Consider the following 57,671-nt stretch of genomic DNA (forward strand, 5'->3'; position numbering starts at 1 on the left):
CCGTTCACCCACCCGTGCGTGGGGGTGGCTAGCCGGGCGCGGGCGGGCGGGGTGGGCCCCCCCGCGCCGGTCGGGGGGCGGCGCCCGGTACGCCGGGGCCCCGCCTCCGTCCGTCGCGCGCTGCCGGTCGCCTCTCGTCGCCGGATGCCGCGGGCGGCCTCAGGGCAGGGGGTGTTCCTGTTCCCTGGGCTCGTGCGGCAGGGTGATGCCGTGCTGGGCGGCGAGGCGGACCAGTGCGGCGATCCGGCCCTCGTACGCCTGGACGCCGTCGGCGTCCCCTTCGGCCCGGGCGGCCGCGAGTTCCTCGCGGGCCCGGGCGAGCTGCTCGCGCAGCTCCTGGTCGAACATGGCTGTCATGGCCGGCCTCCACACCGGTCGGTGCCGCTCCGGGGATTGCCGGGGCACTTCAGGGTCTCCGAAGGTGAAGAACTCTTCAAGTCTCCCTCCCGGCGGGTGCCGGGCGCAGCGGCGGGCGTGCGTGGGGGTCGCGCGCGGAGGTCCCGCGCGCCCTTGTTGTGCTAGCACTTCGGCGCTAGCTTGAGGTTCATGGGTAAGAAGCAGCTGAACGTCCGGGTGGACGCCACCACCGCGGAGATGGCCCGGGAACGGGCGGAGCAGCAGGGGATCAGCATGAACCAGTACATCGAGCGCCTGGTCCAGCAGGACATGGGCGAGGCCGGGCGGGTCTTCGTCGACGCGGCCGCGCAGTTCATGAAGGAGTACGAGACGGCGTTCCTGGCCGAGTTCGGCGAGCAGCGGGGCGGGGCCGACCTCCAGGACGTGCGTCGTTGAAGCTGGAGGTCGACCTCTCGTGGCTGCTCATGACCGCCGAGCAGTACACGCCCGGTGACCCGCAGGTCACCGACTACGGATCGCTGCTGGCCGCCGTCGCCCGGCACCAGGCCGAGATCTTCGACATCTCCGTCTACCCCGAACCGCAGGACCGCGCCGCCGCGCTCATGCACCAGCTGATTCGGGTGCCGGCGCTGGAGAAGACCAACGAACTGTTCGCCACCGCCGTCGCCTACGCCTACCTGGTGGCCAGCGGCTGCACGGTGGCGACCACGGCCCGCGAGGTGCGCAGCCTCGCCCGGGCCATCCGCGAGGGGCGGCTGACCGTCTCCGGAGTGGCGGACCGGCTGGCCGCCTGGGTGGTGGACGAGGCCGAGGACGAGGAGGTCAGCGGCGAGGACGACGACGACACGGAATGAGGGGACGCCGCTCAGCCGGTCCCGGCCGGCTCGGCGATCAGCGCGGTCGCGAACGGACGGAACCCCGCCCGGCGGTAGATCCGGGCCACGTCCTCGTCGGCCGCGGACAGGAACACCGTGCGCACCCCGTGCGCCCGGGCGTGCGCGACCAGCGCCGCCGTGACCGCCTGCCCGAGCCCGCGCCGCCGCGCCGCGGGCAGCGTGCCCACGCCCGCCACCTCGGTGACCGCGCCGACCGGGTTGTGCTGCCCCGCGCAGAGCGGCGTGCCGCCCTCGAAGGCCGCGGCGAGCACCGTGTGCCCCGAGGCGATCCGTTCCGCGATCCGCTCCGCGGTGCCGTCGGACCCCAGCACCTGGGCCTTCGCCGCGAGTTCCGCCGCCCCGGCGCCGCCCACCCCGGTGCCCGGCTCCTCGAACGCCAGGTGCGGGACGGCCACCGCGTGCGCGAGCGCCGGATCGTCGGCGGCCAGCACCCGCACCGACACCCCCTGCGGCACGGCGCCCGGGGCCCGCGTGACGTCCTGCCGGGCGTCCAGCACCAGGAGCGGGTGCTCGTGCACCGCCAGCCCCGCCTCCTCCACCGCCGCGCGCAGCAGCGGATCGTGCTCCGCCACCCACTCGAAGGCCTCCGGCAGCCCCAGCTCGCGCTGGCGTGCCAGCACCCGGCGGACGTCCCCGGCGGTGGCGGCCGGGCCCCGGTGGCCCAGCGCCGGGCGCGCGTAGTACGGCCAGCCGGCGCCCTCGCGCACGAACAGGCTGAGCGGGCCGAAGTCCTCGACGCGCGCGGCGGCCCGCGGGACCGCGTCGTAGTAGCGCTCGATCTCCTGGAGGAGATCCGGGTCGGGCCCGGCGGCGGAGAGGTCGTCGGCGGCAAGATCGTCAGAGGTCACGCCGTGCATCCAAGCAGGCCCGGCCCCCTCCTGCCAGGCCCGGGGCATCCGGCGGGCACCCGCCGGGCCCGGGCATTTCCGTGCGATTGTTGCCGAACGCTTACAGGCCGGGCGATCTTGTGTGCGGACCCCATGACATCCTGGGGCCTTTACAGCTCTGCCGGACGGGAACGGCGGACGTCCGCGCTGGGCGAAGCGAGGGGGATGACTGGGTCATGAGGCTCTGCTTTCTGGTGGAGGAGCACTACCGGCACGACGGCATGCCGCTCGACGTCGTACGCCAACTCACCGCGTGGGGGCACCGGGTGGACGTGCTGCGCCCCGGCGACTCGCTGATGGCGATCTCCGAGGCGGTCCGCGCCGGAAGCCACGACGCCTGGGTGCTCAAGACCGTCTCCGGCGGGCCCGGCCTCACCCTGCTGGAGGCCGCCGCCGCCGTCGGCCTCACCACCGTCAACGACGTCCGCTCGATCCGCGGCGTCCGCGACAAGGCACTCGCCTCGGTCATCGCCCGCACCCGCGGCCTGCCCGTCCCCGTCACCTACGCCGCCGCCCGCTGGGAACGGCTCGCCGAGATCCCGGCGGCCGAGTACCCCCTGGTCGTCAAGCCCGCCGACGGCAGCTCCGGGCGGGCCGTGCGGCTCGTCCGCGACCCCGGGCACCTCGCCGAAGTCGGCCCGCTGCTCGCCGGCGAGGGATTGCTCATCGCCCAGCCCTACGTGCCCAACTCCGGCACCGACCTCAAGGTGTACTGCGTCGACGGCGAGCTGTACGCCACCGAGCGCTGCTCGCCGCTCAACCCCGGCCAGGGGGTGAGGGAACGGCAGGTGCCGCTGCCGGCCGAGGTAGCGCGGATCGCCGCGCAGGTCGGCGAGGTGTTCGGACTCGACCTGTACGGCGTCGACGTGCTGCTCGGCCCGGACGGGCCGGTGGTCGTCGACATCAACGACTTCCCGAGCTTCCGGAAGGTCCCGGACGCCGTCGCACGGGTCTCCCGGGCGGTCCTGCGGCTGGCCCGCACCGGCACCGCGGTCACCGCACCGCCCGTGGCGCTGGACGCCTCCGGACTGGACGCGGTCGGGCTCGGCGCACGGGCCGTGCGGATGCCCGCCCAGGGCGGCGGCGCGGCCGCCGGGCTCGGCGTCGGCGGCGTGGGCGTCGGCGGCGCGCTGTGAGGATCGGCCTGATCACCTCCGCCCCGGACCATCCGCTGCTCGCCGCGGCCGGCGCGCTGCTGACCGCGCGCGGCCACCGCGTCGAGGCGCTCGACCCGGCGCACCCGCCCGCCGCGGACGACGCGCCGCCCGCCGACGTCTACCTGCTCAAGGCCCGCACCCCGGCGGCCCTCGCACTCGCCCGGTCACTGGAGGAACGCGGCGCCCCCGTCGTCAACCCGGCCGCCGCCACCGCCCTGTGCCAGGACCGCACCGCCATGGCCGGCCTCGCCCGGCGGGCCGGCCTGCCCTTCGCCCCCACCCGCACCGCCGGCAGCCCCGCCGCCCTGCTCGCCGCCGCCGAGGCGGGCGACCTCGTCCTCCCCCTGGTCGTCAAGAGCCGGCACAGCCGCCGCGGCGACCTCGTCGCCCGCGCCGACGACCTCGCCCGGCTGCGTGCCCTCGCCGACCAGTGGCCCGGCGAGGCCGTCGTCGCCCAGCCCTACCTGCCGAGCACCGGCTGGGACCAGAAGCTCTGGGTCGTCGCCGGGCAGCTGTTCTGCACCCGGCGGCGCTCCGAACTCGCCGACCCCGGCCCCACCCTGCCGCCGCACGGCGCGGACGCGTTCGGGCCGCACGACCTGCCCGCCGAGCGGGCCCGGCTCGCGCTGCGCGTCGGCGAGGTCTTCGGCCTCGACGTCTACGGCGTCGACCTGCTGGACGGCCCGCACGAACCGGTCGTCGTCGACGTCAACGCCTTCCCCGGCATCCGGGGGCAGGCCGGCGCGCCCGAGGCACTGGCCGCGCTCGCCCTGCGGGCCGCCGAGGCGGGCCGGCCGTCCCCGCCTGCCCCGCCCGCCCTCCCCGGCCCGCGCGAGGGCGACCCGGCGGATGCGGAACCGGACGCCGCCGCTCGTTAGGCTGGCACCCCCGGCCGGAGCCCACGACCGGGCCGCGAAAGAAGACGGACCCTTGCTGCAGGACATCGAGCCCTACCTGGCCTGCCCGCACTGCGCGCAGCCGCTCACCCTCGACGGGCGCACCCTGCGCTGCCCCGCCGGCCACAGCCACGACGTCGCCCGACAGGGCTACGTCAGCCTGCTCGCCGGCGACGCCCACACCGGCACCGGCGACACCGCCGAGATGGTCGCCGCCCGCAGCGACTTCCTCGCCGCCGGCCACTACCGGCCGATCGCCGACGCCCTCGCCGAGGCCGCCGCGGCCGCCCACCCCGAAGGGCTCGTCGCCGACCTCGGCGCCGGCACCGGCCACTACCTCGCCCACGTCCTCGACGCCCTGCCCGGCCGGCCCGGCGCCGCCCTCGACATCTCCAAGTACGCGCTGCGCCGCGCCGCCAGGGCCCACCCCCGGATCGGCGCCGTGGTCTGCGACGCCTGGCGCCCGCTGCCGCTGCTCGACGCCTCTGCCGGGCTCGTCCTCAACGTGTTCGCGCCGCGCAACGGCCCCGAGCTGCGCCGCGTGCTGCGGCCCGGCGGCACCCTGCTGCTGGTCGCGCCGACCTCGCGCCACCTGCGCGAACTCGTCGCCGGGCTGGGGCTCCTGTCGGTCGACGAGGAGAAGCAGCGGCGCATCGACGAGAAGCTCGGCCCCTACCTGACACCGGCCGGGCAGCGCGAGGTCGAGTTCACGCTGCGGCTGTCCGCCGAGGACGTGCGGACCGTGGTCGGGATGGGGCCGAGTGCCTGGCACACCGATCCGGTCCGGCTGGCGGAACGGCTCGCCGCGCTGCCGGAGCCGGTCGAGGTGACGGCGTCCGTCACCGTGGCGGCCTACCGGCGCTGAACCGGGGCGCCCGGCCGGGGCTCCGACCAGGGCCTCCCCGGGGCTCCGGCCGGCCCGGACCGAGGCGCGCCCCGGCCGTCGACCGGGGCGCCCGCCGGCCGTGGACCGGGGCTCCGACCGGCACCGGAGCGGGCCCGCGCGGCGCCGAGCCGGGCCCGCGCTCCGGTGGGCGGCGCGTGCCCGGCCCCGTGCGCCGTCGCCACCCCGATGGGATGAATCTGCCGGGCAGGCACGTTTCTGCCCCCCGACCGGCCGCTAACGTCCCACGGGTGAACCGCGACGCCACCCGGCCCGCCGTGCCGGCCCACCCGCAGCAGCGCAGTCCGGACCCCGGCGTGCCGACCGTCCGGCGCCCGATCGTCGAGGAGATCCGCCTCACCTCGTTCAAGTCCTACCGGCGCGCGAGCCTGTCGCTCGCGCCCCTCACCGTGCTGCACGGCCCCGCCGGCGTCGGCAAGTCGAATGCCCTCGACGCCCTCGCCGTCCTCTCCCGGCTCGCCCTCGGCGAGGAGATCGGCGCCTCCCTCGACGGACGGCCCGGCACCACCGGCCCCCTCGCCAAACCCGTGCGCGGCGGCCTCGACGGCTGCGTGCCGCACGGCCGCAACGCCCTCATCCTCGGCTGCACCGTCCGCTCCCCGGACGGGCCGATCGGCCTCGAACTCGTCATCCGCACCGACGGGCCGGTCCGCATCGCCCGGGAGAAGCTCACCCTCGACGGGCAGACCCTCGTCGAGACCGGCGAGCAGGACGTGCGCAAGGGCCGCGTCAACGTCAGCTGGCACAACGACACGCGCCAGGGCGACATCCGCGCCCCCTTCCCCAGCGGCACGCTGATCACCGCCCAGATCCCGCTGCGGGTCGCCGGCTCCTCGCCGGGCGAGCGCAAGGTCCTCGCCGCCGCCGAACAACTCCTCACCGCGCTGCGCGAGGTCTTCCCCGTCCACCCCGTGCCCGCCCTGATGCGCGGCTGGGCCCGCCCCGACCCGCAGGCCCGGCTGCTCAGCACCGCCGCCAACATCTCCGCCGTCATCGCCCGGCTCAGCAACGAGTGCACCCGCCGCTACGGGCAGCTGCTGCGCGTCGTCCAGTCCGCCGCCCCGCACCCGCTGCTCGGCCTCGACCTCGCCCACCGCGGCAGCGGAGCCGAGCAGCGGGTGCTCGCCGTGTTCGACGAGGGACTCCTCGGGCGCACCGGCGCCGACCAGGCCTCCGACGGGATGCTGCGCCACCTGGCGTTCGCCGCGGTGCTGCTCACCGGCGCCGGGGTGCTGGACCTCGACGTGGCCGCCGAGGTGCCGTGGGCGCAGCGGCAGCTCACCGTGCTCGCCGACGACCTCGGGGCGGGGCTCGGCACCGACCAGACCGCGTCGCTGCTGCGGCTCGCCCGGGACATGGCGGGGCGCAACCAGCTGCGGGTGCTGGCCACGCTCCAGGAGCCGGCCGCGGCGCGGGACGCGCTGGGCGCTGCGGGCGAGTTGCCCGCGGGGGCGGCGGTGGTGGAGTGCCGGCGCGATCCCGGTTCGGGGCTGACGGTGCTGCGGCCGGAGACGGCGCGGGTGCCGGCCCAGGCGGTGCGGGACGTTTCCGCGGCCTCGTCGCCGCCGCCGTCGCCGTCGTCGGCGGTCCGTCCGGTGGCCGATGATGCGGTAGACCTGGACGGGTGAACGAACGAGAGACGGAAGACCTCGCCCCCACCCTGGAAGAGCTGCGGCAGCGGCTGGTGGACTTCGCCGCCGCCCGCCGCTGGGAGCCCTTCCACACGCCCAAGAACCTCGCCGCGGCGCTGACCGTGGAGGCGGGTGAGCTGCTGGAGATCTTCCAGTGGCTCACGCCCGAGCAGGCGTCCGCGGTGATGGCCGACCCCGACCGCGCCCACCGGGTGCGGGACGAGGTGGCCGACGTGCTCGCCTACCTGCTGCAGTTCTGCACGGCGGTGGGGGTCGATCCGCTGCCGGCCCTCGCGGCCAAGATCGAGCGGAACGAACTGCGCTTCCCGGTCCCCGGCGCTCCGGCCGCCGGGGACGGCGGCGTCAACCCGGAGGGCGTCTCCTAGGCCTTGTGAGGGACAGGACCTGTCCACACCCCCCGGGTTGTCCACAGGTTTCCCGTCCCCGCGTGCGGGCCCTTCCGTCCCGGCGCACTCTCTCACCGTGACCGCACGGCAGGGCGCCGCGCGAGTGACGGAAGGAGGGCGCGGCATGGAGGCGCTGCGACTGATCAAGACCGCCCGGCACGCCCTGGCGGAGACCAGGAACATCCCGGATGTGCTGGCCGAGGCCCGGCAGGCGGCCCTGCTCGCCGAGGCGGTGGGCGCCCGGCTCGTGCGGGACGAGGACGGTGAACTCGCCGGTCTCGGGCAGCAGTTGTCCGAGGCGGCGCTGCACGCCGTGTGCTGCCTGGACCATGCGACCGGGGATGTGGCGGGGGCGTCGGCCTTCGGGCCCGGCAGCCGGGCCCGAAGGCTCGGTGACCTCGGCGAGCTCGGGCCGATGCTGGACGAACTCGGCGGGCTGCTGAGGGACATCGGGGAGACCCTGGTCGTGCTGGCCTGCGGGGCGGACACCGAGAGCCTCTACTGGGCGTGCATCGACGGCGTCGACGCCGGGGCGGAGTGCACCCAGCTGGTCGGCGAACTGCGGGACGCCGTGCGGCGGATCGCGGGCGAGCGCCCGGAGGAGGCGGAGGACGGGCTGCTGGTGTTCCAGCTCGACCCGCCGACGGAGGAGGTGGTTCCGACGCCGGTGGCGTGAGGGGCGGCGAGTGGTTCCTGGACGGTCGGCGCCGCCGTCCAGTGGCCTCTCTCCGCAGTGGTGGCAGCCGGACGCGGCCCCACCACTGCACTCAACCAGGGCACAGGGGCATTGGGGCACTGGGGCACAGGGGCACTGCCCACCACCCGACGCGGTCGTGGCGCGTCGGTGCCGTGGGACAACTGGACAGCGGGGCAGCGGGAACGGGAGCGGGTGGGAGCGGGAAGGGCGGAGGGAGGGGAGGGGGAGGGGGGAGGGGGGCGGGGGGGGGGGGGGGGGGCGGGGGGGGGGCCGGGGGGGGCGCCCCCCCCCCCCCCCCCCCCCGCGGGGGGGGGGGGGGGGGGGGGGGGGGGGGGGGGGGGGGGGGGGGCCCCCCCGCCCCCCCCGCGGCTGCTCAGCGCCGTCCGGACCGGCGGTCCGCGGAGCGGCGGTCGTCCGACGGCCCGCCGCCGGCCAGTCCGGCCCGGCGCAGCGCGTCCGCCATGGCGCTGTTGCCCAGCGGCGCCGAGCCGCCGGAGCCGCCCCGGTCACGGTCGCGGCGGTCCTGGCCGCGCCCGCCGCCCTGACCGCCCTGGCCGCCCTGGCCGCCGCGGCGCTCCTGGCGCGGCGGGCGGGCCTGCCGGTCGCCACCGCGGCCGCCGCCCTCGCCGCCGCGGCCCACCTCGTCGTCCAGCCGCAGGGTGAGCCCGATCCGCTTGCGCGGCACGTCCACCGAGGTCACCCGGACGGTCACGATGTCGCCCGGCTTGACCACCTCGCGCGGGTCCTTGACGAAGTTCTTCGACAGCGCCGACACGTGCACCAGGCCGTCCTGGTGGACGCCCACGTCGACGAAGGCGCCGAACGCGGCCACGTTGGTGACCACGCCCTCCAGCACCATGCCGACCTCCAGGTCGCCGATCTTGTCGACGCCCTCCTTGAAGGTCGCGGTGCGGAACGCCGGGCGCGGGTCGCGGCCCGGCTTGTCCAGCTCGCCGAGGATGTCGGTGACGGTCGGGACGCCGAAGGTGTCGTCGGCGAAGTCGCCCGGGCGCAGGGTGCGCAGCTTCCCGCTGTTGCCGATCAGCTCGCGCAGCTCCCCGCCGGTCGCGGCGAGGATCCGACGCACCACCGGGTACGCCTCCGGGTGCACGCTGGAGGCGTCCAGCGGGTCGTCGCCGTCCGGGATGCGCAGGAAGCCCGCACACTGCTCGAAGGCCTTCGGACCGAGCCGGGACACGTCCTTCAGCGCCTTGCGGGTGCGGAACGGGCCGTTGGCGTCACGGTGGGCGACGATGTTGTCCGCGAGCGTGCCGGTGATGCCGGAGACCCGGGTGAGCAGCGGGGCGGAGGCGGTGTTGACGTCCACGCCGACCGCGTTGACGCAGTCCTCGACGACGGCGTCCAGCGAACGGGAGAGCTTCACCTCGCTCAGGTCGTGCTGGTACTGGCCGACCCCGATCGACTTGGGGTCGATCTTGACCAGCTCGGCCAGCGGGTCCTGCAGCCGGCGGGCGATCGAGACCGCACCGCGGATCGACACGTCGAGGTCCGGCAGCTCCTGCGAGGCGAAGGCGGACGCCGAGTAGACGGAGGCGCCGGCCTCGCTGACCATCGCCTTGGTGAGCTTCAGCTCCGGGTGGCGCTTGAGGAGGTCCTCGGCGAGCTTGTCGGTCTCCCGGGAGGCGGTGCCGTTGCCGATCGCCACCAGGTCGACGCCGTGCTTCCTCGCCAGCGCGGCCAGGGTCGCCAGCGCGGCGTCCCACTTGTTGGCGGGCTGGTGCGGGTAGATCGTGTCGTGGGCGACCACCTTGCCGGTGGCGTCCACCACCGCGACCTTCACACCGGTGCGGAAGCCCGGGTCCAGGCCCATGGTGGCGCGGGTGCCGGCCGGGGCGGCGAGCAGCAGGTCCCGCAGGTTGGCGGCGAAGACGCGCACCGCCTCGTCCTCGGCCTCGGCGCGCAGCCGGCCGCGCAGGTCGATGCCGAGCCGGACCAGGATGCGGGTGCGCCAGGCCCAGCGGACGGTGTCGCCGAGCCACTTGTCGGCCGGGCGGCCGTGGTCGGCGATGCCGAAGCGGGCGGCGATCCGCTGCTCGTAGTCGTTGGCGCCGGGCAGGTCACCGGCCTCCTCGCCGTCGTACGGGGACAGGTCGAGGTCCAGCACCTCCTCCTTCTCGCCGCGCAGCATCGCCAGGATGCGGTGCGAGGGGAGCTTGGTGAACGGCTCGGCGAAGTCGAAGTAGTCGGCGAACTTCGCGCCCTCCTGCTCCTTGCCCTCGCGGACGGTGGCGACCATCCGGCCGCGGGTCCACATCCGCTCGCGCAGCGAGCCGACCAGGTCGGCGTCCTCGCCGAACCGCTCGACCAGGATCGCCCGCGCCCCCTCCAGCGCGGCCGCAGCGTCGGCCACCGACTCGTTGAGGTAGCCCGCCGCCAGCGCCGCCGGGTCCTGCGCCGGGTCGGCGAGCAGGGTGTCGGCCAGCGGCTCCAGCCCGGCCTCGCGGGCGATCTGCGCCTTGGTGCGCCGCTTCGGCTTGAACGGCAGGTAGATGTCCTCCAGCCGCGCCTTGGAGTCGGCGGCCAGGATCCGCCCGCGCAGCGCGTCGTCCAGCTTGCCCTGCGCCTCGATCGACTCCAGGACGGCGGTGCGCCGCTCCTCCAGCTCCCGCAGGTAGCGCAGCCGCTCCTCCAGGGTGCGCAGCTGCGCGTCGTCCAGCGAGCCGGTGACCTCCTTGCGGTAGCGGGCCACGAACGGCACCGTCGCGCCGCCGTCCAGCAGCTCGACCGCCGACTTCACCTGTCCCTCGCGGACGCCCAGTTCCTCGGCGATCTTCCGCTCGATCGCCTGCTGGGCCTGCTGGGCCGCCTGTTCGACTGGCGTGGTCACGAAGCCGGTCACCTTCTTCAGAGTTGCTGTCCGTACCCCCGCATTCTCGCAGCAACCCCCGACACCGCACCCCGCCCCCACCACCCCGGGCGTGGCGCGCCGGGCGGCCGCGGCGGGCCCGGCGAGGGTCCGGCGCCGGTGCACGACCGGCCCGGATCCGTCGCCCGGCGGCGGCTCCGGCCGGCGCCGGCGCGATCCCGAGCGCCCCCCGCGAAACCCAACGCCCCCGTGAAATCCTCCCTTTCCCACCCTGGTGTTCGAAATCCGCCTGAGCGCGGGCCCCGTCGCGGCGTACAGTGCCGGGCATGTGCGCAGCCGCTCGGACGCCCGACCACCTGCACGACGACGACCATCCGTACGACCAGTTGCCCGGCCCTCTGCACGACCCCCTGCACGACCGTCTGCACGACGAAGAACCGGCCATCGACACCGGTCTGGTGAGGCGGCTGATCGCCGCCCAGTTCCCGCAGTGGAAGGGCCTTCCGCTCACCCCGGTCGGGTTCGCGACCACGGACAACGCGATGTTCCGGCTCGGCCCCGAACTCGCCGTCCGCCTCCCCCGGGCCGCCTGGGCCGCCGGGAACCTCGGGCGCGAGCAGTACTGGCTCCCCCGCCTGGCCCGGCAGCTTCCGGTTCCCGTCCCGACGCCGGTCGGCCAGGGCCGGCCGACCGTCGGCTATCCCTGGAGCTGGTCGGTGCTGCGCTGGCTGGACGGCGCCAACCCCGTCCCCGGATCGATCCCCAACCCCGTCCAACTCGCCCACGACCTCGCCGGCTTCCTCACCGCCCTGCGCTCCGCCGACGTGGGCCCGCGGGCCCCGGCCGCGCTGCGCTCCGGACCGCTGGCCGGTCGCGACGCCGCCACCCGCGCGGCCATCGGCCGGCTGCGCGGGGTGATCGACACCGAGACGACGACCGCCCTGTGGGACAAGGCGCTGCGCCTGCCCGAACCCACCGGACCGGCCGTCTGGGTGCACGGCGACCTGAGCCCCGGCAACCTCCTGGTCACCGGCCAACGCCTCTCCGCCGTCCTGGACTTCGGCCTGCTGGGAACCGGTGACCCGACCGTCGACCTGCTGCCCGCCTGGAGCCTGCTGCCGCCCTCCGCCCGCCAGGCCTTCCGCTCCGCCCTGGCCGTCGACGACGCCACCTGGGAACGCGGCCGGGCCTGGGCGCTCTCCCTCGCCCTCGTCCAACTGCCCTACTACCGCACCACCAACCCGCCGCTGGCCGCCAACGCCCGGCACATCGTCCGGGAGGTCCTGGCGGACCGCAGCGTCTGAGCGTCAGACGAAGCGGGTCGGTTCGGCGGCGCCCGGCAGCGGGGGGCGAGCCGCCTCCGCCTGCCAGGCGCCGGCCAGCTCGGCCGGGAAGCGGCGGCCGCTGCGGGTCAGCACCAGCCCGGGCGTCAACTCGACCTCGTCGCCCGGGCGGAACGGCCGGTCGGTGCCCGGCGGCAGCCGTTCCCACGGGCCCAGGTGGCCGCGCCGCCCCGCCACCCGCAGCCGGCTGCCGTACGTGCTGGTGTCCCGCACCGTCACCGCGCCGCCGCGCACCGACACCTCCAGGTGCCGGCGGCTGACCAGGGCCGCCCGTTCGGCCGGGAGCAGGCCGAGCAGCGCGATGCCGCCCTCCGCCGTCCCGGGCGCCCGGCCGACCGCCGTGCGGGTGCCCTCGTCCAGGGTGCACCGGGCCACGCACTGTCCGTCCAGCACCACTTTGACCTGTGCGGCGCCGGGCCGGGGGCCGTCGTCGAGCAGCGGAACCCCGTGCAACTCGCAGGTGGGCACGCCGCGGCGCATCCGCGGCAGCATCACCCGCCCGCCGCGGTGCACGCTGTACAGGGTGCACCGGGCGTCGGGGCAGCGCCAGGCCCGTCCGACCACCTCGACCAGCGGCTTGCGGCCGGCCGTCAGCAGGCCCTGCTTCTTCAGCGCCGACAGCTCCATCTTCTTGGAGATCTCGGCGCCGGTGCGGTAGCCCATGTCCAGCGGCACCAGCCGCACGGTGCCCCGCCCGGCCGCCTCCGGGCGCAGGAACTGCCAGGTGTTGCCCTGGATCCACGGGTACTCGATCCGGTGGTCGTCGTAGTGGTCGGCGGTGATCACCTGGATCCCGGTCATGCCGGCGATCTCCAGCACCCGCTCGTCGGCGTCGGGCACCTCCTCCACCAGCCCCTCGGCCACCCAGCGCGCCAGCGTCCGGGCGTCCGCCTCCTCGGCGAACTCCCGCCGCCCGCCCAGCAGGCTGCGGTCGGCGACGCAGTAGACCGCCACGCGCCGGTCCCCGGTCAGCCGCACCAGCGCGTCCACCACCAGCCCCAGCCGGTGCAGCGAGCGCGGCGCCGTGCCGCCGAAGTCGGTCCGCCGGACGACGTTGGAGAGCTCCACCAGGTAGTCCGCCCGGTCCGCGGACGTGGCGAGGTTGCGGTCGAGGGCGCGGTCGGGGCTGTGCTCCATGGGGCCTCCGTGCGGTCGGACGTGCACGGGCCGCGCCGGACGAACCGTCCCGGCGTCCCGTCACAACGGTTCCATCATCACCCAGGCCGCCCCTTGCCGGGGCGTGCCGGGGAACCCCCCTTGCTCCGTCAACGCTCCCAGTAGGGTGCGAACATGACACGGCACATCGAATTCGAGGGCCCGCACAACTTCCGCGACCTGGGCGGCTACCCGGCCGCCGACGGGCGGGCGGTCCGCTGGGGCCTGCTGTACCGCTCGTCCTCGCTCGGCAGGCTCGCCTCGGCGGCCGACCTCGAACGGTTCCGGGCGCTGGACATCGGCACCGTGATCGACCTGCGCCACCCCTGGGAGGTCGAACGCCGGGGGCGGATACCGCAGCTGGACGGCGTCGCGTACCACAACCTCTCGATCGAGCACCGGCCGTACGACCAGGCCGAGATCGACCCGGGGCTCGACCCGTGGCGGTACCTGGCGGACCGGTTCGGCGAGGTGGCCGAGGACGGCGTCGCGGAGATCCGCGCCGTCCTGGAGCTGATCGCGGAGGCCGAGCGGCCGGTGGTCTTCCACTGCGCCGCCGGCAAGGACCGCACCGGGCTGATCGCCGCCCTGGTGCTCACCCTGCTCGGCGTGGGCGAGGACGACGTGGCCGCGGACTTCGCGCTCACCGAGCTCGTGACGGCCCGGCTGGTGACCGACTGGCGCGCCGCCAACCCGGGGCGCACACTGCGCTGGCCCGCCTTCGGGCGCGCGCCGGAGGAGGTGATCCAGCTCGCGCTCGCGGATCTGACCGCCGCCCACGGCTCGGTGCACGCCTACGTCACCGGCAAGGTCGGCCTCGACGCGGCACTGGTCGGCCGGCTGCGGGACCGGCTGCTGACGGCCTAGCCGGGGGCGTCGAGAACCGGCCAGCACCATACCGGAACGACAATCGCACGAAAAAGAAACCGATCGGCCGGCAGACCGCCAATGGACAGGGCTGATCGGAATTCGGCGGAAAATTCCAGGGAAAGACAATGCCCGGCGAATTCCGATCAGCCCCTTGCCAAGCCCCGACACCTCGGCCTCGACCTGCCGAATGGCCGGAAAAAATGGTGCTGAGCGCCTGTTCGTGCACGCTAAGGTCATTTCCGCGACGGCTCGTCCGATCGGGTGACCGCGACCGTTCCGGTCGGACCTCCGCTCGTTTCCTTTCGCCTGCATGACCCCGCCCCGCACGGCGGTGTCACCGAAACGATCGGACGGAACATGCACGCAGAGAACCGCACCGGCCGCCCCCGCCGCCCCCGCCGCCCCCGCCGCCCCCGCCGCACGCTCGTACGGGGAATCCTGGTCGCCGCCGCACTCATCGGCGTCACCGGCGCCGGCCCCGCCCTCGCCGAGGGCTCCTGGACGTCCCACATCAGCGGCTGGGGCCCCGGATCGGAGTCACGGCGCTGGGCCGACAGCGACCGCGACGACGTCGCCACCACCGTGACCTTCCAGGGCTGCGTGACCGGCAACAACGACTTCAAGGACGCCGACCTCCAGCTCTACAAGGACGTCTTCGGCCCCGACAAGGCCTACGGCCACCGGTCCAACCACTGCGACACCTCCGGCTGGGGCGACCAGAGTTCCGGCGACTACTACTTCACGCTGGAGGGCGTGCGCAGCGGCGCCAAGCTCTGGGTGGACACCGTCACCACCCGGTACTGACCCCGCCCGTGACCGACCCCGCCCGGTGCCGACCCCGCCCGGTGCCGATCCGGCCCGTCCGCCCCCGCCCGCCGGCCCCAGCCGCACCCCCCTTCCGAGCGAAATGCGTCGACCCCGCCATGGCCCTTGAGTTCCACCGCATCGACTTCCAGTACAGCCGGAAGACCCTCCTGTTCACCGGCCTCGATCTGCGGATCGACCACCCGGCCACCGTCCTGCTCGGCCCCAACGGCGCCGGCAAGTCCACCCTCATGGCGCTCGCCGCCTCCCAGCTGAGCCCGCGCCGGGGGCTGGTCACCTGGCGCGGCGTCAACCCGGCGGCGGGCGGCGGCGACCGGGCCGCCTACCGGCGCGCGGTGGCCTGGCTGCCCCAGCAGATCACCCCCGTCCCCGGGCTCACCGTGCGCGAACAGGTGGCGTACTGCGGGTGGTTGAAGGGCATGTCGCGCACCGCCGCCTGGCAGGCCTCGGCCGCCGCGCTCGCCCGGGTCGGCCTCTCCGGGCTCGCCGACCGGGCCGGCCACCAGCTCTCCGGCGGCCAGCTGCGCCGGATGGGCATTGCCGGCTGCCTCGCGCACCACAGCGAACTGATCCTGATGGACGAGCCCACCGCCGGGCTCGACCCCACCCAGCGCGCGGTGTTCCGCTCCCTGGTCGAGGAGTTGACCAGCGAGGTGAGCGTGCTGGTCTCCACCCACCAGACCGAGGACCTCGCCGGGACCTACCGGCAGGTGGTGGTGCTCGACCGCGGCCGGGTCCGTTTCCAGGGCGCCACCGAGGAGTTCCACGCCCTGGCGCCCGGCGGCCGGCTCCCCGGCTCCGACGGCGGCTCCGACGGCGGCTCCGGCGGCGGCTCCGGCGGCGGCTCCGGCACGCGCAGTGCCGAGGCCGCCTACGCGAGCCTGATCGAACGGGAGACCTGACCATGCTGCTGCGCACCGTACTGCGGGTCTCGGCCGGTACCCGGACGCTGCCGTTCCTGCTCGGCTTCGTCCTGGTCGCGCTCGGCGACGAGCTGACCGCCTGGGTCACCCCGGCCTACGGGCTCGCCGCCGCCGGACACGCCAGCCTGGCGCTGCCGTTCGCCTGCGCCGCCTGTGCGGCCTGCGGCGCGTGGGAGGGCGCGCGGCTGCACCGGGGCCGGGTGTTCAGCCGCTCGCCGGTCCGCTCCGCGCCGGCCATCACCACACCGGTGCTGCTGCCCGTCGCCGCGATGGGCGGGCTCGGCATGGCCGCCGCGCTCGGCACCGCCGCACTGGCGGGCGGCACCGTGGACGGCGTCCCGCAGCCCGGCCCGCTCGCCGTCTGGGCCGGGCTGCTGCTCGCCAACACCCTGGTCGGCTCGGTCGTCGGACGGGTGCTGGCGCCGGTGGTCGCCGTCCCGCTCGCGCTGGCGGGAAGCTTCGTGCTGAACGCCTACCCGGCCGCGTTCGACACCTACTGGCCCCGGCACCTGGTCGGCGGCGGGCTGTCCGACTGCTGCGCCGTGGACCAGGTGCTGGACGGACGGGCGGTGACGGGCTCACTGGTCTTCTCCGGCGCGGTCTGCGCGGCCGCCGTGCTGCTGATCCGCCGGCGCGGCACCCCGCTCGCCGTCGCCGCCGCGCTGGCCGTCACCGCGGGCGGCATCGCGGCGGGCGGCTGGACGGCCCGCGACCTCGGCCCCGAACCGGTGCGGGCCCGGTCCGCCGCCGCGCTGGTCTGCGACGGCGGGCGACCGCGCGTCTGCCTCTGGCCCGAGCTGGGCGGCACCCGGTCGGCCGTGGTCCGCGGCGAGGTCCGGCGGATCACCGGCAACCTGGCCTGGTACGGCGTCGCCGTTCCGGAGGCGTTCACCATGGCCGCCCGGCCCGGACCGGGCGAGGCCAAGCTCGGCGTCCCGACCGACGCCCGGGCGCAGGACGTCGCCCCCGCCGTGGCCGGCGGCCTGCTCCCGCGCGCCCCGGACTGCGCGCTCCGCGGCGACCCCTACCCGGCGGCGGTCGCCGCGGGCACGGCCACCGCCTGGCTCACCGCCCGGGCCGGGCCGGGCGGGACCACCGTGCCCCCGGCCGGCGTCGGTGGCCGCTTCACCGAGGACGACGCCGCCCGCGCCGCCCGGCTGCTCCGGCTGCCCGACGGGAGCCAGCTCGCCTGGTACCGCGCCACCGTGGCGGCCCTGGCCGACTGCGGCACCCTGCCCCCGCCGCTCCCGCGCACCGGGACGGCCTCCGACGGGGGTGAGCGGTGACCTGGTGGTGCAAGGCGCGCGCCGTCCCGCTGCTCGCGGCCGTGCTCGCCGGGACCTTCGCCGTCGGCCTGCTGTGCGGGGACGGCGAGCTGCCGGTGCCCGCCCTGCACGGACAGGCCGGGCACTTCCTGCTCGCCCACGTGCTCACCCTGCTCCCGGCGGTGTTCCTGCTCCACGGGCTGGGCCGGGGCGACCTGCGCACCGAATCGGTCGCCGGGCGGTTCCTGCGCGGCCTCGATGCCGGGCTGGCGCTCGCCCTCGCGACCGGCGGGACGGCCTGCGGCGGCCTGGCCCGTGCGGCCGGCTGCGGGGCGCTCGCCCTCGTCCTGGCCCGCAACATCGCCGGCTACCTCGGCCTCGCGCTGCTGTTCCACCCGCTGGTCGGCCACCGCCCGGCCGCCGCCGCGCTCGCCGCCGTCCCGCTGCTCTGCTCGGCGGCGGGCTGGTACCCGGACGGCCGCCCGCAGCCGTGGGCCTGGCCGCTCCATCCGGCCGGCTCCCCGACGGCACTCGCCGCCGTCACCCTGCTGCTGCTCGCCGGCACCGCCTGCACCCTGCTCCGCCGGCCTCCGCCCACCACGCCGCACCTGCGGGCCGGTTGAACGCACCCCGGCCCGCCCGGCACCCGCCCGGTCAAGCTGCGGCCCCCGCGCCCTCCGCGCCGCGGCGGCTCAGCGGCGCCGGGGCCTGCCGGGGCGGCCGCCACCGCGGGCGCCGCCCTGCGGCTTGCGCGGCCCGCGCGCGCTGCCGCCGCCGGGGGCGGCCGCGTCGGCGGTCTCGGGCCAGTGCGCCGGGCGCCGCAGGCCCGCCGGGAGGCGGGTGGCGGCGTCGCCGCGGGCCGCGTTGAGCTGCGCCTGGGTGAGGAACAGCGCCTCGGTGAGGTCGGCGCCCGCCAGGTTGGCGTCCCGCAGGTCCGCGCCGACCAGGTCGGCGAGCCGCAGATCGGCGCCGGCCAGGTCCGCCGCGACCAGCAGCGCGCCGCGCAGATTGGCCCCGCGCAGGTCCGCCCCGCGCAGCCGGGCGCCGAACAGGTCCGCGCCCCGGTGCTCCCGCCGGCGCGGCACGGCGGCCCGGACCAGCTCGCTCGCCCTGAGCAGCAGCTCGGCCACCGCCTGCCGGTGGGCGGGCACGTCGATCGCCAGGATCTCCTCCGCGGTCCCGCCGGCCAGCCGCTCGGTCTCCTCCAGCGCCCGGCGCAGCTCCCCGTGCACGGAGCGGGCCGGGGCGAAGGTGAGCGCCTCGGTGAGGTACCAGAGCAGTTCGTGCAGCTGCCGCACCACCGGGAACACCTCGGCCATCGCGCCCGCGTTCTCCGGGGCCTCGCGCCAGCTGCGCCCGCCGAAGGTGACCTGGGAGACGTGCTGACCGGCCCCGAAGCAGTCGTACACCGTGCAGCCGGGGAAGCCGCTGTCCCGCAGCCGCTCGTGGATGCCGCAGGTGAAGTCGGTCCGCAGATTGCGGCAGGCGCTGCCCGCGGCCTTGTTCACGGCGAAGTCGGCGCCGGCCGCGAAGGGCAGCGCGACGCAGCACAGCCCGAAGCAGTTCCCGCAGTCGGAGACGAGGTTGAGGCCCGGGACGCTCACGATGCTGTTGTTCCTCCGGTACGACGGTCCAGTGCGGTGGTGCAGCTGTAGAGCGTACCGACAAGCCCCCGCGCAGCCGTCGGTTAGTGTGGTCGGCCGAGCACGAGCAGACCCGGCGCACCAGTGGAGGAACCAAGGCATGTCCCGGCACGACGTGGCGCCGTACCCGGACACCGAGGGCACCGAGCGGCCCGCCGCCGGGCAGCCGGCCGCCCTCCGCCTCCCGCCCCGCGCCCGCACCGTCGCCTTCACCCTGCTCTGCTTCGCGGTCTGCCTGGCGATCGCCGCCCAGCAGTGGACCACCCTCCAGCTCGGCGGCTTCGACCTCGGGATCTTCGACCAGGGCGTGCGCGGCTACGCGCACTTCGGTCTGCCGGTCTCCACGCTGAAGAGCTACCACCACGCGTTCCCGCCCGGCTTCTCGCTCCTCGGCGACCACTTCTCGCCGGTGATCGCACTGATGGCACCGCTCTACTGGCTCTGGGACGACCCGCGCTCGCTGCTCCTCGGCCAGGCGCTCTGCTTCGCCGCCGGCGTGCCGCTGATCCGCCGGATCACCGACCGCTGCTTCGCCGACGCCGACCCCCGCACCGCGCGCCGTGCCGCGGACCTCGCCGCCCTCGCCCACGGGCTGGGCTGGCCGCTGCTGGTGGCCTCGCGCGGCGGGTTCCACGAGGTGGCGTTCGCCGTCCCGCTCACCCTGCTGATGCTGGAGCGCGGCATGGCCCGGCAGTACTGGGCGTCCGCGCTGGCCGGTCTGCTGCTGTGCTGCACCAAGGAGGACATGGGCCTGACGGTCGGCGCGTACGGCCTGGTGCTGCTGCTGCGGGCGCGCCGGGAGCCGGACCCCGGCCGTCGCCGGCCGGCCGTCCGCTGGGGCCTGGGCCTGCTGCTGGGCGGCCCGCTCGCCGCGGCGGTGGCGATCGCGAAGCTGGTCCCGGCGATGGGCGGGGCGCCCGGCTACTACTGGAACTACAAGGCGCTGGGCGAGGACGGCGGCTCGGCGGTCGCCCATGTGCTCGCCGACCCGACCCTCCTGGTCTCGGCGTCCTTCGACGCCCCGCTGAAGCCGCTGCTGCTGCTCTGGATCTTCGGCACCCTGTTCCTCCTGCCGCTGCGCTCCGCCACCGTGCTGCTCGCCGTGCCGCTGCTCGCCGAGCGGGTGCTCTCCAGCAACCCGAACCACTGGTCGGTCGCCCGCCACTACGACGCCTTCCTCTGGCCGATCCTGCTGGTCGCCGCGGTGGAGGTGCTGGGCCGCTGCCACGACCGCGCGCTGACCCGCCGGCTCGGCGTGGCGGCGGCCGCCGTGACCGTCGCGGCCGCGCTGCCGCTCGGGGTGGCCAACCTGTTCGTGCCGGCCTACTGGCAGCCGAAGACGAGCGAGGCGGCGCTGCTGCGCGGCGCGGCGCTGGTCCCGGACGGCGCCTCCGTCGAGGCGGACAACCAGGCGGCGCCCCGGCTGACCGCCCGCGCCGACGTGGTGCTGGTCGACGAGACGCCGCGCGGACGCGCGTACGTGCTGATCCGGGCGGACAAGCGGTCCTTCCCGTTCCGGACCGACCGGGAGCAGGCGGCCCGGATCGAACTGCTGCTGGCGCACGGGTACCGGACGGTCTGGTCGCAGGACGGCGTGTACCTGCTGCACCGGGAGGGCACCGAGCCGGTCCCGGGCGAGCGGGTGCCCGGCCCGGACTCCACCCCGTACCAGGACGAGGTGCCGTCGGACGTCGGCCACAACCTGTTCCGCGGCTGACGCCCGCCGCCGGGGCGGGTGCCGGCCGCGGGCCCCGTCCCGGCCCTCGTCCCGGCCAGGGTCCGGTCCCGGCCCTCGTCTCAGCCCTCGTACGGCAGCAGGTCCACGCGCTTGGGCGCCCGGCCGTCGCCGGAGGAGCGGCCGGTGAGGCGGCGGCCGATCCAGGGGCCGAGGTGGGTGCGGGCCCAGCGGGCGTCGGCGGCCAGCTTCTCGCCGCGGGTCGGCGGGGCGGCGGCCGGCAGCGGCGCGCGCCAGTCGAAGCCGGCGGGGCGGCCGAGCGCCTCCAGGACGGCCTCGGCGACCCGGCGGTGTCCCTCGGGCGAGAGGTGCAGCCGGTCCTCCGCCCAGAGCCGGCGGTCGTCGAAGCAGGGCGCGGAGAAGAGGTCCACCACGGCGATGCCCGGGTCCTGGGCGAGCTCGTGCACGAAGGCCTTCATCCGCAGGATCGCCGGGAGCAGCCGGGCCGAACCGGCCATCCGCCGGGTCGGGTCGGTACTGGTGAACATGACGACGGTGGCGCCGGTGGCGCGCAGCCGGGCGGCGGAGGCGCCGAGGAGCTCCTCGACCCGGGCGATGTCGCAGCGCGGCCGCAGCACGTCGTTGAGCCCGCCGGCCAGGGTGACCAGCTCGGCGCCCATGGCGGCGGCGTCCTCCACCTGCTCGTCGTGGATCTGGCCGATGAGCTTGCCGCGGACGGCGAGGTTGGCGTACCGGAAGCCGCCGGCGGGGTGGTCGGCGGCGAGCCGGGCGGCCACGCGGTCGGCCCAGCCCCGGAACTGGCCGTCGGGCAGCAGGTCGTCGCACATGCCCTCGGTGAAGGAGTCCCCGACGGCGACGTAGCTGGCGAAACTGGCGCAACCGCGGACGGCGGTGGGCGTGTTCTCGGTGTTCTCCATGGCCCGACGATCGTACGCGCGCGGACGGCGACGCGGTCCGGCGGCCTCGCCATCCGGCTCCGGCCCCACCGGCACCACGGGGATCAACGGCCACGGCAAGCAGACGCCGATCCACCGTTTATCGGCGCCGGGCAGAGTGGGACCCGTCGGGAGGACACGAGGCCCGGCCCGAGCAGCACGACACCACAGCCACATCGGGGGAACCACATGAACAGCACCAGCCGCCCGCGCGCCACCGCGGTCACCCTGGCCGCCGCGGCCGCGCTGACGGCCGGCCTGGCGGGGACGGCCTCGGCCGCCCCGACCACCGACCGCACCACCACGGCCACCACCGCCACGGCCACCACCGCCGCCCGCAGCACCACCGTCCGGCTCTCCAACTGGACCGGCTGCACGCTCACCCGGGAGTCCTGGGAGCTGAGCCACGGGATCTGGAGCCACGAGCCGCCGGAGCGGATCGCCGACCAGCAGCGGGGGAGCTGGTCCTCGGAGTCCGAGGGATTCGCGACCGGCACCGAGGGGTTCGCGCAGTTCTACGCGGAGAACTGCGCGAACCCCGTCCTCAACGGGCGTCTGGTGCGGGTGCACTGGAACAACCCGTACGTCGGCTCGAACAGCTACGACTGGGCCGGCAGCGACCTGAAGTTCCACGTCAGCAAGGCCGGCGGCGCGGGCAACAACGCCACCGTCGACTTCTCGGCGTGGGGTGTCTGATCCCCTGACACCCCCAGGACCCCGGGCCGCGGCACGGCGCCTCCCACACGGGCGCCCCGCCGCGGCCCGGCCGCGTTCCGCTCCGGTCAGACCCCCACCGGCTCCTCCACGCCGCCGGTGACCCAGTGCGTGCGCACGGCGTCGGTCGGCCGCTGCTCCCCCAGCGCGTCCAGCCCCCAGACGCCGAGCGCCGCCACGACCGGCCGCAGCTCGGCGCCGCGCGCGGTCAGCGCGTAGACGGTGGCGTTGGCCGGCCGTTCGAGGCGGCGGCGCTCGACGACGCCCTCGCTCTCCAGCTGCTTGAGCCGCGCGGCGAGGATGTCGGTGGAGACGCCGGGCAGGTCGGCGTGCAGGTCGGTGTAACGGCGCGGACCGGCCAGGAGTTCACGGACGATCAGGAGGCTCCAGCGCTCCCCCACCGCGTCCAGGGCGCGGGCGACGGCGCAGTACTGGTCGTAGCTTCGGCGTGACATGTGGATCAGCATAGCCAAGAGGTTGGACTTTCCAAGTGCCTACTTGGTAGAACAAAGCGACCAGGATCGACGCGGGGTGACGGTCGGGAGGCCGCAGATGGAGTTTCGGCAGTCCAGCAAGCTGAATGACGTGTGCTACGAGATCCGCGGCCCGGTGGTCGACCAGGCCAACGCGCTGGAGGAGGCCGGGCACAGCGTGCTCCGGCTGAACACCGGCAACCCGGCCACGTTCGGCTTCGAGGCGCCGGAGGAGATCCTCCAGGACATCATCCGCAACCTCCCCCGGGCGCACGGCTACAGCGACTCGCGCGGCATCCTGCCGGCCCGCCGCGCGGTCGTGCAGTACTACCAGCAGCGCGGCGTCGAGGGCGTGACCGTCAACGACGTCTACCTCGGCAACGGCGTCTCCGAGCTGATCCAGATGGCCGTCACCGCCCTCGTCGACGACGGCGACGAGGTGCTCGTCCCGATGCCCGACTACCCGCTGTGGACGGCGGTGGTCCGGCTGGCCGGCGGCAAGGCGGTGCACTACGCCTGCGACGAGGGGGCGGACTGGTTCCCCGACCTCGACGACATCGCCGCGAAGATCACCGCCCGCACCAAGGCGATCGTGGTCATCAACCCCAACAACCCCACCGGCGCGGTCTACCCGAAGGAACTGCTGGAGGGCATCCTCGACCTCGCCCGCCGCCACCAGCTGATGGTGCTGGCCGACGAGATCTACGACAAGATCCTCTACGACGGCGTGGAGCACCACTGCCTGGCCGCCCTGGCCGACGACGTGCTCACCCTCACCTTCAACGGCCTCTCCAAGTCCTACCGGGTGGCCGGCTTCCGCAGCGGCTGGCTGGTCGTCTCCGGCCCCAAGCAGCACGCGAGCGACTACCTGGAGGGCCTCACCATGCTCTCCGGCATGCGGCTGTGCCCCAACGTGCCCTCCCAGTACGCCGTCCAGGCCGCACTCGGCGGCCACCAGTCCATCAACGACCTCGTCCTGCCCGGCGGCCGCCTCGCCGAACAGCGCGACGTCGCCTTCCGGGCCCTCAACGAGATCCCCGGCGTCAGCTGCGTCAAGCCCCGCGGCGCGCTCTACGCCTTCGCCAAGCTCGACCCGGCCGTCCACCGGATCGTCGACGACGAGCGCTTCGTCCTGGACCTCCTGCTCCGCGAGAAGATCCACGTCGTCCAGGGCACCGGCTTCAACTGGCCCCGCCCCGACCACTTCCGCTTCGTCACCCTCCCCCGCGCCGACGACCTGGAGACGGCCATCAACCGCATCGGCCGCTTCCTCGCCACCTACCGCCAGACCTGACCGCCCCCGGCACCCCGGAAGGCCCCCGCAGAGCGCGCTCTGCGGGGGCCGGCCGGTGCGGAGGGGCGGGTGGCGGGGGCGCCGGGGGGGTTACCAGCCCCAGCCGCCGCCGTGGCCGTCGTCGTCGTGGTCGCTGTCCCAGCCCTCGCCGACCGTGCGCAGGATCGTGTAGTGGTCGACCCGGGTGCCGTCCTCGGCCAGGGCGGTGACGGTCATCTCCGACTTCCCGCCCAGGTGGGCGGGCTTCACGTCGACCTTGATGAAGGAGTAGCCGGTGTAGCGGACCCGCGACCACTCGACCTTCTCGGTGACCTTGCCGCCGCCCTTGGCGAAGTAGTAGGTGTCCACCGAGTCGAGCCGGTTCTCGTGGCCCTCGTAGGTGTCCGGGGCGTCGAAGCGGTAGAGGCTGCGGCCGGCCGCACCCGCCGTCACGTACACCACGCCGTCCTTGGCGGGCTCGACGGTGGCGCCGCTCGGCACCGCCCGGGAGACCTTGTTGCCGAGGATCGCGTCGGTGCGCTCGTACACGTGGTTGTGACCGTTGATCACCAGGTCGACCCGGTACTTCTCGAACAGCGGCACCCAGGCCTCGCGCACCCCGCCCTCGGAGGCGTGCTGGTGGGTGGTGGAGAAGGCGCAGTGGTGGAAGAAGACCACGACGAAGTCGACGGTCTCGTCGCCCCGCAGGTCCTTCAGGGTGCGCTCCAGCCAGCGGGTCTGCTTGCCCGCCGAGACGCCCAGGTTGGCCGGGATCTCGTAGGAGACGTCGTTGGCATCCAGCGAGATGACGCCCACGTTCTTGTAGCGGAACGAGTAGACGCCCGGGACGCTGCGCCGGTCCGGGCCGTTGTCCGGCAGGTAGAAGCGGGCGTTCTCGCCGCCGTAGCCGTTCGGCGAGTACCAGGCCTCCATGTCGTGGTTGCCGTAGGCGACCATCCACGGCACCTTCGAGGCGACCGTCTCGGTCTGCACCAGAAAGGCGTCCCAGGTGGCCGCGTTGAACACCGACTTGTCGGAGTCCTGGCCGGAGCCGGCCGGGTCGGCGTAGCAGATGTCGCCGGCGTGCAGGTGGAAGGCCGGGTTCTGCGCCAGGATGATGTGGTCGTTGCCCTTGGCGTGGTCGCTGACGCCCTGGTCACCGAAGGCGGTGAAGGTGAACGGCTCGTACACCTTGCCCCAGCGGTGCTCGCGCGAAGGCGCGGTGCGGAAGGTGCCGAGGGTGGAGATGGCCTGCTGCGAGGCCGGGTCGAAGCCCTGGTGGCCGACACCGTAGTAGTAGGTGGTGTCGGGGTGCAGGTCCTCCAGCGCCACGTGCAGGTAGTACTGGTCCACCGGCTGGCTGGTGGGCGTGAGCGCCGGGGTGTGCAGGGTGCGCACCTCCGCCTCGATCCGGTGGCCGAGGTCCCACGGGTTCTTGCCGTAGCGCAGGAACGGCCGCTTCACCGGGGCCGGCACCTGCCAGGAGACCCGGAACTGGGTGTCCGGCTCGGGACCGAAGGACAGGTGGCGCCCGATCGGGGCGACCAGCGAGCCGTCGACGCCCGCGGCGGCCCCTCCGGTCAGCAGCTGCGGCGAGAGCGGGGTGGCCGAGGCGGTGCCGCCGCCCAGGACGCCGCCCACCGCCAGCGCGCCCACCGAGACGGCGCCGGCGCGCAGCATCCGGCGGCGGGAGTGACGGGCCCGCAGGTACTCGTGCTGCTCGGCCATGCTCATGCGTTCGGCGAGCTTCACCGGCACGCCCATGTTCGGAGTTTCCATGGCCCGGACTCTTCCAGCCACGCGTTGACCGGACGCGGACGCGCGGTGAACGGGCCCGGGCGCGCCGGTCAGTCGAACGCCAATGTTCGACCATGCCTCGGCAAAGCCGTACGCAGGCGAAACGCGCCGTCAGGGCCCGGACGGAGGCGGGTCAGGAACGCGGTCGGCCCCGGCCGCGGGGGACGCGGGCGGGGCTGGCAGGATCGTCCACCATGGCCCGGATCCTGATCTACCGTCGCAACCTCCGCTTCCCGCACGCCTCCGTCGTCGACGGCACCCGCGCCCTGGGCGAGCTGGGCGAACGGCACGGCTTCACCGTCGACGCCACCGAGGACCCGGCCGTCTTCCGGCCCGCCGCGCTGCGCCGCTACGCCGCCGTGATGTTCCTCTCCACCGGCGGCCCGGTCCTCGACGAGGCCGGACAGGACGCGCTCCGCGCCCACCTGAGCGCCGGCCACGGCTGGGTCGGCGTGCACGCGGCGTCCAGCACGGCGTACGAGTGGCCGTGGTTCGAGGGGCTGGTCGGCGCCCGGTTCGACCGTCACCCGGCGATCCAGACCGCGCCGGTCCGGGTCGCCGACCCCGCCCATCCGGCCACCGCCCACCTGCCGGCGCGCTGGGAGTGGACCGACGAGTGGTACGACTTCCGCTCCGACCCGCGCGAGCGCGGCGCCCGGGTGCTGCTCACCGTGGACGAGGCCGATTACACCGGGGCCGCGATGGGCCTGGGCGACCGCCATCCGCTCGCCTGGTGCGGGGAGCACGACGGTGCGCCGACCTTCTACACCGCGCTCGGCCACGCGCCCGAGGCCTACGCGGACCGGGCCTTCCGCGGTCACCTGCTGGGCGGCCTGCGGCACGTGCTCGGCTGAGCGGCCGGGGGCCGCGCCGCCGCAACAGCGGACCGCCCGGAGCAGACGATCTGCTCCGGGCGGTCCGCTCGTTCAACCGGTCACCAGCACTCCTCCTCTTCCTTCTCCTTCTTGTTGGTGAGGCAGATCGGGACGCAGTCGTCGTCGTTCACCTGGATGGGACCCGTGACCGGGTCACGCGGGAGCTGGTAGCCGTCGGGCGCGGCGGTCTCCTTCAGGTAGTACTGCCCGACCGCCAGGTGGTCGAACTCGCAGGCACCGTCGGCATCGGTGGTGCAGCCGCCCGCCGGGGTGTCCGGGTTGGCACCCCCGGTCTGCAGGCCGGGGACGCCGTTGCTCTCGCGCCACAGCTCGAACACCGCACCGGCCAGCGGCTCGCCCGACCACTTGTCCTTCTTGTTCAGGTGGATCGAGCCCTTGCCCGGCGGCTTCGGCGACGGGCAGTCACCGGCGGTGACCTGGACGCCCTGCGCGGCGTTGGCCGCCGTCAGGACCAGCGGGCCGAACACCGGGTCGGCCGGCAGGTCGTACCCGGGGGGCGCCGCGATCTCCCGCCAGTAGTAGGTGCCCAGCTCCACCGTGCGACGGCAGAAGCCGTCCGTGCCGGTGGTGCAGGGCGCACCGACCTGGGTGTCGGGGTTGATGCCGGTGGTCTGGAGACCGGGAATCCCGTTGGTCTCCTCCCACAGCTCGAACACACCGCCCGCGAGCGGAGCACCGGTCTCGGCGTCGGTCTTCAGCACCCGCACCTCACCGGTGGTCACGGGGCCCTGCGGCACATCGGGGGCCGTCACCTGGACACCGGCCTGGGCGTTCTCCGGGGTCAGCACCAGCGGGCCGAACACCGGCTGGGCCGGCAGCATGTACCCGGGAGGTGCAGCGGTCTCCAGCCAGTAGTACGTCCCGACGTCCACCGTGCGGCGGCACAGGCCGTCCGCACCGGTGGTGCACGCCGCACCGACCTGGGTGTCCGGGTTCACGCCGGTGGTCTGGAGACCGGGAATCCCATTGGTCTCCTCCCACAGCTCGAACACACCGCCCGCGAGCGGAGCACCCGTCACCGCGTCCGTCTTCAGCACCCGCACCTCACCCGTCACGGGCTGCTGCGGGGCGTCGGGAGCGGTGACCTGCACACCCTGGGCGGCGTTGGCCGCCGTCAGGACCAGCGGGCCGAACACCGGCTGGGCCGGCAGCACGTACCCGGGAGGTGCAGCGGTCTCCAGCCAGTAGTAGGTGCCCAGGTCCACCGTGCGGCGGCAGAAGCCGTCCGTGCCGGTGGTGCAGGCCGCACCGACCTGGGTGTCGGGGTTGACACCCGTGGTCTGGAGACCGGGAACCCCGTTGGTCTCCTCCCACAGCTGGAACACACCGCCCGCGAGCGGAGCACCCGTCACCGCGTCGGTCTTCAGCACCCGCACCTCACCCGTCACAGCGGGCTGCAGCACATCGGGAGCCGTCACCTGCACACCCTCGGCCGCATTGGCCGCCGTCAGCACCAACGGACCGAACACCGGGTCGACGGGCAGCGTGTAGCCGGGAGGTGCAGCGGTCTCCAGCCAGTAGTAGGTGCCCAGGTCCACGGTGCGGCGGCAGATGCCGTCCGCGCCGGTGGTGCAGGCCGCACCGACCTGGGTGTCGGGGTTGATGCCGGTGGTCTGGAGACCGGGGATCCCGTTGGTCTCCTCCCACAGCTGGAACACACCACCCGCGAGCGGCAGACCCGTCACCGCATCCGTCTTCAGGACACGGACCTCACCCGTCACAGCGGGCTGCAGCACATCGGGAGCCGTCACCTGCACACCCTCGGCCGCATTGGCCGGAGTCAGCACCAACGGACCGAACACCGGATCCGCAGGCAGCACATACCCGGGAGGCGCAGCGATCTCCTGCCAGTAGTAGGTGCCGACCGGAACCGTCCGGGTGCACAGACCGTCCGCACCGGTGGTGCACGCCGACCCCACCTGGGTGTCCGGGTTCGCGCCGGAGGTCTGGAGACCGGGAACCCCGTTGGTCTCCTCCCACAGCTCGAACACACCACCCGCGAGCGGCAGACCCGTCACCGCGTCCGTCTTCAGCACCCGCACCTCACCCGTCACGGGCTGCTGCGGGGCATCGGGAGCGGTGACCTGCACACCCTCGGCCGCATTGGCCGGAGTCAGCTCCAGCGGACCGAACACCGGATCCGCCGGAAGGTCGTAACCCGGCGGTGCGGCGATCTCCCGCCAGTAGTACGCACCAACCGGAACCGTCCGCGTGCACAAACCATCAGCACCGGTGGTGCAGGACGTACCCACCTGGGTGTCGGGGGTGACCCCGGTGGTCTGGAGACCGGGAATCCCATTGGTCTCCTCCCACAGCTCGAACACACCACCCGCGAGCGGCGCACCCGTCACCGCATCCGTCTTCAGCACCCGCACCTCACCCGTCACAGCGGGCTGCAGCACATCGGGAGCCGTCACCTGCACACCCTCGGCCGCATTGGCCGGAGTCAACACCAACGGACCGAACACCGGATCCGCAGGCAGCACATACCCGGGAGGCGCAGCGATCTCCTGCCAGTAGTAGGTGCCGACCGGAACCGTCCGGCTGCACAGACCGTCCGCACCGGTGGTGCACGCCGACCCCACCTGGGTGTCCGGGTTCGCGCCGGAGGTCTGGAGACCGGGAACCCCGTTGGTCTCCTCCCACAGCTCGAACACACCACCCGCGAGCGGCAGACCCGTCACCGCGTCCGTCTTCAGCACCCGCACCTCACCCGTCACGGGCTGCTGCGGGGCATCGGGAGCGGTGACCTGCACACCCTCGGCCGCATTGGCCGGAGTCAGCTCCAGCGGACCGAACACCGGATCCGCCGGAAGGTCGTAACCCGGCGGTGCGGCGATCTCCCGCCAGTAGTACGCACCAACCGGAACCGTCCGCGTGCACAAACCATCAGCACCGGTGGTGCAGGACGTACCCACCTGGGTGTCGGGGGTGACCCCGGTGGTCTGGAGACCGGGAATCCCATTGGTCTCCTCCCACAGCTCGAACACACCACCCGCGAGCGGCGCACCCGTCACCGCATCCGTCTTCAGGACACGGACCTCACCGGTCAGCGGCGGCTGTGCGACGTCCGGGGCCGTCACCTGGACGCCCTGGGCGGCGTTCGCCGGAGTCAGCACCAACGGACCGAACACCGGATCCGCCGGCAACAGGTAGCCCGGCGGAGCCGCGGTCTCCCGCCAGTAGTAGGTGCCGACCGGAACCGTCCGGCTGCACAGACCGTCCGCACCGGTGGTGCAGGTCCCGCCCTGCTGGGTGTCGGGGTTGGCGCCGGTGGTCTGGAGACCGGGAACGCCGTTGGTCTCCTCCCACAGCTCGAAGACCGCGCCCGCGAGCGGGGCGCCCGTCACCGCGTCCGTCTTCAGCACCCGCACCGAGCCCGTCACCACGGCGGCGCAGTCGGGCAGGTCGCCGTTGAAGGGGTAGGCGTGGAACTCCTGGCCGCCGCCTCCGGTGGGCGAGCTGGTGTGGATGAGGTCGCCGGTGACGAAGACGCGGCCGTTGATGCCGGGCAGGGTGACCGTGGTCTGCGAGGTCCGCTCGCCGACCAGGATGCTGCCCTGGAACTGGCCGGTGCCCACCAGGTTGACCGCGGTGGCGTCGGGGAAGTTCCACAGCAGGCGCTCGCGGTAGGCGTTGAGCGGGTCGGTGTCGGCGATGTCGCCGCTGTAGGTGTTGATGGTCCGGGCGGCGCCGGTCAGGTTGACCAGGATGGTCGCGCCCGGCGGGATGTTGGCGAAGGCGATGCCCTGCTGGCCGCCGCCCGGACCGGCCAGGTCGAAGTCGACGTTGAAGACCTGGAGCGGCGACACACCGTCACCGGTGAACAAGGTCTCGTAGCCCGCGTTCACGGCGACGCCGGTCGGGGTGCGTGGCACTCCGTTGACCCGGGCGTAGCAGTCCGACGCGTCGGAGAGCTGGTCGCGCAGGGCGGCGTAGGGCTGGATGGCGTTGGGGTCGTGGACGAGGGTGCCGGTCACGTTGCCGGTGACGGTGCTGGCGTAGCGGACGACCCCGCCCTCGGCCACCAGGGTCTGGCCGGCGGTGACGACGACGTCGTCCCCGGTGGTGAGGAAGTCGGCCCCGTCCGGCGGGGGGACCCGGGAGCCTGCGCCGACGATGCCGATGTTGTAGATGGAGCTGGCGCCGACGTCCTTGGACTGGTCGAAGTCGTGGAGGACGACGATCCGGCCCTCGGCCTCGGCGGCGCGGCCGCGGACCAGGAAGTCGGAGCCGACGAAGATGTTGATCCCGTTGTCCCGCCCGGCGATCGGCCCGTTGCTGATCGGGGGGAAGGGGTCGGGACAGCTGCCGGGTACACAGGGACCCAGGCCGCCGGGGAGTGTCGCGGCCTCGGCGGACACGGCGCCCGGACCGAGTGCGAGGACGGGGACGAGGGCCGACACGATCGTGCACGGCAGTGCCAGGGCGGCGGCCTTCCGGCGGACGCGGGCGAACATGCGGTTGAAACGAGCCATAGTCGTAGCGTCCGGCAGCCCGCGCGAACAAGGTCCGTGACGGGGCGCCGGGGTACGCTGAATGGTGCTCGGGCGCACCCGCTCAGACCAACCGTCAGCTCCCGCGACCCGGTCGACGGGGGGTCAGGACGCTTCGTCCCAGGGGGAGGCCGCCCGGTTGCCGGTGCCGTCGCAGGTGCGGCAGATCTCGTCGCGGTAGGCGTGCTTGGCGCCGGTCGCGTCGACCCGGTAGCGGACGTAGACGCCGGTGCCGTCGCAGAGGAAGCAGTTCCCCCCGCCGCCGCCGACCTCGGTGGTGCCGGTGCCCTGGCAGGTCCGGCAGCTGAGGCCGGCGGTGCGGCCGGTGCCCGCGCAGATGCGGCAGACCGTGGTCATCGTCTTCCTCCCGGGTCGGACCTAGGGGCGTGTCTCGTGGATCAGGCCGGGTCCGCGACGCCAGGGCGCGCCCCAGGTCATCGTAGGCGCTGTCCGGCCCTTCCCGAGCGGGCTCCGCTCAGCCCGGCAGGCCCGCGCTGACGCGGCGGGAGACGGAGATCTGCTGGAGGTCGAGCATCCCCGGCGGGTCGGCGAGGCCGGGGCCGCCGGCGTGCACCCAGGCGGCGATCTCCTCGATCATGTCGTCGGCCAGCACCCAGCCCAGCCAGACCGGCCGGCCGCCGGCCGCGCGGCCCTCGCTGGAGGGGCCGACCACGACCACGTTGGAGTGGGCGCAGGTGTCCAGGCACTGGACCGCGCGGACCCGGCCCGCCTCGCCGACCGCCGTGCGCAGCCGCTCGTACTGGCCGGCGTGGTCGACGCCGGGGTGCTTCTCGCGGGTGCCGCAGCAGCAGCCCCGGCAGACGGTGACGGTCACCGGGGACCCCGGGCCGCGCCCGGCGCCCTTGCCGCCGCCCTTCGCGCCGGCCGCGCCCTTGGCGCTCCCGCCCGTCCGCTCGCGTTCGCGACGGCTCATGCTCCCTCAGCCCTCCTCGTTCCCCAGGGCCCGCCGCCACGCCCGTTCGCGCAGCAGCCGCAGGCCGTTGAGGCCGACGATCACGGTGGAGCCCTCGTGCCCGGCGACGCCGAGCGGCAGGGGCAGCGTACCCGCCAGGTCCCAGACGACCAGGAGGGTGATGGCCGTGCCCGCGATCACCAGGTTCTGCACCACCAGCCGGCGGGCCCGCCGGGAGAGGGCGACCACGGCCGGGACGGCGGCGAGGTCGTCGCGGACGAGGACGGCGTCGGCGGTCTCCAGGGCGAGGTCCGAGCCGGCCCGGCCCATCGCCACGCCGGTGTGCGCGGCGGCCAGCGCCGGGGCGTCGTTGACGCCGTCGCCGATCATCAGCACCCGTCGGCCGGCGGCGGCGAGGTCGTGCACGGCGGCGGCCTTCTCGTGCGGCAGCAGCCCGCCGCGGACGTCGGTGAGGCCGACCTCGGCGGCCAGCCGGGCGGCGGCACGCGGGTTGTCGCCGGTGAGCAGCACCGGCGGGCGGCCGGTGAGCGCGGTCAGGGCCCGGACGGCGCCGGGGGCCTGGGCGCGCGGGCGGTCGGCGAGGCCGAGCACGCCGGCCGGCTCGCCGTCGCGCAGCACCAGGACGGCGGTGCGGCCGGCGGCCTCCAGGGCGGTGACGGCGGGGTGGTCGCGGTGGGGACCGGGGGCGCCGACGGCGACCACCGCGGCGCCCACCACGGCCCGCACGCCGACGCCCGGGGTGGCGGTGAAGTCGGTGGCGGGCAGGACGGGCCGGCCGCGTTCACGGGCGGCGGCGACCACGGCGCGGGCCAGCGGGTGCTCGCTGGGGTGCTCGGCGGCGGCCGCGAGCGTCAGCAGGTCGTCGGCGGTGATGCCGTCGAGCGGGTGGACCTCGGTCACCCGGGGGGTGCCCTCGGTGAGGGTGCCGGTCTTGTCGAGGGCGACGGCGTCGGCCTGGCCGAGGCGTTCCATCACCACGGCCGACTTGACCAGGACGCCGTGCCGGCCCGCGTTGGCGATCGCGGAGAGCAGCGGCGGCATGGTGGCGAGCACCACGGCGCAGGGCGAGGCGACGATCATGAAGGTCATGGCGCGCAGCAGGGCGCCGGTCAGGTCGGCGCCGAGGGCGAGCGGGACGGCGAACAGCAGCAGGGTGGCGGCCACCAGGACGGCGGCGTAGCGCTGTTCGATCCTCTCGACGAACAGCTGGGTGGGGGCCTTGGTCTCGGAGGCCTCCTCGACCATGGCGACGATCCGGGCGATCACGGTGTCGGCCGGGTCCCGCTCGACGCGCACGCGCAGCACGCCGGCGCCGTTGAGGGTGCCCGCGTACACCTGGTCGCCGGGGCGCTTGGCGACGGGCAGCGGTTCGCCGGTGATGGTGGCCTGGTCGACCTCGCCGGCGCCGTCCAGGACGCGGCCGTCGGCGCCGATCCGCTCGCCGGGGCGGACCAGCACGGTGTCACCGACGGCCAGCTCGGCGGCGGGGACGGTCTCCTCGGTCTCCTCGGCGCCCCCGGCGCCCGCGCTGGCCGCAGCGGCGCGCAGCCGGGTGGCGGTGGCGGGGGCGAGGTCGAGCAGGCCGCGGACGGAGTCGGCGGTGCGGGCGGTGGCCAGCGCCTCCAGGGCTCCGCTGGTCGCGAAGATGACGATCAGCAGCGCACCGTCCAGCGGCTGGCCGATGGCGGCGGCGCCGAGGGCGGCGACGACCATCAGCAGGTCCACGTCGAGGGTCCGCTCGCGCAGGGCGCGCAGTCCGGCGAGGGCGGGTTCCCAGCCGCCGGCGGCGTACGCGGCGGCGTACAGCGTGCCGGACGCCCAGCCGGGGGCGCCGCAGAGCCGGAGGGCGAGCGCGGCCAGGAAGGCGACCAGGGCGGCGGCGGCCCAGCGGGCCTCGGGCAGCGCGAGCGCCCGGGTGCGGCGGGGGCGCGGCGGCCGGGCGGACGGGGCGGGGGCGGTCGGCCGGGTGAGCGTGGTGGCGGACATGGGCGCCACCTTACAGGAATACATGAACACACCTTCATGTGTTCATATGACCCGTCGGGCCTTCCCTCCCCCGTTCGCGCCCCCCGTAGGATTCCCCCATGGGACACGCAGCCGCCGAAGACGCCGTGCCGCGGATGCGCCTGGACGCGTCCAACGCCGCCAAGGTGGCGAGCACGCTCCAGGCCCTCGCCACCCCCTCCCGGCTGCTGATCCTCGCCCAGCTGCGCGAAGGGCCGCGGGCCGCCACCGAACTCGCCGACGCCGTCGGCATGGAGCAGTCCGCGTGCTCCCACCAGCTGCGGCTGCTGCGCAACCTCGGCCTGGTGGTCGGCGAGCGCCGCGGCCGCTCGGTCGTCTACTCCCTGCACGACGACCACGTCGCCGCCCTCCTCGACCAGGCGGTCTACCACGTCGACCACCTGCGCCTCGGCATCACCGACGACGGAAGGGCGAACTCCGCGCCAAAGAACGGTGGTTGACCGCCACAGCGCTGGGCGCGCCGGTGCGCCGGCGAGTAGCGTGCGGACCGTGAACCTCCTCGCGCTCGCGCTCGCGACGATCCTCGGCGGCGGTTCCTACTACGCCGGGTCGCGCGCCTCGATGACGTACCGGATCCGCCGCCACGGAACGCGTTTCCGGGCCCGGGTGACCGAGGTCCGCAGCACGCCGGTGGGCGAGGGCACCGGGGTCGAGGACGACGTCCGGGTGCGCTTCGAGGTCCCGGACGGCCCCCCGGTGGAGGCCGCCACCTCGCTCGCGCTGCGCGGCCCGACGGGGCTCGAACCGGGCGACGAGGTCGAGGTCGCCCACCTGCGGCGCCACCCCCGGAAGGTGGTCGTCCTGGGGTACCGCACCGCCGACGGCGTCCCGCTGCTGGCGTACGTCTGCGCCCTGTTCGCGGTGATGACCGTCTTCTTCGTCTTCATCGCCCTCACCGTCCACTAGGGTCCGTCGCCGCACCCCCTCAGGCCACGTCCCGCGCCGCCGCGCGGCCGGCGGCCCGGCCGGAGAAGAGGCAGCCGCCGAGGAACGTCCCCTCCAGGGAGCGGTACCCGTGGACACCGCCGCCGCCGAAGCCGGCGGCCTCGCCCGCGGCGTAGAGGCCGTCGAGGACGGAGCCGTCGGGGCGCAGCACCCGCGCCGAGAGGTCGGTGTGCAGGCCGCCGAGCGAGCCGCGGGTGAGGACGGACAGCCGCACCGCGATCAGCGGCGCGGCGGCCGGGTCGAGGATGCGGTGCGGCGCCGCGACGCCGATCAGCCGGTCGCCGGGGTAGCGGCGGGCGCCACGGGCGGCGATCACCTGGAGGTCCTTGGCGAAGGGGTTGGCGAGCTGACGGTCCCTGGCCTCGACGACGCGGCGCAGTTCGGCGCCGTCGATCAGCGGGGCCCGCGTCTTGGCGTTCATCGCGCGGGCGAGGTCGTACAGGGTGCCCGCGACCACGACGTCGGGGCCGTGGGCGAGGTGGGTGCGCAGCGGACCGGGGGCGCCGGGCAGGGCGCGCCGCAGCATCCCGCGCAGCGGGCCGCCGGTGGGGCCGGGGTGCCGTTCGGATCCGGCGAGGACGAATTCCCGGTCGGCGATCCTCCGGTTGAGCACGAACCAGCTGTGGTCGTACCCGGTGGCCGCGAGGTGTTCCAGGGTGCCGAGGGTGTCGAAGCCGGGGAAGAGCGGGACGGGCAGCCGGCGGCCGCGGGCGTCGAGCCGGAGCGCCGAGGGGCCGGGCAGGACGCGGACGCCGTGGCGGGCCCAGAGCGGGTCCCAGGTGGCGAACCCCTCGGCGCAGTGCGCCGTCCGGTCGCCGTTGACCAGGGCGGCCCCGGCCTCGGCGGCGATGCCGAGCATCAGTCCGTCGACGTGCGCGGGCACGCCGGAGAGCATCCGCCGGGGCGGGGAGCCGAGCCGGGCGGGCCAGGCCGCGCGGACGAGGTCGTGGTTGCCGCCGATGCCGCCGGAGGCGACGACCACCGCCCGGGCCCGCAGCTCGAAGCCGCCGGTCACCTCGCGGGCGCCGGCCCCGCCGCGCGCCGTGCCGCCCGGCACCAGCACCTCGCCCGTGACCGTGTCGACCGCACCCCCGTTCGCCACCAGGCCGGTGACCCGGTGCCGGAAGCGCAGGTCGACCAGCCCCCGGGCGGCGGCCGCGCGGACCCCGCGGACGAAGGGTGCGAGCAGGCCCGGGCCGGCGCCCCGGGTGAGGTGGAGGCGCGGCACGGAGTTGCCGGGACCGTCGGCGAGCGACCCGCCGCGCTCGGCCCAGCCGACGACCGGCAGGAACCGCACGCCCAGCGCGCGCAGCCAGGCCCGCTCCTCCCCTGCGGCGAATGCGACGTGGGCCTCGGCCCAGCGGCGCGGCCAGGCGTCCTCGGGCCGGTCGAAACCGGCGCTGCCGAGCCAGTCCTGCCGGGCGAGGGCGGGCGAATCGCGAATCCGCAGCCGGCGCTGCTCGGGCGAACCGACCAGGAAGAGGCCGCCGGGGGACCAGCGTGCCTGGCCGCCGAGGGAGGCCTCGGGTTCCTGGTCGAGCAGGATCACCTTCCGTCCGGCGTCGGCGAGTTCGACGGCCGCGACCAGGCCCGCGAGTCCGGCTCCGATGACGATGACGTCGGCGTCCAGGGCCATTCGGGCAGCTCCTCCAGGCCGGGGGCGGAGGTCGCGCGCATTTCGCTCCGCCCCGTTTCGGAATTGTCGTCGATACACCGTGGAGCGAAATTCGAAATTCCCGTCGGACCGGCCGGTGAAACCTTCGAAGGATTTCCGGAAATGTCCGCGCGTGGCATGGACGCCGAAGAAACCTGCCAGTAACTTACCTGTCGGTAGTAGCTGTGGCCCGGCTGTCCGTCCCCACCCGTTTCTCTCCCCCAGGAGGAACCGTGCTCCGCCGTGCCCGGAAGTCCCTGCTGCTCGCGTCCGTCGCGCTCGGCGCCGCCCTGGCGACGACCGCCACCGGCGCCCAGGCCGCCACCCCCGCCCCCCACCGCTACGTGGCCCTCGGCGACTCCTACGCGTCCGGCGCCGGCGTCCCGAGCCAGTCGGCCGGCCTGTGCCTGCGCTCCGACCGCAACTACGGCCACCTGGTCGCCGCCGCGCTCGGCCCCGCCGCCTACCGCGACGTCACCTGCGCCGCCGCCAAGGTCGCGGCCGTGACCCGGGCCCAGTACGACGCCTTCATCCGGGTCAACGACCCGCAGATCGACGCGGTGACCGCCGACACCGACCTCATCACCCTCGGGATCGGCGGCAACGACCTCGGCGACAGCGACATCGGGATCGGCGACGTGATCGCCACCTGCATCGCGGGCGCGGTGGTCAACCCGCTCGGCACCCCGTGCACCGACGTCTACCGCCACGGCCACTGGGACTGGTCCAGCTGGTCCTGGCAGTACGGCGGGGACGACCTCGCCGACCGGATCGACGCCACCGGGCCGCGGCTTGCGGACACCGTGCGCACGCTGCGCGCCAAGGCCCCGAACGCCCGGATCCTGCTGGTCGGCTACCCCTCGGTGCTGCCCGCCGACGGCGCCTCCTGCGTGCTGCGCCAGCCGCTCGCCCCGGGCGACGTCCCGTACCTGCACGGCGTGCTCGACCGGCTGAACGGCATGCTGCGCTCCACCGCCGCGGCGGTCGGCGCCACCTACGTGGACACCGCCACCCCGACCCGCGGGCACGACGTCTGCTCGGACGACCGCTGGATCGAGGGCGCGCTGCCCGGCTCCCCGGCCGTCCCCTTCCACCCCAACGCGACCGGCGAGCGGGTCATGGCGGACGCCGTGCTGGCCGCGCTGCGCCCGTAGCTCCGCCGAGCCCCGAGGGGGCGGTGACCGGACCCCGGTCACCGCCCCCTCGGTCGTGCGCGCCCAGCGGCCTCACGGCTTGATGCGGACCACCTGCGGGTCGTGGTCGCTCGCCTGCCGGGCGAACTCGGCGTTGATGTGCACCACGTCGTACTTGGCGTACCCGACCTCCGGGCTGACCAGGATGTGGTCCAGGACCTGCGAGTTGCCCTGGTAGACGTACGAGTACTGCTCCTTCTCCGGCAGCTCGTTCACCAGGTCGCGCAGCACGCCGTCCTTGGTGAGCGCGGCCAGCGCGGGCGAGAACTGGTAGTCGTTGAAGTCGCCGACCGAGACCACCTTGGCCTCCTTGTCGGCGGCCAGCAGCTTGGCGACGAAGGCCTGCTCCACGGTGGCCTGGGCGGTCCGCTGGACCTCGGAGGAGCGGGTCGGGGCCTGGAAGCGGCTGTCGATGCCCTGGTCGCCGCCCTTGCTGTTGAAGTGGTTGGCGATGACGAAGACCTTCTTGCCGCGGAAGGAGAACTGGCCCACCAGCGGCTTGCGGCTGTTGGCCCACGCCGCGTCGGCGGGGGCGATCCGGCCGGGCGAGGCGGTCAGCGAGGCGGCCGCGCCGGTGCCGGCGACGTCCACGGCGGCGGTGGCGGTGCCGCCCGGGATGTCGGTGAAGGAGACCCGCTGCGGGTTGAACAGGAACACCTGGCGGATGTTGCCGCCGGGCTCGCCGCCGTCCTTGCCGTCCTCCGGGTCCACCGAGCGCCAGTCGTACGCCGGGCCGCCGGCCGCCTTGATCGCGGCGATGAACGTGGCGACGGTCCGGCTCGCGTCCACCGTGCCGTCGTTCTTGGCGCCGTTGTTGTCCTGGATCTCCTCCAGGGCGACGATGTCGGGCGAGCGCAGGTGGGTGACGATGCCGGCGGCCAGCTCGGCGAACTTGGCGTCCGGGTTGGTGGCGGCCAGGTTCTCCACGTTGTAGGTGGCGACGGTGAGTTCACGCTCGCCGGCCTGGGCGGTGACCTCGCGCTGCAGGTGGTTGTCCTGCAGCGCGCCGAGGGTTCCGGCGACCAGCGTGTAGCCGCCGAACTGGTTGTAGTCCAGCGGGCCGGAGGTGGTGCCGGTCAGGACGTCGCCCACGTTGGCGACCGGGAAGGGCTGCTCCGAGACCGGGGCCTGCTGCTGGACCATCAGCCGGCCGACGTTCGGCTCGGCGTAGGACTCGTAGAGCAGGCCGCCGCGCTTGCTCTTCTGGTCCTGCTTGTCGGCGGCGACCCACAGCTCGTTGTACTTGTCGGTGGCCTGGGCGACCCGCGCGTCGCGGACCTCGACCAGCATGCCCTCCAGCGACTCGTAGAAGTCGAGGGCGTACTTCTCCGGGTCCAGGGTGACGCCGTTGATGGTGCCGTCGGCACCGGCCTGCGGGCTGTAGGTGCCCGGGATGTTGCGGGTGTCGACGACCACCGGGGCCGGCAGCGGGTTGCCGGAGGAGACCACGGTGACGGCCGGGTTGCTCAGCTGGGTGAGCGACTGCGAGCCGTTGTTGAAGTTCGGGTAGTACTCCGTCACCTTGCCGGTGACCAGCACCGAGTCGCCGACCTTGACGGCCGGGGTGGCGGAGCCGGTGTAGACGAAGACGCCCTCGCTGGTGGCCGGGTCGGCGTCCGGGTCCGGGTCCTGGATCCAGAAGCCCTTGGAGCCGTAGGCGCGCACGCCGGTGACGACGCCGGGCACGCCCGCGACGGTCCTGCCGGTGCGCTCCGACACCCGGGTGGTGCCCTGGATGTCGTGGATCCGCACGGTGCCCGGCTCGGTCGGGCCGGTCGGGGTGGAGCCCTCGGCGACCTCGCCGCGGCTGTTGGTCGGCGTCGGGGCGCTGGCCGCGAGGTCGGCCGCGTTGTCGTCGGTGTCGGGCAGGCCGGCCCTGCGGGCCACCGAGGCGGTGTTGGAGGCGCCGGGCACCGAGGCCGAGCCCTCGTGGACCACGGCGGTGCCGAAGCCGACGAGGTCGCGCACCCGCGCGTCGGCGGCGCAGTCGGCGGCGGTCTTGCAGGTCAGCGGGTCGGTGCCGCGGACCAGCGCGACGGTGCCGCTGGTCCCGGAGAGCGCGAGCGAGCCGGCCGCGTCCGGGGCGGGCAGCTCGACGGTGCCCGCGGCGCCGGCCGACTCGGCGACCAGGTAGCGCCCGCCGGGGGCGATCGACCCGGTCAGCGGGGTGACGCCCCACTGGGAGGCGGGGCCGGGGGCCGCGGATATGTACTGGATGCTCCAGCCGTCCAGGCCGAAGGCGGCGCCGCCCTTGTTGGCCAGCTCGACGAAGTCGTTCTTCAGGGTGGCGCCCGCGTTGCCGCCGCCGCCGTAGACCTCGGCGATCAGCGCGTCGGCGGAGGGCGCGGCCACGGCGGCCGGCAGCGGGGCCAGCACCAGGGAGACGGCGAGACCGGCCGGGAGGACCGCAGCGCGCAGCAGGGCGCGACGGGAGCGCAGACAGGGAGCAGTGGGGGTGGTCACCGGAACGGGACTCCTAGCTGTGGGTGGGGGTCGGCCGGCCGGGCGCACCGCGCGCCCCGCCCCGCTACCCGCGTAGAAAGCCGTGCGGAAGCCCGGGAAGGCCCCCCGCAGCGCCCAAAGATACGCGCGTAGAAAATGACCGGACAAGAGTCCGGAAGTGAACTTCTCCGTTACGTCCGGCGATCGCCGCCCCGAGGCCGTGACGGCCGCTACAGCCAGCCCCGCTGAGCCGCCTTCAGGCCCGCCTCGAAGCGGCTCGCCGCCTCCAGACGCTCCATCAGCGCGGCCATCTGCCGCCGCACGGTGCGCACCGAGACGCCCAGCCGCTTGGCCGCCGCGTCGTCGGTCAGCCCGGTGGACAGCAGCCGCAGCAGCTCCCGCTCGCCGGGGCTGAGGCCGGTGGCGGTGTCCTCGGGGCGGGGGTCCCCGCCGAGCGGGACGGCCGTCTCCCAGGTCCGCTCGAACAGCGCGACCAGCGAGGCGACGATCCCGGGCTCCTCGGTGCACAGCGCGCCGGCCCGGGTGTTCTCCGGGTCGATCGGCACCACGGCGGTGGTGCCGTCGAAGACCAGCATCCGCGGCGGCAGCACCGGGGAGGTGCGCACCCGGCCGCCCAGCGAGGTCATCCACTGCGTGTAGGCGAAGGTCTCCGGGTCGTTGCGGACGCTGTCCTGGTAGATGGTGCGCAGGCTGATGCCGCGCCGCAGGGCGTCCTCGTCGAGCGGGCGGGAGGCGGCCAGGCTGGCCGCGGACTGCGCGCCGCCGGGCATCACGCCCAGGCACTCGGTGGTCAGCCGGGCGGTCAGCACCTCCAGCTTGGACTGGATGGCGTCGAGGCCGACCAGCCGCTCGCCGCCGTCGACCAGGGTGGCCGAGCGGAGCGCGGCGTACTCCGCGACGGCGCGCGCCACGGCGGCCTTGGAGACGGCCAGCTCCTGCTGACGGCGCGCCAGCTCCTCCTCCTGGCGGCGCAGCAGCAGTTCGAGGCCGCGCTCCGGGCTGACCGGCCACAGGGCACCCGGGCGCTCCCGCGAGGCACGCAGCAGGGTGAGGTCGGCGAGGCGGTCCAGGGCCGCCCGGACGGCGGGTTCGGGGAGGGCCAGCCGTTCACAGAGTTCGGCCACTCCACCTTCCGGATCCGCGAGCATCTCGCGGTACACGGCTTCCGCGGTGGTGTCCAGGCCCAGCAGTTCCAGCACGTCAACGACCCCTGATCGTCACAACATCGCCTTCGAGCGAATGAATTCCCGTCCGGTCCGCCGACCCCCGATCCTTCCTCCGGCCGTCCCGCCGCCACAAGACGCGATCCGGTCACCCGGGCAGAACCGGACCATCCGGTCTGTTCTGCGGACGCCTCCGGGCGGCCCGCGCCAGCCCCCGGTTGCCGTCCAGGGGTTGCAGCATGCTGCCTGGCCGGATGCTGCAACCCGTCCGCCCTCCCGCGGCGGGCCCGGCGCCGGGAGTATTCACTCAGCGCGCCACGCACCACCGGCACCACCGCTCACCACACCCTGAACCACGCCCTGAACCACGCTCCGCCGCACGCCCCGAACCACGCCCTGAACCACTGTGCACAGAACAGGAACCGCCGTGCCGAAGTCCGTCCGGCTGCTCGCCGTCGCCGCTCTCGCACTCGCCCTCGCCACCGCCGCCGCCCCCGCCCTCTCCGCCCCGCAGGCCGCCCCGGCCGCCGTCACCCTCGCCGCGACCGCCCCCGCCGCCGGGCCGGGGATCGGCTGGGACGGGCCCGGCATCGGCTGGGACGCCCCGGGCGCCCGGATCATCGGCTGGGACGTCCCGGCCGGCGGCCCCGGCATCGGCTGGGACTGACCGTTCGGTGTTCGCCGTCCACCTGACCCTCCTGGACGTCTCGGCCGAGCCGACGGGCGAGGCCGGACCCGCCGACGTCCAGGACACCCTGTGGGCGCGCGCCGTTCCGGGCGACGGCCTGGAACACGTGCGCGCCTGCGCCCTCCCGGGGGGCGTCGGCCTGGTGCTGTACGTCCGCGCGCCCGACCGGGAGGCGGCCGAGCTGAGGGCGTACGCCCTGCTCGACCGGGCGCTGGCGGAGGGTCCGGCGCGCCGCTACGCGGTGGCGGCTCCGCCGTAGGCCGCGGGTCCCGTGCCGGACACTTCCTGATCTTCCGTCCGGTTTTCGGACGGTTGCTTTCTCTCGCAAATTTGGCCGATTCATGCCCATGGCTTGGACCGGCCGCTTTACTGACATGCGCATGTCCATAAGCAGGCCCCGCCGAGCCCGGTCCCCCCGGGCCGACGCGGCCTGCCCGCACGGGCCCGCGCGCGTCGCCGTCGAACAGAACCACCTCCATCAAGACCGTCGAGGAGTTCCATGTCCCACCCGACCGGCACACCGCCCCGGCCCCGCGCCGGGGACACCGTGCCAGCCGTCCCCGCCCCACGCCGCCGCAACGGCGTGCTGCGCAACACCGCGGTCGCCCTCACCGTGGTGCTCGCCGCCGAAGCCGCCGTCGTCGCCCTGACGAGCGGCCAGTCCTTCGCCGTCGGCTCCGACCGGACCGCCGCCGCCAGGACCGCCCCCGCGCTCGGCGCCGCCGAGGCCGCCGACATCGCCTCCGCCCACCTCAAGGCCCGGCTGGAGAACCGCCGGATCGAGGTGGTCGGCGAGCGCACCGAGTCCACCACCACCTGGATCAACCCGGACGGCACCACCACCCTGGACATGGCCACCGGCCCGGTCCGGTACAAGGACAAGTCCGGCAAGCTCCAGCCGATCGACGTGACCCTGGCCCAGCAGCCCGACGGTTCCGTCAAGGCCAAGGGCCACCCGCTCGGCCTCTCGCTGGCCGGCGCCACCCCGGCCGCCGCCGCGTCCAAGTTCAAGGCGGCCGGCGCCCCGGCCGGCGACCAGCAGGCTCCGGCCGTCCCGCTGGTCTCGCTGGACAACGGCGACGGCACCACCATGTCGCTGTCCTGGCGGGGCACCCTGCCGGCCCCCAAGGTGGACGGCACCAAGGCCCGCTACGAGAACGCGCTCACCGCGACCGACCTCGTCATCGAGTCCACCCGGACCGGCTTCGAGCAGTTCCTGGAGCTCAAGAACCGCTCGGCGGTCGGCGCCAACGGCACCGTCACGATGACCCTGGACGCGGCCGGCCTGCAGGCCCGCCACAACGCGGACAACTCGGTCTCCTTCCTCGACCCGAAGACCGGCGAGGAGAAGGGCCAGCTGCCCGCCCCGGTGATGTGGGACGCCCAGGTCGACGAGCGCAGCGGGGACCACACCCGCACCGCCCCGGTCGCCCTGAAGGTCACCCAGAACGGCAACGCCGTCGACCTCACGCTGACCCCGGACGCGGCGTTCCTCAACGACCCGAAGACCCAGTACCCGGTCACCATCGACCCGGCGGTCAACATCGGCGTCGGCTTCGACACCTTCGTCCAGGAGGGCTACGGCACCGACGTCTCCTCCCAGACCGAGCTGAAGCTGGGCAACAACGGCTCCAGCCAGGTGGCCCGCTCCTTCCTGCAGTTCCCGATGGCCGCCATCAGCGGCAAGCAGGTCACCGCCGCCAAGCTCAACCTCTGGGAGTTCCACTCCTGGTCCTGCACGGCCAAGAGCTGGGAGGTCTGGGACACCGGCACGGCGACCACCGCCTCCCGCTGGACGGCCCAGCCCGGCTGGAACCGCAAGTGGGCCACCAGCACCGCGACCAAGGGCTACTCCAGCGCCTGCGCCGCCGGCTGGACCAACACCGACATCACCTCGCTGGTGCAGGCCTGGGCCGGCAACGGCAACGCCAACAACACGCTGGGCATCCGGGCCACCGACGAGAGCGACCCGTACGGCTGGAAGAAGTTCAACTCCGGCAACGCGGCCTCCAACACGCCCTACCTGTCGGTGACCTACAACACCGCGCCGGCCGTCTCCACCCTGATCTCCCCGGCGAACGCCGCGCTCACCGGCGACTCCACGCCGACCCTGTCGGCCAAGGCGACCGACCCGGACGGCGGCAACATCGCGCTGGACTTCGAGGTCTGGGCGGCCAACGGCACCGCCGCGCTGCAGTCCGGCCGCACCGCCATGGCGGCCTCCGGCTCCACCTTCACCTGGACCCCGGGCACCGCCCTGCCGGCCGGCGCCTACAAGTGGCGCTCCCGGTCCTGGGACGGCAGCGTCAACAGCGCCTGGTCCGGCTACCGCACCTTCACGGTGGACACCACCGCCCCGGCCACCACCGCCGTCTCCTCCGGCGACTTCCCGGCCGGCCAGTGGGCCGGCACCCCGGACGCCTCCGGCAACTTCACCGGCACCTTCACCTTCACCCCGCCCACCAGCGACGTGAAGGACATCCAGTACCGGCTGGACGGCGGCGCCTGGGTGACCGTCGCGACCACCGGCACGCCGGTGAGCGCGGCGCTCACCTTCAAGGGCGGCCAGCACACCGTCACCGCGCACACCCGCGACGCGGCCGGCAACGTCTCCGCGGACACCGGCTACGTGTTCAACGCGGGCAAGGGCGCGGCCCTCACCTCGCCCGGCGCCGGCGAGCGCGCGGCCCGCCGCACCACGCTGGCCGCCGAGGGCCAGAGCACCGCGAGCGGCGTGCGCTACCAGTACCGCCGCGGCGAGACGGCCGCCTGGACCGACATCCCGGTCGCCAACGTCACCACCGCCACCGGCGGCGCCGTCACCGCCTGGCCGTTCGCGGTCACCGGCGGCAAGCCCGCGCCGCTGACCTGGAACATCACCGACACCCTGGCCACCGACGGCCCGGTCGACGTCCGCGCGGTCTTCACCGTGGGCACCGGCACCGACGCCTCGGAGCCGAACACCCTCACCGTCGACCGCAACGGCGGCAACGCGCCGGACGCCGAGGTCGGCCCGGGCCGGGTCAACACCCTCACCGGTGACTACACCCTCACCGCGACCGACGCCTCCGCGTTCGGCCTGAGCACCGGCCGCACCTTCTCCTCCCGGCACCCCGAGAACGGCGCCGCGCAGGAGGGCCAGGCGGCCATCTTCGGCCCGCAGTGGAGCGCCGGCACCATGGCCGAGCTCACCTCCTCGGACTGGGCGTACATCCGGCAGACCTCGGCCACCTCGGTGTCCATCGTCGACGCCGGCGGCCGGGAGACCGGCTTCACCGCCACCACCGGCGGCGGCTGGAAGCCCGAGCCCGGCGCGGAGACGCTCACCCTCACCGGCGCGCTCACCGGCTCCTTCACCCTGAAGAACACCAACGGCGCCACCACGACCTTCGCCAAGGTCGACCCGGCCGCCACCACCTGGCAGGTCACCACCTCCTCGACGGCCACCGACAACTCCACCACCACCGTGGTCTCGGAGAAGGTCGTGGTCGGCGGCAGGACCCTGGCCCGCCCGAAGTTCGTCGTCGCGCCGACCACGGCCGTCGCCAACTCCACCTGCGCCTCCAACCCCGCCGCCAACGGCTGCCGGGTCCTGGAGTACGTCTACGCCGACGCCACCACCGCCACCACCGCCGCGCTCGGCGACGTGGCCGGCCAGGTGAAGCAGGTCCGCCTCTGGTCCAACGTCCCGGGTGCCACCGCGGCCACCCCGGTCGCCGTCGCCGAGTACCGCTACGACGACATGACCCGCCTGCGCGAGGAGTGGGACCCGCGGATCAGCCCCGCGCTGAAGACCGCCTACACCTACGACGCGGCCGGCCGGGTCATCACCCTGACCCCGCCCGGCGAGCTCGCCTGGACCTTCACCTACGGCAAGGCCGGCAACGCCGCCACCGCCGGTGAGGGCATGCTGCTGGCGGCCTCCCGGCCGTCCCTCCAGCAGGGCAGCGCCGACGTGGTGAACGGCACCGCCGCCACCAACCTCGTCTACGACGTGCCGCTGAGCGGCGCCAACGCCCCGTACAAGCTGGGCACCGCGGACGTCGCCGCGTGGGGCCAGACCAACGCCCCCACCGACGCCACCGCGATCTTCCCCGCCGACGCTCCGCCGGCCAGCCACGACGGCCGGCTGCTCGGCTCGGGCGACTTCGCCAAGGCGTCGATCACCTACACCAACGCCTCCGGCCGCGAGGTCAACACCGCCTCCACGGGCGGCGTCACCACCACCGAGTACGACGCCTTCGGCAACGCGGTCCGCAAGCTGAGCGCGGAGAACCGGGCCCTGGCCCTGTCCACCTCCGCCGAGGGCCTGGCCAAGCTGCGCGCGCTCGGCCTCGACAAGGCGAGCACCGCCGACCGCGCCCAGGCGCTGTCCACCCTGACCGTCTACTCGGCGGACGGCGAGCGGCAGACCGACGAGTTCAGCCCGCTGCACGTGGTCACCCTGGAGCGCGACCTGGCCGCCTCCGGCGCCAGCCCGGCCCGCCCGGCCGGCGACGAGGTCCCGGCCCGGACGCACACCGCCACCACCTACGACGAGGGCCGTCCGGCCGACGCCGCGGTGAGCAACGAGCCCACCACGGCCACCATCGGCGCACGGATCGACGGCTACGCCGCCGACGCCGACGTCCGCACCACCACCACCGCCTACGACTGGGCCAAGGGCCTGGCCACCCAGACCACCGAGGACCCGGCGGGCCTGAAGCTCACCAAGACCGTCGCGTACGACACCCAGGGCCGGGCCGTGAAGACCTCCCTGCCCAAGTCGAACGGCACCGACGTCGGCACCACCGTCACCACCTACTGGTCGGCCACCGGCACCGGTGCCTGCGCCGCCCGCCCGGAGTGGGCCGACCTGCCCTGCTCCACCGGCCCGGCCGCCGCGGCGACCGACGCCGGCGCCAACCCGGCGGAGACCCCCACCAGCACCACCGAGTACGACCGCTACGGCCGCCCGGCCGTGGTCCGGGAGACCGCCAACGGCGTCACCCGCACCACCACCACGACCACCGACGCGGCCGGCCGCACCACCAAGGTCGCGGTGACCGGCGGCACCGGCACCGCCGTGCCGGACACCACCACCGTCTACGACGCGGCCACCGGCCGGATCGTCAGCACCACCAACGGCACCGCCACCGTGCGCACGGTGTTCGACAAGCTCGGCCGCGTCATCGGCTACGACGACGGCGCCGGCAGCGTCACCACCACCGAGTACGACGTGGCCGACCGCCCGGTCAAGCACAGCGACTCGGCGCCGTCCACCACCACCCTGGCCTACGACGGCTACGGCCGGACGCAGTCGCTCACCGACTCGGTGGCCGGCACCATGACCGCCGAGTACGACTCCGAGGGCAAGCTCACCAAGCAGACCCTGCCCGGCGGCTACGTCCTGACCAACAGCTACGACACCCAGGGCACCCTCACCGGCAAGGTGTACACCGCCGCCGACGGCACCGTCGTCCTGGCCGACTACGCCGACTTCACCGTCCACGGCCAGCAGGCCGGGCACGCGCTGACCGCCGGTGCCAGCACCGAGTCGGCCTTCGGCTACGACGCCTCCGGCCGCCTCACCAAGGCCGCCGACAAGGCCCTCGACGGCTGCACCACCCGCGCCTACGCGTTCGACAAGAACAGCAACCGGACCGCGCTGACCACCACCAAGGAGGACTGCGACCCGGCCACCGTCGACTCCACCAGCAGCACGGTGGGCTCGCAGTACGACGCGGCCGACCGTCTGAAGGGCGCCGTCTACGACGCCTTCGGCCGCACCACCACCCACCCCAAGGGCGCCCAGTTCGGCTACTACGCCAACGACCTGGTCCGCACCGAGACCTCGGGCACCCAGCGCAACACCTGGGCGCTGGACGCGGCCGGCCGCCTGGCCTCCCGCACCACCGAGACCCAGGCCGCCGACGGCACCTGGAGCACCACGGCCACCAGCCTGAACCACTACGGCTGCTCCTGCGACAGCCCCAGCTGGTCCAAGGCCGGCAACGGCGCGGTCGCCCGCAGCGTGACCGACCTCAGCGGCACGCTGGGCGCGATCACCGGCGCCACCGACGGCACCGTCCTGCAGCTCACCAACCTGCACGGTGACGTGTCCGTCCAGCTCCCGCTGGACCCGGCGCAGGCGCTGAGCGTGCGCGCCTTCGACGAGTACGGCGTCAGCCTCGGCGAGCCGGTCACCGGCTACGGCTGGATCGGCGGCGAGCAGCGCGACTCCTCCACCGCCACCGGCGTCGTCCTGATGGGCTCGCGGCTGTACGACCCGGCCCTCGGCCGGTTCCTGCAGGCCGACCCGGTCCCGGGCGGCAACGCCAACGCCTACACCTACCCGACCGACCCGGTGAACTCCTTCGACCTGGACGGGCGCTGGAGCTGGTCCAAGACCCGCTACTACTCCTGGGGCCGCCTCTGGGCGCACCTGGAGGCGCACCTCGGCTGGCGCGGACTGCGGTACAAGGCGCAGCTCACCTTCTACTTCAACCGCGCGTACACCGGGAAGATCGGCCGCAACGCCCACTACATCTACGGCCCGATCTGGGTCGGCGTGGGACTGCTCGGTCCGATCGGCGCGGGCTTCGCCCTGGCGGCGGGCGCCTACTCCGGCTACGTCCAGCACATGGCCTCGAAGGCGTACTACCACCACCGGTGCCTGGCGATCGCCATCGGCGCGGTCGGCTGGAACGGCCTGTCCGCCCCGGGCGTGCGGTCCTGGACGTACGGCTGCTGATCCGGACACCCGGCCAAAGCACCCCGCCGAGGCCGAAGGACCCCGCAGAGAAGGAGGCCCGCCCGACCACCAGGTCGGGCGGGCCTCCCGCGTGCGGTTCCCCGGCGGCGCTACTCCGCCTTCTCGGCCGCGGCGGTGAGCCCGGCCGACCACTTCTCCTCGACGTTGCCGAACTTCCAGTAGGCGATCGCCGCCGCCCAGGTCAGCACGAAGAGGCCGACGATGGCGTAGCCGACCAGGTCGAGGTTCAGCTCGCCGATCCAGGCGACCGGCCCGCTGGTGATGTCGAGCTTCTCGCCGAGCAGCCCGATCAGCTCGATCGAGCCGATGACCAGAGCGACCAGCACCGACAGGCCGGTGACGGTCAGGTTGTAGTAGATCTTGCGGACCGGCTTGGAGAACGCCCACTCGTAGGCGAAGTTCATGAACGAGCCGTCGATGGTGTCCAGCAGGCTCATGCCCGCGGCGAACAGGATCGGCAGCACCAGCAGCGCGTACCAGGGCAGCTGGAACGCCGCCGCGCCGCCGGCCAGCACCAGCAGCGAGACCTCGGTGGCGGTGTCGAAGCCCAGGCCGAACAGCAGGCCGACCGGGTACATGTGCCAGGGCTTGGTGACAGCCTTGGTCACCCGGCCGAGGATGCGGTTCATGAAGCCGCGCTTCTCCAGCTGGGCCTCCAGCTCCGCCTCGTCGAACTCGCCCTCGCGCATCCGGCGGAACACCTTGAGGATGCCGTTGAAGGCGCCCAGGTTGATCAGGCCGAGGGCGAGCAGGAAGGTCCCGGAGACGGTGACGCCGATCAGGCCGGTGGTCTCGTGCAGGGTGGAGTCGTCGGACTCGATCTGGCCGGCCAGCGAACGGATGCCGAAGGCGAGCAGCGCGCAGAGGCCGAAGACGATCGACGAGTGGCCCAGCGAGAACCAGAAGCCGACCGACAGCGGCCGCTTGCCCTGGCCCATCAGCTTGCGGGTGGTGTTGTCGATGGCGGCGATGTGGTCGGCGTCGAAGGCGTGCCGCATGCCGAGGGTGTACGCGGTGAGGCCCATACCGGCGCCGAACACCTGGCCGCCGACGTCGTAGTGCTCGGGCGCGACGAGCGCGAGCAGGGTGAACCAGCCGATCACGTGCAGGGCGAGGATGAAGCCGCCCATGCCTGCGAGGCGGATCCACTCCTCACGGGTGAGCCGGTCGCGCCAGCGGGGGCCGGTCATCGGGGGTCCTTTCATGAGGCCGTCGGGGCTCCGCGGGTTCCGTTCCGGCCCTCGGAGCTGGGCCATCTTTCCTTCTCGTCCCGATTAGTTGCAAGTCATGCGCAATTACGAACTGGTCACCGGATGGCGGACGAACGGAGGATGATGGGAGTACCGGCCTCACCTCCCGCGCGCTCGTCACTCGGGAGGTACCGCTCATGTCCCGCCTGCGCACGGCCGCCGCGCTCCTCGCGACGGCCTTAGTCACCGTCGGTCTCGCGACGACCGGCGGCCCCGGGTTCCCCGGCGCCGTCGCCCCCGCCGCCGCCACCACGACCCATCGGGTGCTGTTCGACAACAGCAAGGCCGAGACGGCCGGCAACGCCGACTGGATCGTCTCCAAGGTCCAGCCCGACCCCCTGGGCGAGAACGCCCACCCCACCACCGACAAGAACTGGACCGGCGCGCTCTCCTCCTGGGGCATCGCCCTCCAGCAGACCGGCCAGTACAGCCTGAAGACCCTGCCGCCGGGCGGCACGTTCACCTTCGGCACCGGCGCCCCGCTGGACCTGGCCAACTTCGACACCGTCGTGATCCCCGAGCCGAACATCAGGTTCACCCCGGACGAGAAGGCCGCCCTGATGCACTTCGTGCAGAACGGTGGCGGGCTGTTCCTGATCTCCGACCACACGATGAGCGACCGCAACAACGACGGCATCGACTCGCCCGCGATCATCAACGACCTGTTCACGGACAACGGCGTCGACAACAGCGACCCCTTCGGGTTCAGCGTCGACCTGACGAAGATCCACGCCGAGAACCCGCGCGCCGTCGACGACCCGGCCGACCCGGTGCTGCACGGCCCGTTCGGCACCGTCACCGGCTCGATCATCCGCGACGGCACCACGATGACCCTGCACCCCGCCGACAACCCGGCGGTCAAGGGCATCGTCTACCGGCCCGGCTCCTCCGGGGACACCGGCGCCTTCTTCGTCACCAGCACCTTCGGCAACGGCCGGATCGCCGCCTGGGGCGACAGCTCGCCCCCCGAGGACGGCACCGGGCAGCCGAACAACGCGCTGCACGACGGCTGGAACGACCCGGCCGGCACCGACGCCGCCCTCGCGCTCAACGCCACCGCCTGGCTGAGCAAGGCCTGACGGCCCTCCCGCCCCCGCACCGCCTTCCCGCGCGCCCGGCCGGCCCTCGCCGGGCGCGCGCCCGCTTCCTCCCCTACTGTCGGAATGATCCGCACCGATCCGCACGATCCGCGCCGATCGACGCTGATCCGCACCGACGACCGGGACCCGATGGAGCGGCCATGCCCTCGTACCCCTACCGCACCACCCGCGAGGACCTGCGCGTCCCCCTCCCCGACGGCACCGAGCTGGGCGCCCGCCTGTGGCGCCCGGTGACCGACGAGCCCGTCCCCGTCGTGCTGGAGTACTCCACCGACCGCCTCACCGACTGGACCGCCACCGACGACGCCCGCCGCCACCCCTGGATCGCCGGCCACGGGCATGCCGCCGTCCGGGTCGACGCCCGCGGCCACGGCAACTCCGGCGGCGTCCCGTCCCTCTCCTCCGGCTCCTCCGGTTCCTCCGCCCCCGGCGGCCTCGCCGCCGACGGTGCCGAGGTCGTCCGGTGGCTCGCCGCCCGGCCCTGGTGCAGCGGCCGGGTCGGCCTGCTCGGCACCGGCGCCGCCGGGGAGACCGCCCTGCACCTGGCCGCCCTCGCACCGGACGCCGTCCACGCGGCGGTCGTCGTCTGCCCCGACGGCCCGCACCGCCGCGGCGGCGCCGCCCTCGCCGCCGACGGCCACACCCGCGCCACCGACCGGCTCGCCGACGCGGCCCGCCCGCCGGACCCGCGGTACGTCGGCGACGACTGGCGGGCGATGTGGCTGGCCCGGCTCGACGCCCTCGAACCCCCGCTCGCCGACTGGCTCGCCGCCGCCCCTGCCCCCGCGCCGGTCGCCGCCGTCCCCACCCTGGCCGTCGCGGGTTGGTCGGACCCGTCGGCCGGCACCGTCCTCGCCCTCGCCGCCGCCGGATCCGGCCCCGCCGCCGGGCCCGCCGTCCGCGCCGTGCTCGGCCCCTGGCCGCACGGCCTGCCCGACGAGATCCTCCCCGAGGCGCTGCGCTGGTACGACCACTGGCTGCGCGACATCGACGCCGGCGCCCTCGCCGCCCCCGCCCTGCGCAGCTGGCGCACCGACCACTGGTGCGGCGACGACCCCTGGCCCTCCCCCGCGATCCGCGAGGTCCACTACGGGCTCGACGGCCCGCTGCGCACCGCCGGCACCGCCTCCGGGGACCGCTGGGTGCACGTCCGCTCGCCGCAGCACACCGGTCTCGACGCCGGCGCCCCCGTCCCGCTCGGCCGCCCCGCCGACCAACCGCCCGACCAGCGCGAGGAGGACGGCCGCTCGGTCTGCTTCGACTCCCGGCCGCTGCCCGAACCCCTGGACCCGCTCGGCACCCCGACGCTGGCCCTGCACCTGCACACGGCCGCCGGTCCCGCCCTGGTCGCCGCCCGCCTCTGCGCCGTCGCCCCCGACGGCACCTCCACCCTGCTCACCCGCGGCGTCCGCGCCCTGACCGCACCCGGCGGCCCCTTCGACGCCACCGTCGAGTTCGCCCCGACCGGCGCCGCCGTCCCGACCGGCCACCGCCTGCGGCTCGCCCTCTCCTCCACCTACTGGCCGTGGATCTGGCCCGGCCCCGAACCGGCCGGCTTCGCCCTCGACCCCTCCCGCTCCACCCTCACCCTCCCCGTCCGCCGCCCCGCCCCCGACACCGGCGACCTCACCTTCCGCTCCCCCACCCTGCCCCTCCCGCCCCCGCTCCAGCTCACCGAACCGCTCACCGCCCACCCCGAGCGCGTCACCGTCCACGACATCGGCCGCCGGGAATGGCGCACCGAACTCTCCCCGGCCACCGACGGCACCCGCACCCACCCCGACGGCCTGGTCCGCGCCGAACAGACCGTCACCGCCTACCGCGTGCTCACCGCCACCCCCCTCAGCGCCCGCGCCCGCACCGACCGCACCGTCCGCCTCGAACGCCCCGCCGCCGGCTGGGACACCACCGTCCACACCCGCACCGAGATCCGCTGCGACCCCACCCACCTCCTCGCCCACACCCAGGTACGGGCGGAGGAGGCGGGCAACGTCGTCTTCACCCGCGAATGGCGCCACCGCATCCCCCGCTGAGCCGCCCGGCCCGGGCCGGACGGGCCCCCGCCGCGCGCGCCGCCGGCCCGCGGGGTGCGGTCACCTCCTCCAGTCCGGCGCCAGGAGGACGGCCTTGAGCCGGTCCACCGAGAGCGCGGGCTCACCGGGCCGGAAGTCGTAGCCGTTCTCGCCGTTCCACTCGTGGAGCTGCACGCTCCGGCCGTCCGGGTATACACCTGCGCCGTCCGGTGCAGCAGCGGGTCGACGGCGGTCTTGCCGTTGCCGAACCGGTTGGTCACGACGAGCGTGCCGTCGGCCGGCTGCCCGTCCGTGACCCGCTCGCTGCTGCTGCGCCGCCGCCGGTGCGAGCGAGATGCGCGTCACCCCCGGTGAGGAGGAACGCCGTCCGCAGCAACTGGCGCCCCCGCGACGCCACGAAGGCCGGAAAGCCGGGCGGTGATTCGCCCGGCTCGGCCACCACTAGGTGCTCCATGCTCCTGTAACGCGGTCACCCGGTGGTCTTGTGGCACGCAGCGTACCGGGGCCGCCCGGCGCAGGGCCGGGCGGCCGACGGGCGATGGGCGATGGGCCGGGTCGACCGGCGCCGGGTCAGCTCGTGGCGATCGAGGTGTCGTCGATGACGAAGCTGGTCTGCAGCGAGGCGTCCTCGACGCCGGTGAACTTGAGGGTCACCGACTGGCCCGCGTAGGCCGAGAGGTCGAAGGTCCGCAGCTGGTAGCCGGCGGCCGCGTCGGCGTTGGAGTAGGTCTTCAGCGTGGTGCCGTTGACCTGGACCGTCAGCTTGTCGTACGCGGTGGTGCCGGACTCACCGGTGTCGATGTGCAGGTAGAAGCTCAGCGTCGCCTTGCAGCCGGCCGGGACGGAGACCGTCTGGGACAGCGTGTCGGTGTGGGTCGAGCCGTAGCCGTTCAGCCAGGCCTTCCACGAACCGCCGTGCGCGGCCTGCGAGGACGAGTTGTCGACCACGCCGCTCGACTGCGTCCACGGCGCCGCCGTGCCCGTCTCGAAGCCCGCGTTGCCCAGCAGCTGCGCCGGGGTGCAGGTGCCGCCACCGCCGCCGGTGACCGTCCAGCTGAAGCTGGTGCTGCCCGTCCTGGCGGCCGCGTCCTTGGCGGTGACGGTCACGTTGTAGGTGCCCGCCGTGGTCGCGGTGCCGCTGATGACGCCGGTGGAGGCGTTGATGGAGAGCCCGGCCGGAAGACCGGTCGCCGAGTAGGTGTACGGCGTCGAGCCGCCGCTCGCCTGGATCTGGAGGTTCGCCGAGCCGCCCACCGCCGTCGACTGGCCGCCCGGGTTCACGACCGAGACGGAGCCGCTGCCCGCGGGCTTCGTCAGCAGGCAGCCGCTGACGTTGAGGTCGATCACGCGGCCGGTGCCCAGGCAGGTGGTGAACCAGTAGGTCTCCTGGCCGTAGCTCTGCCCCTGGTGCGCGGTGGTGGTGCCGTCGGCCGCCACCTCGCACGGGTTGTTGAGCGTGCACATCTGGCCGTCGTCGTTGCCGGTGTTGTTGATGCCGACGACCTTCTTCGTCGCGGCGTCGACGATCGGCGAGCCCGAGGTGCCGTGGGTGGTGTTGCAGCCGGCGCTGTAGCGGAGGGAGTCGCGCCAGGTCCACGCGTCCTCGCGCAGGGTGGCGACGAAGCCGTTGACGGAGCAGTTCCAGGTCTGCTTCCAGTACGAGGACGGTATGAACATCGCCGAACCGTCGACCGGGTGCGTGTCGCTGATGGTCAGCGCCGTCGCGCCGAACTTGGAGGTGATCGACCCGAAGGTGTCGGTGAGCTGGTAGAGCGCGACGTCGGTGCCGGTCATCGTGGCGTAGAGGATCTTGTCGGCCGTCACGGTGCCGAGGGAGCCGCCCGAAGCGTTGAGCAGGGTGCCGCTGCGGCTGGCGGCCTGGTTCTGGATGACCTGGCCGGCGGAGGGCATGGTCGGCAGGCAGTGGCCGTTGGTGAGCATGAGGGCCCGGTCGGCGTCGACCGAGGAGGGGTAACGCACCAGCGAGGCGGAGCAGTTGCTCAGCGCGATGGTGGACGTCAGGTCACCGGCCTGCACCGCCTGCGCGGGCGCGACCGCCACGGAGGTCAAGACCCCGGCGATGACGGCGCTCGCGGCGGACGCGGCGGCAAGTCTCTTGAACATGGCTCTCCTTGTGGGGGATGCGGGGCGTACGACCGGTTGCGGACGCCCGCGCCGCACGAAAGTGCCATGAACACTTCACATGGTCAACCGTGCCGGCAGAAGTCGCACGGGAGAATTCGTCCGGGCCGGGCCGGGCCGGGCAACGGCGCCGGAGGCGGCGGAGTTGGCCCGCCGTCACCTCGACCGGCGGCGACGGACACGCGGACATGGCTTCAGCACCGGGAACTCCGGTACGCGTGGGGGCGGCCCCCCGGGCCGGGCAGAACCGGACGCATGAACGGCGGCCCCAGGCACCTCGGGACCGTCGCCGCGCCCTCCGGGGTGCTCGCGTCCGGGACGGCGACGTGGCCGGACCACTCGCCGGAGGCCGGGCGGCCGTCGTCCGCCGGGCGGGAGGCGCCGGTCGGCGGCTGCCCCGTGCCCGGATCCGGCCGGTGCCGGGGCGGCCGCGCCGTCCGGCCCCACGGTGAGCGGAACCGGGGCCGGGTGCACCCCTTCACCCTCGGTCGTGGTGCGGACGGCGGGACGGTGCTGCGGCGGAGCATCCCGGAGCGGGACGAGAAGAAGGGCCCCCGGCCCCCGCGATCCCTGCGCCCCCCATGATCCCGGCGCCCCCTGCGCCCCCGCGACCCCTGCGGCCCCGGCCTCAGCGGAGGGCGAGGACGGGGCGGGCGGAGAGGTCGTCGGTGCAGTAGTCGCCGTCCTCGTCGAAGACCATGGCGGCGAGGTCCGGATGCCGGTTGGCCGTGGCGAGCGGCAGCCAGGCGAGGACCGTGCCGTAACCGCCGCAGACCGACTCGCCGCCGTCGCCGCCGTAGATCACCCCGGGCTCGCTGGTGATCTCCGAACGGTAGGTGTCGTGCGCGATGCGCAGGCCGAAGGCGTTCGGCCCGCCCTGCGGGCCGAGGCCTTCACCGTACGGGAGGCGGTCGAGCGGGCACTCGTCGCCCCAGCGGAACAGGGTCTGCGCACCGGCGCCGCAGCCGTGCTCCCACTCGTCGGGGGTGGGCAGGCGCAGGCCCTCGCGGGCAAGGACGGCCGGCATGTCGGCGGGCTCCTCCTCCAGCGGCTCGCCCTCGACGGCCATCAGCAGCGTCGGCACGGTCACGGTCCGGCGCGGGCTGAGCACCCGGGCGAGGTGGGCGTGCAGGTCCCCGTCGCCGAAGCCCTGACTGACGCTCTCCTCCCGGTAGCTGGCGAGGAGTTCGGCGGAGGGCTGCCAACTCGCCGCGTCGAACCCGACGGTGACCCGCCCGCCCGGTATCAGCGCGAACATCCGCTCGCCGCGCTCGACCAGGACCCGGTGCAGCGGTGCCCCCAGGTGCTCGACCTCCTCGACGCGGTCGAGACGCCCGCCCACCGTGCCCGCGACCTGGGCGGCGAGACGGCTGGCGGCGGCGCGGTCGAGACGGCGCCAGGCGGCGAAGGTGAGGGTGGCGAGCGGTTCAGGAGCCATGCCGGGAGTGTGGCACGGGCCACTGACAATTGCCGGGCAAGAGGCCCGCGACAGTCCGATCGGGCGTCAACCGGCGTCCCGTGGAAGCCCGCAGCGCCGTCGGCGTCCCCCCGCGGGAGGCGATTTTGCCCGATGAGCCGGACGCCGGCCCCGCCGTTCTGGTAGGCAGGGCCGGGAATCGACCGAGCGCGGTGGCGAACCAGGGTGGGCACAATGCGGCAGGAACCGATCGACGACCTGGTGGTCGTCATTCCCGGCATCACCGGAAGCCGGCTGGCGGTGGACGGCAAGGAGGTGTGGGGCCCCTCCCCCGGGGCGCTGGGCCGGGGCCTCGCCACCTTCCTCGGCTCCGTCCGGGCCCTGCGCCTGCCGACGGACCTCGGTGACGACCACCCCGGCGACGGCGTCGTCCCCACCGGGCTCGTCCCCTCCCTGCACGCCGTCCCGGGCGTGCGCCCGGTGGTCGACGGCTACAGCGACCTGATCGGCTGGCTGGAACGCACCTTCACCCTGCGCCGTGCCCTGCCCGGCAGCCGGCCCGGCCCGCCGGACCGGCCCGGCGCACCCGAAGTCCCGGTGAACCTCGTCGAGTTCGCCTACGACTGGCGGCTCTCCTGCCGCTACAACGCCCGCCTCCTGGCCGTCCGCGTCGACGAGGCGCTCGGCCGCTGGCGGGCCACCGCCCCGCACCGGGCCGAGGCGAAGGTCCGGCTGATCTGCCACTCGATGGGCGGGCTGGTGGCCCGCTACTGGGTGGAGTGCCTCGGCGGCGCCGAGATCACCCGGCAGCTCATCACCCTCGGTACGCCGCACCGGGGTTCGATCGGCGCGCTGGAGTCGCTGGTCAACGGGCACCGGATCGGCCTGGGCCCGGTGGCCGCCGACCTGACCGCCTTCAGCCGCAGTCTGCCCTCCCTCCACCAGCT

43 protein-coding genes and 3 pseudogenes (1 of these 46 running past the window's edge) are annotated in these 57,671 nt (G+C 74.5%); 27 read left to right on the plus strand and 19 right to left on the minus strand.

All coding sequences use genetic code 11. The features are described 5' to 3' along the window. Nucleotides 1–159: 159 nt before the first annotated feature. Nucleotides 160–357: a hypothetical protein gene (locus ACF1AK_RS00055; protein ID WP_391496497.1), complete on the minus strand. Its 198-nt coding sequence runs from the start codon at nt 355–357 to the stop codon at nt 160–162. 189 nt (nt 358–546) lie between these two features. Here ACF1AK_RS00055 and ACF1AK_RS00060 point away from each other — a divergent pair, with 189 nt between their 5' ends. Further along, nucleotides 547–792: a toxin-antitoxin system HicB family antitoxin gene (locus ACF1AK_RS00060; RefSeq protein WP_344332776.1), complete on the plus strand. Its 246-nt coding sequence runs from the start codon at nt 547–549 to the stop codon at nt 790–792. Beyond that, nucleotides 789–1,211, plus strand: a complete 423-nt coding sequence (locus ACF1AK_RS00065; RefSeq protein ID WP_380296545.1) for a fic family toxin-antitoxin system, toxin component — start codon at nt 789–791, stop codon at nt 1,209–1,211. Before ACF1AK_RS00060 ends, ACF1AK_RS00065 begins: the two co-directional genes overlap by 4 nt. Nucleotides 1,212–1,222: 11 nt before the next feature. Here the strand turns inward: ACF1AK_RS00065 and ACF1AK_RS00070 are convergent, their stop codons facing one another. Further along, complete coding sequence (locus ACF1AK_RS00070; RefSeq protein ID WP_391496498.1) at nt 1,223–2,101, minus strand: GNAT family N-acetyltransferase; 879 nt, start codon at nt 2,099–2,101, stop codon at nt 1,223–1,225. A gap of 215 nt (nt 2,102–2,316) precedes the next feature. On the opposite strand from ACF1AK_RS00070, the gene ACF1AK_RS00075 reads away from it, so the two are divergent. The 6 genes from ACF1AK_RS00075 (at nt 2,317) to ACF1AK_RS00100 (ending at nt 7,811) form a co-directional block, all read left to right on the plus strand. Further along, on the plus strand, nt 2,317–3,276 hold the full coding sequence (locus ACF1AK_RS00075; RefSeq protein ID WP_391496499.1) for a RimK family alpha-L-glutamate ligase: 960 nt from the start codon (nt 2,317–2,319) through the stop codon (nt 3,274–3,276). Further along, entirely contained in the window at nt 3,273–4,175 is a 903-nt protein-coding gene (locus tag ACF1AK_RS00080; protein WP_391496500.1) for a RimK family alpha-L-glutamate ligase, read from the plus strand. The genes ACF1AK_RS00075 and ACF1AK_RS00080 overlap by 4 nt, the downstream gene beginning before the upstream one ends. Nucleotides 4,176–4,227: 52 nt before the next feature. Then, the gene (locus ACF1AK_RS00085) at nt 4,228–5,058 is read left to right on the plus strand and encodes a putative RNA methyltransferase (protein ID WP_391496501.1); all 831 of its coding nucleotides are present in this window, start codon (nt 4,228–4,230) and stop codon (nt 5,056–5,058) included. Nucleotides 5,059–5,327: 269 nt separating this feature from the next. Further along, nucleotides 5,328–6,725, plus strand: coding sequence for an AAA family ATPase (locus ACF1AK_RS00090; protein WP_391496502.1), 1,398 nt, complete (start codon nt 5,328–5,330; stop codon nt 6,723–6,725). Next, nucleotides 6,722–7,114, plus strand: coding sequence for a nucleotide pyrophosphohydrolase (locus ACF1AK_RS00095; protein WP_391496503.1), 393 nt, complete (start codon nt 6,722–6,724; stop codon nt 7,112–7,114). The genes ACF1AK_RS00090 and ACF1AK_RS00095 overlap by 4 nt, the downstream gene beginning before the upstream one ends. A 145-nt stretch (nt 7,115–7,259) precedes the next feature. Then, nucleotides 7,260–7,811 carry a DUF6099 family protein gene (locus ACF1AK_RS00100; RefSeq protein WP_391496504.1) on the plus strand — a complete coding sequence of 184 codons (552 nt, stop codon included), beginning with the start codon at nt 7,260–7,262 and terminating at the stop codon, nt 7,809–7,811. A 394-nt stretch (nt 7,812–8,205) separates the two neighbouring features. On the opposite strand, the gene ACF1AK_RS00105 is transcribed toward ACF1AK_RS00100, so the two are convergent. Next, entirely contained in the window at nt 8,206–10,680 is a 2,475-nt protein-coding gene (locus ACF1AK_RS00105; protein WP_391496505.1) for a Tex family protein, read from the minus strand. Between the two features lie 305 nt (nt 10,681–10,985). On the opposite strand from ACF1AK_RS00105, the gene ACF1AK_RS00110 reads away from it, so the two are divergent. Continuing rightward, the gene (locus ACF1AK_RS00110) at nt 10,986–11,963 is read left to right on the plus strand and encodes an aminoglycoside phosphotransferase family protein (RefSeq protein ID WP_391496506.1); all 978 of its coding nucleotides are present in this window, start codon (nt 10,986–10,988) and stop codon (nt 11,961–11,963) included. A gap of 3 nt (nt 11,964–11,966) precedes the next feature. Here ACF1AK_RS00110 and ACF1AK_RS00115 read toward each other — a convergent pair whose 3' ends face one another. Further along, the gene (locus ACF1AK_RS00115) at nt 11,967–13,139 is read right to left on the minus strand and encodes an FHA domain-containing protein (RefSeq protein WP_391496507.1); all 1,173 of its coding nucleotides are present in this window, start codon (nt 13,137–13,139) and stop codon (nt 11,967–11,969) included. 153 nt (nt 13,140–13,292) lie between these two features. Here ACF1AK_RS00115 and ACF1AK_RS00120 point away from each other — a divergent pair, with 153 nt between their 5' ends. The 5 genes from ACF1AK_RS00120 (at nt 13,293) to ACF1AK_RS00140 (ending at nt 17,663) form a co-directional block, all read left to right on the plus strand. Next, the gene (locus ACF1AK_RS00120) at nt 13,293–14,024 is read left to right on the plus strand and encodes a tyrosine-protein phosphatase (protein ID WP_391496508.1); all 732 of its coding nucleotides are present in this window, start codon (nt 13,293–13,295) and stop codon (nt 14,022–14,024) included. A 360-nt stretch (nt 14,025–14,384) separates the two neighbouring features. Then, a complete protein-coding gene (locus ACF1AK_RS00125; RefSeq protein WP_391496509.1) occupies nt 14,385–14,831 on the plus strand; it encodes a hypothetical protein in 447 nt (148 codons plus the stop codon). A gap of 119 nt (nt 14,832–14,950) precedes the next feature. Continuing rightward, nucleotides 14,951–15,754 carry an ATP-binding cassette domain-containing protein gene (locus tag ACF1AK_RS00130; RefSeq protein WP_391496510.1) on the plus strand — a complete coding sequence of 268 codons (804 nt, stop codon included), beginning with the start codon at nt 14,951–14,953 and terminating at the stop codon, nt 15,752–15,754. A 2-nt stretch (nt 15,755–15,756) separates the two neighbouring features. Next, nucleotides 15,757–17,061, plus strand: coding sequence for a hypothetical protein (locus ACF1AK_RS00135; RefSeq protein WP_391496511.1), 1,305 nt, complete (start codon nt 15,757–15,759; stop codon nt 17,059–17,061). After that, nucleotides 17,058–17,663 (plus strand): hypothetical protein, encoded by a 606-nt coding sequence (locus ACF1AK_RS00140; RefSeq protein WP_391496512.1) that lies wholly within the window; start codon nt 17,058–17,060, stop codon nt 17,661–17,663. The genes ACF1AK_RS00135 and ACF1AK_RS00140 overlap by 4 nt, the downstream gene beginning before the upstream one ends. 69 nt (nt 17,664–17,732) lie before the next feature. On the opposite strand, the gene ACF1AK_RS00145 is transcribed toward ACF1AK_RS00140, so the two are convergent. After that, on the minus strand, nt 17,733–18,644 hold the full coding sequence (locus tag ACF1AK_RS00145) for a pentapeptide repeat-containing protein (RefSeq protein ID WP_391496513.1): 912 nt from the start codon (nt 18,642–18,644) through the stop codon (nt 17,733–17,735). A 139-nt stretch (nt 18,645–18,783) separates the two neighbouring features. Here ACF1AK_RS00145 and ACF1AK_RS00150 point away from each other — a divergent pair, with 139 nt between their 5' ends. Then, nucleotides 18,784–20,400: a DUF2079 domain-containing protein gene (locus ACF1AK_RS00150; RefSeq protein ID WP_391496514.1), complete on the plus strand. Its 1,617-nt coding sequence runs from the start codon at nt 18,784–18,786 to the stop codon at nt 20,398–20,400. Between the two features lie 80 nt (nt 20,401–20,480). Here ACF1AK_RS00150 and ACF1AK_RS00155 read toward each other — a convergent pair whose 3' ends face one another. Continuing rightward, nucleotides 20,481–21,296 carry an SGNH/GDSL hydrolase family protein gene (locus ACF1AK_RS00155; protein ID WP_391496515.1) on the minus strand — a complete coding sequence of 272 codons (816 nt, stop codon included), beginning with the start codon at nt 21,294–21,296 and terminating at the stop codon, nt 20,481–20,483. A gap of 207 nt (nt 21,297–21,503) precedes the next feature. On the opposite strand from ACF1AK_RS00155, the gene ACF1AK_RS00160 reads away from it, so the two are divergent. Further along, nucleotides 21,504–22,010 carry an aegerolysin family protein gene (locus tag ACF1AK_RS00160; RefSeq protein ID WP_391496516.1) on the plus strand — a complete coding sequence of 169 codons (507 nt, stop codon included), beginning with the start codon at nt 21,504–21,506 and terminating at the stop codon, nt 22,008–22,010. Between the two features lie 122 nt (nt 22,011–22,132). On the opposite strand, the pseudogene ACF1AK_RS00165 reads toward ACF1AK_RS00160, so the two are convergent. Further along, nucleotides 22,133–22,483 (minus strand): annotated as a pseudogene (locus ACF1AK_RS00165) (winged helix-turn-helix transcriptional regulator); the annotation flags it as partial. A gap of 97 nt (nt 22,484–22,580) precedes the next feature. Between ACF1AK_RS00165 and ACF1AK_RS00170 the strand changes: the two are divergent. Beyond that, entirely contained in the window at nt 22,581–23,795 is a 1,215-nt protein-coding gene (locus ACF1AK_RS00170; protein WP_391496517.1) for a pyridoxal phosphate-dependent aminotransferase, read from the plus strand. A gap of 90 nt (nt 23,796–23,885) precedes the next feature. On the opposite strand, the gene ACF1AK_RS00175 is transcribed toward ACF1AK_RS00170, so the two are convergent. Then, on the minus strand, nt 23,886–25,553 hold the full coding sequence (locus ACF1AK_RS00175) for a purple acid phosphatase family protein (RefSeq protein WP_391496518.1): 1,668 nt from the start codon (nt 25,551–25,553) through the stop codon (nt 23,886–23,888). A gap of 212 nt (nt 25,554–25,765) precedes the next feature. Between ACF1AK_RS00175 and ACF1AK_RS00180 the strand changes: the two genes are divergently transcribed. Then, the gene (locus ACF1AK_RS00180; protein WP_391496519.1) at nt 25,766–26,425 is read left to right on the plus strand and encodes a ThuA domain-containing protein; all 660 of its coding nucleotides are present in this window, start codon (nt 25,766–25,768) and stop codon (nt 26,423–26,425) included. Nucleotides 26,426–26,505: 80 nt separating this feature from the next. On the opposite strand, the gene ACF1AK_RS00185 is transcribed toward ACF1AK_RS00180, so the two are convergent. The 4 genes from ACF1AK_RS00185 to ACF1AK_RS00200 all read right to left on the minus strand — a co-directional run bounded on the left by ACF1AK_RS00185 (nt 26,506) and on the right by ACF1AK_RS00200 (nt 33,883). Continuing rightward, a complete protein-coding gene (locus tag ACF1AK_RS00185; RefSeq protein WP_391496520.1) occupies nt 26,506–30,945 on the minus strand; it encodes a SpaA isopeptide-forming pilin-related protein in 4,440 nt (1,479 codons plus the stop codon). 123 nt (nt 30,946–31,068) lie between these two features. Beyond that, nucleotides 31,069–31,320 (minus strand): hypothetical protein, encoded by a 252-nt coding sequence (locus tag ACF1AK_RS00190; RefSeq protein ID WP_030302164.1) that lies wholly within the window; start codon nt 31,318–31,320, stop codon nt 31,069–31,071. 118 nt (nt 31,321–31,438) lie between these two features. After that, on the minus strand, nt 31,439–31,897 hold the full coding sequence (locus tag ACF1AK_RS00195; RefSeq protein WP_391496521.1) for a (2Fe-2S) ferredoxin domain-containing protein: 459 nt from the start codon (nt 31,895–31,897) through the stop codon (nt 31,439–31,441). Between the two features lie 6 nt (nt 31,898–31,903). Then, entirely contained in the window at nt 31,904–33,883 is a 1,980-nt protein-coding gene (locus tag ACF1AK_RS00200; protein WP_391496522.1) for a heavy metal translocating P-type ATPase, read from the minus strand. 98 nt (nt 33,884–33,981) lie between these two features. Here ACF1AK_RS00200 and ACF1AK_RS00205 point away from each other — a divergent pair, with 98 nt between their 5' ends. Together ACF1AK_RS00205 and ACF1AK_RS00210 are read left to right on the plus strand one after the other, a co-directional pair. After that, the gene (locus tag ACF1AK_RS00205; protein WP_391496523.1) at nt 33,982–34,362 is read left to right on the plus strand and encodes an ArsR/SmtB family transcription factor; all 381 of its coding nucleotides are present in this window, start codon (nt 33,982–33,984) and stop codon (nt 34,360–34,362) included. Nucleotides 34,363–34,411: 49 nt separating this feature from the next. Beyond that, nucleotides 34,412–34,828, plus strand: a complete 417-nt coding sequence (locus ACF1AK_RS00210; RefSeq protein ID WP_391496524.1) for a DUF3592 domain-containing protein — start codon at nt 34,412–34,414, stop codon at nt 34,826–34,828. 19 nt (nt 34,829–34,847) lie between these two features. On the opposite strand, the gene ACF1AK_RS00215 is transcribed toward ACF1AK_RS00210, so the two are convergent. Next, nucleotides 34,848–36,503: an FAD-binding dehydrogenase gene (locus ACF1AK_RS00215; RefSeq protein ID WP_391496525.1), complete on the minus strand. Its 1,656-nt coding sequence runs from the start codon at nt 36,501–36,503 to the stop codon at nt 34,848–34,850. Between the two features lie 251 nt (nt 36,504–36,754). Here ACF1AK_RS00215 and ACF1AK_RS00220 point away from each other — a divergent pair, with 251 nt between their 5' ends. After that, nucleotides 36,755–37,675, plus strand: a complete 921-nt coding sequence (locus ACF1AK_RS00220; protein WP_391496526.1) for an SGNH/GDSL hydrolase family protein — start codon at nt 36,755–36,757, stop codon at nt 37,673–37,675. Between the two features lie 72 nt (nt 37,676–37,747). On the opposite strand, the gene ACF1AK_RS00225 is transcribed toward ACF1AK_RS00220, so the two are convergent. Then, entirely contained in the window at nt 37,748–40,177 is a 2,430-nt protein-coding gene (locus tag ACF1AK_RS00225) for an endonuclease/exonuclease/phosphatase family protein (RefSeq protein ID WP_391496527.1), read from the minus strand. A 209-nt stretch (nt 40,178–40,386) separates the two neighbouring features. Continuing rightward, nucleotides 40,387–41,376 carry a LuxR C-terminal-related transcriptional regulator gene (locus ACF1AK_RS00230; protein ID WP_391496528.1) on the minus strand — a complete coding sequence of 330 codons (990 nt, stop codon included), beginning with the start codon at nt 41,374–41,376 and terminating at the stop codon, nt 40,387–40,389. Between the two features lie 391 nt (nt 41,377–41,767). Here ACF1AK_RS00230 and ACF1AK_RS00235 point away from each other — a divergent pair, with 391 nt between their 5' ends. From ACF1AK_RS00235 to ACF1AK_RS00245, 3 genes are all read left to right on the plus strand, one after another. Continuing rightward, a complete protein-coding gene (locus ACF1AK_RS00235; protein ID WP_391496529.1) occupies nt 41,768–42,007 on the plus strand; it encodes a hypothetical protein in 240 nt (79 codons plus the stop codon). Between the two features lie 7 nt (nt 42,008–42,014). Continuing rightward, nucleotides 42,015–42,287: a hypothetical protein gene (locus tag ACF1AK_RS00240; RefSeq protein ID WP_391496530.1), complete on the plus strand. Its 273-nt coding sequence runs from the start codon at nt 42,015–42,017 to the stop codon at nt 42,285–42,287. 240 nt (nt 42,288–42,527) lie between these two features. Next, complete coding sequence (locus ACF1AK_RS00245; RefSeq protein ID WP_391496531.1) at nt 42,528–48,761, plus strand: DNRLRE domain-containing protein; 6,234 nt, start codon at nt 42,528–42,530, stop codon at nt 48,759–48,761. 110 nt (nt 48,762–48,871) lie between these two features. Here the strand turns inward: ACF1AK_RS00245 and ACF1AK_RS00250 are convergent, their stop codons facing one another. Next, nucleotides 48,872–49,972: a HoxN/HupN/NixA family nickel/cobalt transporter gene (locus ACF1AK_RS00250; RefSeq protein ID WP_391496532.1), complete on the minus strand. Its 1,101-nt coding sequence runs from the start codon at nt 49,970–49,972 to the stop codon at nt 48,872–48,874. 197 nt (nt 49,973–50,169) lie between these two features. Here ACF1AK_RS00250 and ACF1AK_RS00255 point away from each other — a divergent pair, with 197 nt between their 5' ends. Beyond that, nucleotides 50,170–51,111, plus strand: a complete 942-nt coding sequence (locus tag ACF1AK_RS00255; protein WP_391496533.1) for a hydrolase — start codon at nt 50,170–50,172, stop codon at nt 51,109–51,111. A gap of 161 nt (nt 51,112–51,272) precedes the next feature. Continuing rightward, complete coding sequence (locus tag ACF1AK_RS00260) at nt 51,273–53,165, plus strand: CocE/NonD family hydrolase (protein ID WP_391496534.1); 1,893 nt, start codon at nt 51,273–51,275, stop codon at nt 53,163–53,165. 570 nt (nt 53,166–53,735) lie between these two features. Here the strand turns inward: ACF1AK_RS00260 and ACF1AK_RS00265 are convergent. The 3 genes and pseudogenes from ACF1AK_RS00265 to ACF1AK_RS00275 form a co-directional block, all read right to left on the minus strand. Then, nucleotides 53,736–54,458, minus strand: a pseudogene (locus tag ACF1AK_RS00265) (putative Ig domain-containing protein); the annotation flags it as partial. Nucleotides 54,459–54,668: 210 nt separating this feature from the next. Continuing rightward, a pseudogene (locus tag ACF1AK_RS00270) lies at nt 54,669–55,289 on the minus strand (serine protease); the annotation flags it as partial. A 646-nt stretch (nt 55,290–55,935) separates the two neighbouring features. Continuing rightward, on the minus strand, nt 55,936–56,745 hold the full coding sequence (locus tag ACF1AK_RS00275) for a hypothetical protein (protein WP_391496535.1): 810 nt from the start codon (nt 56,743–56,745) through the stop codon (nt 55,936–55,938). A 213-nt stretch (nt 56,746–56,958) separates the two neighbouring features. Here ACF1AK_RS00275 and ACF1AK_RS00280 point away from each other — a divergent pair, with 213 nt between their 5' ends. Beyond that, nucleotides 56,959–57,671: the start of a hypothetical protein gene (locus tag ACF1AK_RS00280; RefSeq protein WP_391496536.1), read on the plus strand. The gene runs 757 nt beyond the window's last position; 713 of the gene's 1,470 nt are visible here — the first part of the coding sequence; its start codon is at nt 56,959–56,961; its stop codon lies beyond the right edge, outside the window.

Origin of the sequence: Kitasatospora sp. NPDC015120 (genome assembly GCF_043080305.1) — a bacterium.
Classification (GTDB): Bacteria; Actinomycetota; Actinomycetes; order Streptomycetales; family Streptomycetaceae; genus Kitasatospora.

Coding starts and splice junctions, on each gene's coding strand:
- ACF1AK_RS00055 (WP_391496497.1), bottom strand. CDS start 357: ATGACAGCCATGTTCGACCAGGAGCTGCGCGAGCAGCTCGCCCGGGCC.
- ACF1AK_RS00060 (WP_344332776.1), top strand. CDS start 547: ATGGGTAAGAAGCAGCTGAACGTCCGGGTGGACGCCACCACCGCGGAG.
- ACF1AK_RS00075 (WP_391496499.1), top strand. CDS start 2,317: ATGAGGCTCTGCTTTCTGGTGGAGGAGCACTACCGGCACGACGGCATG.
- ACF1AK_RS00100 (WP_391496504.1), top strand. CDS start 7,260: ATGGAGGCGCTGCGACTGATCAAGACCGCCCGGCACGCCCTGGCGGAG.
- ACF1AK_RS00110 (WP_391496506.1), top strand. CDS start 10,986: ATGTGCGCAGCCGCTCGGACGCCCGACCACCTGCACGACGACGACCAT.
- ACF1AK_RS00115 (WP_391496507.1), bottom strand. CDS start 13,139: ATGGAGCACAGCCCCGACCGCGCCCTCGACCGCAACCTCGCCACGTCC.
- ACF1AK_RS00120 (WP_391496508.1), top strand. CDS start 13,293: ATGACACGGCACATCGAATTCGAGGGCCCGCACAACTTCCGCGACCTG.
- ACF1AK_RS00125 (WP_391496509.1), top strand. CDS start 14,385: ATGCACGCAGAGAACCGCACCGGCCGCCCCCGCCGCCCCCGCCGCCCC.
- ACF1AK_RS00130 (WP_391496510.1), top strand. CDS start 14,951: ATGGCCCTTGAGTTCCACCGCATCGACTTCCAGTACAGCCGGAAGACC.
- ACF1AK_RS00135 (WP_391496511.1), top strand. CDS start 15,757: ATGCTGCTGCGCACCGTACTGCGGGTCTCGGCCGGTACCCGGACGCTG.
- ACF1AK_RS00150 (WP_391496514.1), top strand. CDS start 18,784: ATGTCCCGGCACGACGTGGCGCCGTACCCGGACACCGAGGGCACCGAG.
- ACF1AK_RS00155 (WP_391496515.1), bottom strand. CDS start 21,296: ATGGAGAACACCGAGAACACGCCCACCGCCGTCCGCGGTTGCGCCAGT.
- ACF1AK_RS00160 (WP_391496516.1), top strand. CDS start 21,504: ATGAACAGCACCAGCCGCCCGCGCGCCACCGCGGTCACCCTGGCCGCC.
- ACF1AK_RS00170 (WP_391496517.1), top strand. CDS start 22,581: ATGGAGTTTCGGCAGTCCAGCAAGCTGAATGACGTGTGCTACGAGATC.
- ACF1AK_RS00175 (WP_391496518.1), bottom strand. CDS start 25,553: ATGGAAACTCCGAACATGGGCGTGCCGGTGAAGCTCGCCGAACGCATG.
- ACF1AK_RS00180 (WP_391496519.1), top strand. CDS start 25,766: ATGGCCCGGATCCTGATCTACCGTCGCAACCTCCGCTTCCCGCACGCC.
- ACF1AK_RS00185 (WP_391496520.1), bottom strand. CDS start 30,945: ATGGCTCGTTTCAACCGCATGTTCGCCCGCGTCCGCCGGAAGGCCGCC.
- ACF1AK_RS00190 (WP_030302164.1), bottom strand. CDS start 31,320: ATGACCACGGTCTGCCGCATCTGCGCGGGCACCGGCCGCACCGCCGGC.
- ACF1AK_RS00195 (WP_391496521.1), bottom strand. CDS start 31,897: ATGAGCCGTCGCGAACGCGAGCGGACGGGCGGGAGCGCCAAGGGCGCG.
- ACF1AK_RS00200 (WP_391496522.1), bottom strand. CDS start 33,883: ATGTCCGCCACCACGCTCACCCGGCCGACCGCCCCCGCCCCGTCCGCC.
- ACF1AK_RS00205 (WP_391496523.1), top strand. CDS start 33,982: ATGGGACACGCAGCCGCCGAAGACGCCGTGCCGCGGATGCGCCTGGAC.
- ACF1AK_RS00215 (WP_391496525.1), bottom strand. CDS start 36,503: ATGGCCCTGGACGCCGACGTCATCGTCATCGGAGCCGGACTCGCGGGC.
- ACF1AK_RS00245 (WP_391496531.1), top strand. CDS start 42,528: ATGTCCCACCCGACCGGCACACCGCCCCGGCCCCGCGCCGGGGACACC.
- ACF1AK_RS00250 (WP_391496532.1), bottom strand. CDS start 49,972: ATGACCGGCCCCCGCTGGCGCGACCGGCTCACCCGTGAGGAGTGGATC.
- ACF1AK_RS00255 (WP_391496533.1), top strand. CDS start 50,170: ATGTCCCGCCTGCGCACGGCCGCCGCGCTCCTCGCGACGGCCTTAGTC.
- ACF1AK_RS00260 (WP_391496534.1), top strand. CDS start 51,273: ATGCCCTCGTACCCCTACCGCACCACCCGCGAGGACCTGCGCGTCCCC.
- ACF1AK_RS00275 (WP_391496535.1), bottom strand. CDS start 56,745: ATGGCTCCTGAACCGCTCGCCACCCTCACCTTCGCCGCCTGGCGCCGT.